This is a genomic window from Streptomyces sp. NPDC048612, assembly GCF_043199295.1.
Classification (GTDB): Bacteria; Actinomycetota; Actinomycetes; order Streptomycetales; family Streptomycetaceae; genus Streptomyces.
Genome location: NZ_JBICVV010000017.1, coordinates 54,874 through 110,842 on the forward strand (window position 1 = coordinate 54,874; position 55,969 = coordinate 110,842).

At 73.1% G+C, this 55,969-nt stretch carries 47 protein-coding genes and 3 tRNA genes (1 of these 50 cut by a window edge); 22 read left to right on the forward strand and 28 right to left on the reverse strand.

Going from position 1 to position 55,969, the window contains the following annotated elements; translation table 11 throughout:
* The first annotated feature begins 205 nt into the window (after positions 1-205).
* The 4 genes from ACGFN2_RS24115 (at position 206) to ACGFN2_RS24130 (ending at position 4,229) form a co-directional block, all read left to right on the forward strand.
* Complete coding sequence (locus ACGFN2_RS24115; protein ID WP_393363688.1) at positions 206-1,537, forward strand: DUF445 domain-containing protein; 1,332 nt, start codon at positions 206-208, stop codon at positions 1,535-1,537.
* Positions 1,538-1,603: 66 nt separating this feature from the next.
* On the forward strand, positions 1,604-2,389 hold the full coding sequence (locus ACGFN2_RS24120; protein ID WP_393363691.1) for a class E sortase: 786 nt from the start codon (positions 1,604-1,606) through the stop codon (positions 2,387-2,389).
* Positions 2,390-2,421: 32 nt separating this feature from the next.
* Entirely contained in the window at positions 2,422-2,655 is a 234-nt protein-coding gene (locus ACGFN2_RS24125) for a DUF3311 domain-containing protein (protein ID WP_362605107.1), read from the forward strand.
* The gene (locus ACGFN2_RS24130; RefSeq protein ID WP_362605109.1) at positions 2,652-4,229 is read left to right on the forward strand and encodes a sodium:solute symporter family protein; all 1,578 of its coding nucleotides are present in this window, start codon (positions 2,652-2,654) and stop codon (positions 4,227-4,229) included. Before ACGFN2_RS24125 ends, ACGFN2_RS24130 begins: the two co-directional genes overlap by 4 nt.
* Here ACGFN2_RS24130 and ACGFN2_RS24135 read toward each other — a convergent pair.
* The 3 genes from ACGFN2_RS24135 to ACGFN2_RS24145 all read right to left on the reverse strand — a co-directional run bounded on the left by ACGFN2_RS24135 (position 4,207) and on the right by ACGFN2_RS24145 (position 7,649).
* The gene (locus tag ACGFN2_RS24135) at positions 4,207-5,166 is read right to left on the reverse strand and encodes an SCO0930 family lipoprotein (RefSeq protein WP_393363695.1); all 960 of its coding nucleotides are present in this window, start codon (positions 5,164-5,166) and stop codon (positions 4,207-4,209) included. The genes ACGFN2_RS24130 and ACGFN2_RS24135 overlap by 23 nt on opposite strands.
* A 189-nt stretch (positions 5,167-5,355) precedes the next feature.
* Complete coding sequence (locus ACGFN2_RS24140) at positions 5,356-6,900, reverse strand: NADH-ubiquinone oxidoreductase-F iron-sulfur binding region domain-containing protein (protein ID WP_393363698.1); 1,545 nt, start codon at positions 6,898-6,900, stop codon at positions 5,356-5,358.
* Entirely contained in the window at positions 6,897-7,649 is a 753-nt protein-coding gene (locus tag ACGFN2_RS24145) for a hypothetical protein (RefSeq protein ID WP_362605114.1), read from the reverse strand. The genes ACGFN2_RS24140 and ACGFN2_RS24145 overlap by 4 nt, the downstream gene beginning before the upstream one ends.
* A gap of 578 nt (positions 7,650-8,227) precedes the next feature.
* Here ACGFN2_RS24145 and ACGFN2_RS24150 point away from each other — a divergent pair.
* Positions 8,228-9,028 (forward strand): CdaR family transcriptional regulator, encoded by an 801-nt coding sequence (locus ACGFN2_RS24150; protein WP_018091333.1) that lies wholly within the window; start codon positions 8,228-8,230, stop codon positions 9,026-9,028.
* Positions 9,029-9,260: 232 nt separating this feature from the next.
* On the opposite strand, the gene ACGFN2_RS24155 is transcribed toward ACGFN2_RS24150, so the two are convergent.
* The 3 genes from ACGFN2_RS24155 to ACGFN2_RS24165 all read right to left on the reverse strand — a co-directional run bounded on the left by ACGFN2_RS24155 (position 9,261) and on the right by ACGFN2_RS24165 (position 13,730).
* Entirely contained in the window at positions 9,261-10,733 is a 1,473-nt protein-coding gene (locus ACGFN2_RS24155) for a DUF1996 domain-containing protein (RefSeq protein ID WP_362605208.1), read from the reverse strand.
* 216 nt (positions 10,734-10,949) lie between these two features.
* Positions 10,950-11,597 (reverse strand): DUF4142 domain-containing protein, encoded by a 648-nt coding sequence (locus tag ACGFN2_RS24160; RefSeq protein WP_362605117.1) that lies wholly within the window; start codon positions 11,595-11,597, stop codon positions 10,950-10,952.
* Positions 11,598-11,831: 234 nt separating this feature from the next.
* Complete coding sequence (locus ACGFN2_RS24165) at positions 11,832-13,730, reverse strand: AMP-dependent synthetase/ligase (RefSeq protein WP_393363703.1); 1,899 nt, start codon at positions 13,728-13,730, stop codon at positions 11,832-11,834.
* Between the two features lie 165 nt (positions 13,731-13,895).
* Between ACGFN2_RS24165 and ACGFN2_RS24170 the strand changes: the two genes are divergently transcribed.
* The 3 genes from ACGFN2_RS24170 (at position 13,896) to ACGFN2_RS24180 (ending at position 16,375) form a co-directional block, all read left to right on the forward strand.
* Positions 13,896-14,201: a DUF6412 domain-containing protein gene (locus ACGFN2_RS24170; protein WP_393363706.1), complete on the forward strand. Its 306-nt coding sequence runs from the start codon at positions 13,896-13,898 to the stop codon at positions 14,199-14,201.
* A 93-nt stretch (positions 14,202-14,294) separates the two neighbouring features.
* Positions 14,295-15,380, forward strand: coding sequence for a YidC/Oxa1 family membrane protein insertase (locus ACGFN2_RS24175; protein ID WP_393363709.1), 1,086 nt, complete (start codon positions 14,295-14,297; stop codon positions 15,378-15,380).
* 137 nt (positions 15,381-15,517) lie between these two features.
* Positions 15,518-16,375: a fumarylacetoacetate hydrolase family protein gene (locus tag ACGFN2_RS24180; protein WP_362605124.1), complete on the forward strand. Its 858-nt coding sequence runs from the start codon at positions 15,518-15,520 to the stop codon at positions 16,373-16,375.
* A 103-nt stretch (positions 16,376-16,478) separates the two neighbouring features.
* On the opposite strand, the gene ACGFN2_RS24185 is transcribed toward ACGFN2_RS24180, so the two are convergent.
* Together ACGFN2_RS24185 and ACGFN2_RS24190 are read right to left on the reverse strand one after the other, a co-directional pair.
* On the reverse strand, positions 16,479-17,000 hold the full coding sequence (locus tag ACGFN2_RS24185) for a heme-degrading domain-containing protein (protein WP_393363713.1): 522 nt from the start codon (positions 16,998-17,000) through the stop codon (positions 16,479-16,481).
* Positions 16,997-18,127 carry a Gfo/Idh/MocA family oxidoreductase gene (locus ACGFN2_RS24190; RefSeq protein ID WP_393363716.1) on the reverse strand — a complete coding sequence of 377 codons (1,131 nt, stop codon included), beginning with the start codon at positions 18,125-18,127 and terminating at the stop codon, positions 16,997-16,999. Before ACGFN2_RS24190 ends, ACGFN2_RS24185 begins: the two co-directional genes overlap by 4 nt.
* A 56-nt stretch (positions 18,128-18,183) precedes the next feature.
* On the opposite strand from ACGFN2_RS24190, the gene ACGFN2_RS24195 reads away from it, so the two are divergent.
* From ACGFN2_RS24195 to ACGFN2_RS24215, 5 genes are all read left to right on the forward strand, one after another.
* On the forward strand, positions 18,184-19,464 hold the full coding sequence (locus tag ACGFN2_RS24195) for an ROK family protein (RefSeq protein ID WP_393363719.1): 1,281 nt from the start codon (positions 18,184-18,186) through the stop codon (positions 19,462-19,464).
* A 431-nt stretch (positions 19,465-19,895) separates the two neighbouring features.
* A complete protein-coding gene (locus ACGFN2_RS24200) occupies positions 19,896-20,675 on the forward strand; it encodes an HAD-IIA family hydrolase (RefSeq protein WP_362605130.1) in 780 nt (259 codons plus the stop codon).
* Between the two features lie 147 nt (positions 20,676-20,822).
* Entirely contained in the window at positions 20,823-21,371 is a 549-nt protein-coding gene (locus ACGFN2_RS24205; RefSeq protein ID WP_393363723.1) for a hypothetical protein, read from the forward strand.
* Positions 21,361-22,422: a sortase domain-bontaining protein gene (locus ACGFN2_RS24210; RefSeq protein WP_393363726.1), complete on the forward strand. Its 1,062-nt coding sequence runs from the start codon at positions 21,361-21,363 to the stop codon at positions 22,420-22,422. Before ACGFN2_RS24205 ends, ACGFN2_RS24210 begins: the two co-directional genes overlap by 11 nt.
* Positions 22,423-22,799: 377 nt before the next feature.
* Positions 22,800-23,876: a glycoside hydrolase family 6 protein gene (locus ACGFN2_RS24215; RefSeq protein WP_362605135.1), complete on the forward strand. Its 1,077-nt coding sequence runs from the start codon at positions 22,800-22,802 to the stop codon at positions 23,874-23,876.
* A gap of 166 nt (positions 23,877-24,042) precedes the next feature.
* Here the strand turns inward: ACGFN2_RS24215 and ACGFN2_RS24220 are convergent, their stop codons facing one another.
* The 3 genes from ACGFN2_RS24220 to ACGFN2_RS24230 all read right to left on the reverse strand — a co-directional run bounded on the left by ACGFN2_RS24220 (position 24,043) and on the right by ACGFN2_RS24230 (position 29,225).
* Positions 24,043-25,995 carry a kelch motif-containing protein gene (locus tag ACGFN2_RS24220; RefSeq protein ID WP_362605137.1) on the reverse strand — a complete coding sequence of 651 codons (1,953 nt, stop codon included), beginning with the start codon at positions 25,993-25,995 and terminating at the stop codon, positions 24,043-24,045.
* Positions 25,992-28,019 (reverse strand): glycosyltransferase family 2 protein, encoded by a 2,028-nt coding sequence (locus ACGFN2_RS24225; RefSeq protein WP_393363730.1) that lies wholly within the window; start codon positions 28,017-28,019, stop codon positions 25,992-25,994. The genes ACGFN2_RS24220 and ACGFN2_RS24225 overlap by 4 nt, the downstream gene beginning before the upstream one ends.
* A gap of 1,132 nt (positions 28,020-29,151) precedes the next feature.
* A tRNA-Lys gene (locus ACGFN2_RS24230) sits at positions 29,152-29,225 on the reverse strand.
* Positions 29,226-29,605: 380 nt separating this feature from the next.
* On the opposite strand from ACGFN2_RS24230, the gene ACGFN2_RS24235 reads away from it, so the two are divergent.
* Positions 29,606-30,025, forward strand: a complete 420-nt coding sequence (locus ACGFN2_RS24235) for an SsgA family sporulation/cell division regulator (RefSeq protein ID WP_362605141.1) — start codon at positions 29,606-29,608, stop codon at positions 30,023-30,025.
* Entirely contained in the window at positions 30,025-31,377 is a 1,353-nt protein-coding gene (locus ACGFN2_RS24240) for a hypothetical protein (protein WP_393363733.1), read from the forward strand. Before ACGFN2_RS24235 ends, ACGFN2_RS24240 begins: the two co-directional genes overlap by 1 nt.
* 140 nt (positions 31,378-31,517) lie before the next feature.
* Here the strand turns inward: ACGFN2_RS24240 and ACGFN2_RS24245 are convergent.
* From ACGFN2_RS24245 to ehuB, 6 genes are all read right to left on the reverse strand, one after another.
* A tRNA-Lys gene (locus ACGFN2_RS24245) sits at positions 31,518-31,591 on the reverse strand.
* 108 nt (positions 31,592-31,699) lie between these two features.
* Entirely contained in the window at positions 31,700-32,458 is a 759-nt protein-coding gene (locus ACGFN2_RS24250; RefSeq protein ID WP_362605144.1) for an IclR family transcriptional regulator C-terminal domain-containing protein, read from the reverse strand.
* A 355-nt stretch (positions 32,459-32,813) separates the two neighbouring features.
* A complete protein-coding gene (gene ehuA, locus ACGFN2_RS24255; RefSeq protein ID WP_393363736.1) occupies positions 32,814-33,665 on the reverse strand; it encodes an ectoine/hydroxyectoine ABC transporter ATP-binding protein EhuA in 852 nt (283 codons plus the stop codon).
* On the reverse strand, positions 33,655-34,272 hold the full coding sequence (ehuD, locus tag ACGFN2_RS24260; protein ID WP_362605214.1) for an ectoine/hydroxyectoine ABC transporter permease subunit EhuD: 618 nt from the start codon (positions 34,270-34,272) through the stop codon (positions 33,655-33,657). Before ehuD ends, ehuA begins: the two co-directional genes overlap by 11 nt.
* Positions 34,273-34,304: 32 nt before the next feature.
* The gene (ehuC, locus tag ACGFN2_RS24265; protein WP_362605146.1) at positions 34,305-35,036 is read right to left on the reverse strand and encodes an ectoine/hydroxyectoine ABC transporter permease subunit EhuC; all 732 of its coding nucleotides are present in this window, start codon (positions 35,034-35,036) and stop codon (positions 34,305-34,307) included.
* Entirely contained in the window at positions 35,033-35,944 is a 912-nt protein-coding gene (gene ehuB / locus ACGFN2_RS24270) for an ectoine/hydroxyectoine ABC transporter substrate-binding protein EhuB (protein WP_362605148.1), read from the reverse strand. Before ehuB ends, ehuC begins: the two co-directional genes overlap by 4 nt.
* Positions 35,945-36,080: 136 nt before the next feature.
* Here ehuB and ACGFN2_RS24275 point away from each other — a divergent pair, with 136 nt between their 5' ends.
* Positions 36,081-36,581, forward strand: coding sequence for a DUF3830 family protein (locus ACGFN2_RS24275; RefSeq protein ID WP_362605150.1), 501 nt, complete (start codon positions 36,081-36,083; stop codon positions 36,579-36,581).
* 139 nt (positions 36,582-36,720) lie between these two features.
* Here ACGFN2_RS24275 and ACGFN2_RS24280 read toward each other — a convergent pair whose 3' ends face one another.
* Both ACGFN2_RS24280 and ACGFN2_RS24285 read right to left on the reverse strand, forming a co-directional pair.
* Positions 36,721-38,169, reverse strand: a complete 1,449-nt coding sequence (locus tag ACGFN2_RS24280; RefSeq protein WP_393363741.1) for an amidase — start codon at positions 38,167-38,169, stop codon at positions 36,721-36,723.
* A gap of 84 nt (positions 38,170-38,253) precedes the next feature.
* Positions 38,254-39,219 (reverse strand): D-2-hydroxyacid dehydrogenase, encoded by a 966-nt coding sequence (locus ACGFN2_RS24285; protein WP_362605153.1) that lies wholly within the window; start codon positions 39,217-39,219, stop codon positions 38,254-38,256.
* 206 nt (positions 39,220-39,425) lie between these two features.
* On the opposite strand from ACGFN2_RS24285, the gene ACGFN2_RS24290 reads away from it, so the two are divergent.
* The 3 genes from ACGFN2_RS24290 (at position 39,426) to ACGFN2_RS24300 (ending at position 42,457) form a co-directional block, all read left to right on the forward strand.
* Entirely contained in the window at positions 39,426-40,337 is a 912-nt protein-coding gene (locus ACGFN2_RS24290; RefSeq protein WP_393363744.1) for a decarboxylase, read from the forward strand.
* A 144-nt stretch (positions 40,338-40,481) separates the two neighbouring features.
* Positions 40,482-41,207: a decarboxylase gene (locus ACGFN2_RS24295; protein ID WP_393363747.1), complete on the forward strand. Its 726-nt coding sequence runs from the start codon at positions 40,482-40,484 to the stop codon at positions 41,205-41,207.
* Between the two features lie 122 nt (positions 41,208-41,329).
* Positions 41,330-42,457 (forward strand): LLM class flavin-dependent oxidoreductase, encoded by a 1,128-nt coding sequence (locus ACGFN2_RS24300; RefSeq protein WP_362605159.1) that lies wholly within the window; start codon positions 41,330-41,332, stop codon positions 42,455-42,457.
* Positions 42,458-42,530: 73 nt separating this feature from the next.
* On the opposite strand, the gene ACGFN2_RS24305 is transcribed toward ACGFN2_RS24300, so the two are convergent.
* Positions 42,531-44,345, reverse strand: coding sequence for a putative bifunctional diguanylate cyclase/phosphodiesterase (locus ACGFN2_RS24305; protein WP_393363750.1), 1,815 nt, complete (start codon positions 44,343-44,345; stop codon positions 42,531-42,533).
* Between the two features lie 359 nt (positions 44,346-44,704).
* On the opposite strand from ACGFN2_RS24305, the gene ACGFN2_RS24310 reads away from it, so the two are divergent.
* Positions 44,705-45,946 (forward strand): M6 family metalloprotease domain-containing protein, encoded by a 1,242-nt coding sequence (locus tag ACGFN2_RS24310; protein ID WP_393363753.1) that lies wholly within the window; start codon positions 44,705-44,707, stop codon positions 45,944-45,946.
* A 78-nt stretch (positions 45,947-46,024) separates the two neighbouring features.
* On the opposite strand, the gene ACGFN2_RS24315 is transcribed toward ACGFN2_RS24310, so the two are convergent.
* From ACGFN2_RS24315 to ACGFN2_RS24340, 6 genes are all read right to left on the reverse strand, one after another.
* Positions 46,025-46,098 (reverse strand) — tRNA-Lys (locus ACGFN2_RS24315).
* Between the two features lie 56 nt (positions 46,099-46,154).
* Positions 46,155-46,787, reverse strand: a complete 633-nt coding sequence (locus tag ACGFN2_RS24320; RefSeq protein ID WP_393363756.1) for a bifunctional DNA primase/polymerase — start codon at positions 46,785-46,787, stop codon at positions 46,155-46,157.
* A gap of 189 nt (positions 46,788-46,976) precedes the next feature.
* On the reverse strand, positions 46,977-47,360 hold the full coding sequence (locus ACGFN2_RS24325; protein WP_362605167.1) for a hypothetical protein: 384 nt from the start codon (positions 47,358-47,360) through the stop codon (positions 46,977-46,979).
* A gap of 103 nt (positions 47,361-47,463) precedes the next feature.
* Positions 47,464-48,876, reverse strand: a complete 1,413-nt coding sequence (locus ACGFN2_RS24330) for an AAA domain-containing protein (RefSeq protein ID WP_393363760.1) — start codon at positions 48,874-48,876, stop codon at positions 47,464-47,466.
* A gap of 40 nt (positions 48,877-48,916) precedes the next feature.
* Positions 48,917-50,464: a hypothetical protein gene (locus ACGFN2_RS24335; protein WP_393363763.1), complete on the reverse strand. Its 1,548-nt coding sequence runs from the start codon at positions 50,462-50,464 to the stop codon at positions 48,917-48,919.
* On the reverse strand, positions 50,455-51,741 hold the full coding sequence (locus ACGFN2_RS24340; RefSeq protein ID WP_393363766.1) for a hypothetical protein: 1,287 nt from the start codon (positions 51,739-51,741) through the stop codon (positions 50,455-50,457). The genes ACGFN2_RS24335 and ACGFN2_RS24340 overlap by 10 nt, the downstream gene beginning before the upstream one ends.
* Before the next feature lie 241 nt (positions 51,742-51,982).
* Here ACGFN2_RS24340 and ACGFN2_RS24345 point away from each other — a divergent pair, with 241 nt between their 5' ends.
* Positions 51,983-52,576: a histidine phosphatase family protein gene (locus ACGFN2_RS24345; protein WP_362605173.1), complete on the forward strand. Its 594-nt coding sequence runs from the start codon at positions 51,983-51,985 to the stop codon at positions 52,574-52,576.
* A 61-nt stretch (positions 52,577-52,637) separates the two neighbouring features.
* On the opposite strand, the gene ACGFN2_RS24350 is transcribed toward ACGFN2_RS24345, so the two are convergent.
* Positions 52,638-54,071 (reverse strand): tetratricopeptide repeat protein, encoded by a 1,434-nt coding sequence (locus tag ACGFN2_RS24350; protein WP_393363770.1) that lies wholly within the window; start codon positions 54,069-54,071, stop codon positions 52,638-52,640.
* 245 nt (positions 54,072-54,316) lie between these two features.
* Here ACGFN2_RS24350 and ACGFN2_RS24355 point away from each other — a divergent pair, with 245 nt between their 5' ends.
* The gene (locus ACGFN2_RS24355; RefSeq protein WP_362605177.1) at positions 54,317-54,787 is read left to right on the forward strand and encodes a hypothetical protein; all 471 of its coding nucleotides are present in this window, start codon (positions 54,317-54,319) and stop codon (positions 54,785-54,787) included.
* An 87-nt stretch (positions 54,788-54,874) separates the two neighbouring features.
* On the opposite strand, the gene ACGFN2_RS24360 is transcribed toward ACGFN2_RS24355, so the two are convergent.
* Positions 54,875-55,969, reverse strand: partial view of an NAD(P)-binding domain-containing protein gene (locus tag ACGFN2_RS24360; protein ID WP_362605179.1) — the 3' portion only. 159 nt of this gene lie beyond the right edge of the window; 1,095 of the gene's 1,254 nt are visible here — the last part of the coding sequence; the start codon falls outside the window, past its right edge — the gene reads right to left on this strand; it ends in the stop codon at positions 54,875-54,877.

The window sequence follows — 55,969 nt, forward strand, 5'->3', positions numbered from 1 at the left end:
TGCGGTCCGATCGGTCCCCCATGATCCCACGGACCTCGGGTGCGCCGCCCGGCGCCCCGTTCGATGCCTCCTCGTCATGGACGCGGGGAACTCGTGGTTCGTTCCAGGAGTAGGTCACAGTGGGATGACGGCCGGAACGTGGCCGTCGTGCGGAGCACGAGAGGCCGTACGGACGGTGGGGGGCACGGTGGGAGCGGTGGAGCGGATGGAACGGACAGAAGCGGACACGGCGCCGAGGGCGGAGCGGGCGTCGGCGGCGGGTGCCGTGCCGGGCGGGTTCGCGCCCGGCGCCGCCGACGAGGAGCGCCGGCGCGCGGTGCGCCGGATGAAGGCGCTGGCGACCGGCCTGCTGCTGGCCGTCGCCGCGGTCTATGTGCTGGCGAAATGGGCCGGATCGGCCGGGGCGGGCGGCTGGACCGGGTTTGTCGCGGCGGCCGCGGAGGCCGGCATGGTCGGCGCGCTGGCCGACTGGTTCGCGGTCACCGCGCTGTTCAAGCGGCCGATGGGGCTGCCGATTCCGCACACCGCGATCATTCCCACCAAAAAGGACCAACTGGGCCGGAGCCTGGGGGACTTCGTCGGGGAGAACTTCCTCTCCGCCGACGTCGTCCGCCGCCGGCTGCGCTCCGTCGGCATCGGCCGGCGGCTCGGCGGCTGGCTCGCCGAACCGAAGAACGCCGACCGGGTCACCGACGAACTGTCCACCGCGCTGCGCGGAGCGCTGACCGTGCTGCGCGACTCCGATGTGCAGGCGGTGGTCGGTGAGGCGATCACCCGGCGGGCGGACGCCCAGGAGATCGCGCCCGGTGTCGGCACCCTGCTGGAGAAGATCGTCGCCGAGGGCGGCCACCGGCGGGCGGTGGACCTGCTCGTCTCCCGCGGCCACGACTGGCTGGTCGAGCACGGGGACTCCGTCATGGCGGCGGTCTCCGGCGGCGCCCCCGGCTGGACCCCGCGGTTCGTCGACCGCAAGGTGGGCGACCGGGTCTACAAGGAGCTGCTGCGCTTCGTCACCGAGATGCGGGACATGCCCGAGCACCCGGCGCGCGGGGCGATCGACCGTTTCCTCGGGGACTTCGCGGAGGATCTGCAGTCCGACCCGCAGACCCGCGCCAAGGTCGAGCGGCTGAAGTCCGAGGTGCTGGGGCGCGGCGAGGTGCAGGACCTGATCGCCTCGGCCTGGGGCTCGGTCCGCACGATGATCGTCGCCGCCGCCGAGGACGAGCGCAGCGAACTGCGGCTGCGGCTACGGGCGGCGCTGCTGTCCCTGGGCCGCCGGCTGGCCGGCGAGGAGCGGCTGCAGGACAAGGTGGACGGCTGGCTGGAGGGCGCCGCCGTCTATGTGGTGACGACCTATCAGGACGAGATCACCTCCCTGATCACCGACACCGTCGCCGGCTGGGACGCCGAGCACACCTCGAAGAAGATCGAGGCGCACATCGGCCGGGACCTCCAGTTCATCCGCATCAACGGCACCGTCGTCGGCGCCCTGGCCGGGCTGTGCATCTACGCCGTCTCGCACGCCTTCGGCGGCTGACCCCGCCCGCCGGCCGCTCCCCGCACGCCTCTGGTGACCTGTGCCCGCAGGGCTTACGGTGCCCGCGTGCGGGAGCGGATACCGGTGGTCGTGCAGGGGCGGCGAACCCGTCGCCCCGCTGCCGTGCGGGTGCTGTGGGCGGGCGCGGAGCTGGCGGTGACGCTCGGTGCCGTCCTGCTGCTGCTCGTCGTCCACCAGCTGTGGTGGACGAACCGTCAGGCGCAGTCCGCGGCGCGGGACCAGGTGGGCCGGCTGGAGCGGCAGTGGGACGCCCGTCCCGCGGCGCCCGGCCCGGACCCGGCGCCGCGGGACGGCCGTACGGGGGCGCGCGGCGCGGCGAGCGCGGCGCCGTCCGGGCCGTCCGCGCGCCGCGGCGGGAGCCGGGCACCGGAGCCCCCGCGGGACCGGGCGTACGCCGTCCTGCGCATCCCCCGGATCGGGCTCACCGCGCCCATCGCCCAGGGCGTCGGCAAGGCCGCGGTCCTCAACCGGGGTTACGTCGGCCACTATCCGCACAGCGCGCAGCCCGGCCGGGCCGGCAACGCCGCGCTGGCCGGGCACCGCAACACCCATGGCGAGCCGTTCCGCCGCCTCGACCGGCTGCGGCCGGGCGACACCGTCCTCGTCGACACCGCCGAGGCCCGCTACACCTACGCCGTGCGGCGCACCCTGCCGCGGACCACCCCCGGCGACGGCACGGTCCTCGCCGCCGTCCCGTACAGCAGCGTGCACCCCGCCTACCGCTTCACCGCGCCGGACTCCTATCTGACCCTGACGACCTGTACGCCGGAGTACACCTCCGCCTACCGGCTGGTGGTCTGGGCGGTGTTGCGGTCGACACAGTCCCGGTGAGCGGGGCCGGGCGTCCCCTAGGCTCTCGGCTCGTGCGAAACCAGACCTCCGGCGGCCGGCCCCCGGGTTCGAGAAAGCGTCCCGCGCTGCTGTGGCTGCTGCTGCCGTACGTGCTGTTCCTGGCGGTGCTGCCGCTGGTGAACCGGGTGACCCCGACCGTGCTCGGTCTGCCGTTCCTGTTCTTCTGGATGCTGCTGGCGACGCTGGCCACCCCGCTCGCGGTGTGGCTGGCCCGACGCGGTGACCGGGCGCGGGGGCGGATATGAACGCCGCGGTCTCCACCGCCGTCTTCGGCGGCTTCATGGTGCTCACCGTGGCCCTCGGCCTGCTCGCGGTGCGGGGGAAGGGCGCGGGCGGGGGACTTGCCGGGTGGTCGGTGGGGGGCCGGGGCCTGGGCACGGTCTTCATCTGGGTGCTGATGGCCGGTGAGAGCTACACGAGCTTCAGCTATCTCGGTGCGGCCGGCTGGGGCTACAACTCCGGTGCCCCGGTGCTCTATGTCCTGGCCTACATGTCCTGCGGCTACGCGCTGGGCTATGTCGTCGGGCCGATGCTGTGGGCGTACGCCCGCCGGCACGACCTGGTCGGGATCACCGACATGGTCGCGCACCGCTTCCGCGCGCCCTGGCTCGGCGCCGCCGTCGCGCTGCTTGCCACGGTCTGTCTGCTGCCGTACATCCAGCTGCAGATCACCGGCATGGGCGTGGTCGTCACCACCATCTCCTACGGCGCCATCAGCCTCGACTGGGCCTACTTCCTGGCCTTCGCGGTCACCACCGGCTTCGTGGTGGTCAGCGGGCTGCGCGGCAGCGCCTGGGTGTCGGTGCTCAAGGACGTCCTCGTCATCGGCACCCTCGGCTTCCTCGCGGTCTATGTGCCGCTGCACTATTTCGGCGGCTACGGGCCCTTCCTGGACCGGCTCGTCGCCGAGAAGCCGCAGTGGCTGACGTTCCCGGGGCACGCCTCGGGCGGGCTGGGCCAGGTGTGGTTCGTCACCACCACCCTCGTCAACTCCCTGACCGTGGTGATCTTCCCGACGACCGTGGCCGGCTATCTCGGTGCCCGCAACGCCGAGGCGCTGCGGCGTAACGCCCTCTACCTCCCGTTCTACAACGTGCTGTTGCTGGTGCCGGTGCTGCTGGGGATGGCGGCGCTGTTCGTGGTGCCCGGCCTGGCCGGCGCGGACTCCAACCTCGCGCTGTTCAAGATGGTGGTGGACTCCCTTCCGGCCTGGGCCGTGGGGGTGGTCGGGGTCGCCGCCGCCCTCTCCTCCATCGTGCCGATGGCCGTGTTCATGCTGGTCATCGGCACGATGTGGGGGAGGAGCGTGCTGGGCGCGATCCCCCGTCTCAACAGGGGGGCGGCCGGGGCGGCTTCCGGGGACGGCGGGGGAGGTACGGCGGGCGGACGGCAGAAGCTGTGGTCGCAGCTGGTCGTGGTGGTGGCCGGCGCGCTGGCGCTGCTGCTGACCTACACCGCCCCCGACACCCTCGTCCGGCTGTCCCTGATCTCGTACGAGGGCATGGCGCAGCTCGTGCCGATGCTGCTGCTGGGGCTGGTGTGGCGGCGGCTGACGCTGCACGCCGCGGTGAGCGGCCTGGTGGCGGGCTTCACGCTGGTCTGTGTCCTGGTGTTCGGGGGACACGACCCGGTCTGGGGGATGAACGCGGGGATCGTCGGGCTCGCCGTGAACGTGGTGGTGGCGCTCGCGGTCACCTGGCTGGGGCCGCGCGCCGCGGACGAGCGGCCGGACGCCGAGGTGCTGGCGCTGGACGACGAGTTCCCGCGCGACGGGGTGGCGTCGGGGGATGGCCCGCTCAGCCCTCCGGCGTCGTCGTGATCTTCTCGCCCTCCTTGGAGACCGCGAACCACAGGCCCATCTTGCCCTGGCCGTTGATGTCACCGGGCTGCTCGTCGCCGGTGAACCAGTAGACCGGCCAGCAGTCGACGGCCAGCTGACGGGTGCCGTCGGGGCGGGTGACGGTGGAGATGAGCTTGGGGGCGATGCCCTTGAGCTTGGAGCGGTCGGCGGGCTTGGCGGGCTTCCAGGTGTCCAGGCAGGCGTCGTTGCAGCCGAACTTCATCGGCCAGGCGCTGTCCTTGTTGAAGCGGTAGAGGGTGCGGCCCTTGCCGTCGACGAGGATGCCGCCGAGGTCGGGGTGGTTGAACACCGAGACGTCGCTGGGCTCCTGGGCGCCGGCCTTCTTGCCGTCGGGGGCCAGCGCGTTCCAGGTGCCGCCGACGCCCTGGCCCTTGGTGTCACCGGCCTTGGTGTCCTTGATGTAGCGGTAGGCGGGCCAGCCGGCGATGGTGAGCTGCTTGACGCCGTCGGCGCGGGTGACCGAGCCCAGCTTGCTCTTGTCGATGCCGGCCGGGGCGGTGGCGCCGTCGGCGGGCACCGGCGGCCAGGTGGTGGCGCAGGACCCGTTGCAGTTGGACTTGGCGGGGTCGGGGGTGTCCTTGTCGAACCGGTAGAGGGTCATGCCCTTGGAGTCGGCGACGACGGTGCCGAGCTTGGCGTCCTGGTGCAGGGCCAGCTTCCCGGCGCCGGGCGCCTTGGGGGCCTTGCCGGCGGCGGCGTCCGTGCCGCCCGCCTGGCCGCCGCCGGAGCCCCCGGAGGAGCCGTAGCCGTAGTCGCTGGTGCCCTGGCCGGCGGGCTGGACGTTGTCGGTGGTGGTGGTGCCGGCGCTCTGGTTGCCGCTGCTGCCGCAGCCGGTGGTCAGGGCCAGGGTGGCGACCGCGGCGGCCGCGAACGCCGCACGACGTCGATTGCTCATGATGTCTCCTCTGCCGATGGGTGGTTCCGTCTTGCTGAGGTGGTGACCGAGTTGCTCGTCCGGCCACCCGTCCCGATCCCGTCCGGGCGCCGGCGGGGTGCCGTCGCCCGGGGAATACGCGCTCCGGGGTGCCGGGCGTTCAACGGCACCGAAGAATTTTCTCCGGGCGCAAAAGCCCTGCGGGAAACGTCAGTTGCCGCCCTGGACCCGCAGCGCCAGCGCGGGACAGCGGCGCACCGCGAGCTGTCCGCGGCGCCGCATCCGGGCCGGCAGCGGCATGTTGGCGGACTGCGGGTAGCCGTCCGCGCCGAGCTTCACGATGCCGGGGACGACGTCGGCGCACAGCCCGTGGCCGCGGCACAGCGTCCAGTCCACCAGCAGCCGTTCCTGCGGCGGCGCGGACACCCGCGTCGGGGTGGGGGCGGGGGCGGTGACCGCCAGCGGCGGGTTCCCGGTGACCGGCAGCGCACCGGTCACCGGGCGGCCGCACCCGAACCCCTGCGCGTGGCGCTCGAACTCCTCGGGGAAGGACCTGAGGGCCGAGGCGACGAAGCGTGAGGTGCCGTCCGGGTGGCTGCACGCGCCGCGCTTCTCCACGGCCCGCATACGGGCCTGTACGGCCTCCAGGGCGCTCTCCCCGCCGCCCCGTACGGCGCGGTCGAGCTGGTCGGCGAGCGCGGGCAGGCCGAGCACACAGGGGCCGCACTGGCCGGCCGACTCGGCGGCCATCCACTGGGCGACGCGCACCGTCTCGCCCGCCGGACAGGTGTCGTACGGGATCGGCAGCACCGCCCCGGCGCCGAGCACCGCGTTGTACTCGGCCAGCGACTCCTTCGACAGGTTCGCGGTCAGCGCGTCGGCCGGGGAGATGAAGGTGCCGTGGTAGCCGCCGATCAGCACGCCCTGCCCCTGGTCCATGCCGCACAGCGCCAGGACCCGGGCGAGCGAGACGCCGTAGGGGACCTCCACGACCCGGTTGCCGGCGACCGTCAGCAGCAGGGTGCCGGGCTCGGTGGGCAGGCCCGCGGTGCGGTAGCCGAGCGCGCCGAGGCGGGCGGCCACGGCGAGCTGGGCGTAGGTCTCGGTGTTCGACAGCAGGGTCGGCACCCCGTTCAGACCCCGCTCGCTGGAGCGGATCTTGCGGCCCGAGGGCAGCCCGGCGCCGCCGCTCAGCCCGTTCGTCATGGCGGAGCCCTCGCCGGTGACGAACCGTTCGGTGAGCAGGGTGACCCGTAAAGCCGACCGGACCGGGCCGCGTTCGTCGATGGCGCGCTGCACGGAGCTCAGCACGTCGGTGCGGGTCACGCCGAGGGCGACCTCCTGTGCGCCGAGCGCGTCGGCGGCCAGCAGTGCGCCGTCGATCACCAGGTGCGGGGCGTGCAGCAGCATCGCGGTGTCCTTGAGGCAGCTGGGTTCGCCCTCGCTGCCGTTGACGACCACCGCGCCCTTGCCGTCCGCCCGCTTCATCCCGTCGATGACGGCGGTCAGTTTGCGGGCGAACGGGAAGCCGGCCCCGCCCCGGCCGCGCAGATCGATGTCCTCGGCCAGCGCCACCAGCTCCTGGGAGGTGAGCTGGGGGAGGCTGCCGTGCCGGGACAGATGGGCCACCCGGTCCATGCGGGGCATCTCGTCGAGGCCGGCCAGCAGCCGCGGCGGCCCGAAGGACGCCAGCGTCGGGACGGGCTCCGCCTCGGCGAGCGCCGGCAGCAGTTGGGTGGGGGCGGGGGCGGTCATGGGAGTTCTCCTGTGTTCCTGCGGGCGTCGCGCAGCCGCAGGCCGAGTCGTACGGCCACCCCGATGAGGCAGATGGCATATCCGGCGATGGCCCAGCCGGCCGCCGCACGGCCGGACCTGAGGCCGTGCACCAGGGCGAGTCCCCAGGCGAGGTAGGCGCACATGTGCAGCGCGCGCCACCAGCGGGCACCGGTCAGGCCGGTGAACGCGGCGCGTACCGCGCCGGTCACCGCGACGGCGATGAACGTGTAGGCGGCCAGGGTGCCGAGGCCGATGAGCACCGGCCGGGCGCCGTCGGTGAACGGCACGGTGGCGGCCATGGTGTCGGTGTGACCCTCGGCGATCTTCACCCAGATGTGCAGGCCGAGGAAGCCGAGCCCGGCGACCGCGGTGCCGCGGTGCACGGCCTGGGCGAGCAGCCGGTGGCCGGAGTGCAGCACCATCCGGTCGGTGGCGGCCAGGCCCCACAGCACGGTGACCGACAGCGAGACCAGTGCGAGGACTCCGGCGCCGAAGTCCAGGAAGCGCATGAGGGTGTCCGCCGCGCCGGAGTGCAGCGTGACGGCGATGAAGAGCAGCAGCGCGGCCGGAAGCGCCGGACGGAGTACGGCAGTTCCGGCGAAGCCGCCGCCGGGGGCCCGCCGGTCCGGCGGGCCGGGTTCGTTCGGAGGGCGCCGGGGGCGGGGTACGGAGGGCGAAGGCCGGGCACGGTGTGAGGCGCGGCGGCTCTGCAGACGCGGTGCGGACATCGGACCTCCCGGTGTCGGGGCACGAGTGCGGGATGCGAATTTCTATGAAATCTCCCGGGGGTGGTATTTGCCCGGGGCTTTTGTTCGGGTGACCCCCGGTAACACTGAACATTCTGTAACCGGGCGGATACGCAGGGCCGTAATCCGGATGTGCAAAAGCATCTCCGAACGTGTTCAGGCTTTCGTAAGGTTTATCGCGCTGTGACAAATTCCTGCACTGGCATCGCGGTCGCGCGGGGGGACTCCGGATGATGCCGACTCAGGCGCACGGGGGGGCGCCAATCCCCTGTACCAACCGCATCCCCGCCAGGATCGAGGTAGCGATGTGTGATCTCCTGAACCGCATCTGGTCGCGTCCCCGCGGCGAGTGGAACCGGGTAGTCAGAAATGAACTCCCGGATCTCGCCGAGAAGTTGGTCGCGGAGTTGCAACGCGGATTTCCCGCATTGTCCGCACTTCTCGGGGATACTCCCGTAGAAGACGCACATTGGGCGCTTGAACAGGCCTTGCTGACAGTTCTGGGGTACCAAAAAGAGTCGGAAAGTAAACCTCCGGCCCGCCCCTCGGTTGTCACACCTATGCCGGTGGCCCGGGCCCGCCAGGACCTGTTCGACGTGCTCGCCGGCCAACGAGAGGTACCCGAGGAGGGGTTGCACGAGCTGGCCCGTGCCGCGGGCTGGCCGGTGCCCGACACCCTCCAGGCCGTCGTTCTCGCCACCCCCGCCGAGGCGCCCCAACTCGCCGCGGCACTGGGGCATGCCCTCATCGGCAACGTCGAGGGCTACACCTGTCTGTTCGTCCCCGACCCGGCGACCCAGACCCGGGCCCGCCTGGAGGCGGCGCTCAAGGGCCGCCCGGCGGCGGTCGGGCACGTGGTCCCGGCCACCGACACCGCGTCCTCGCTGCGGTGGGCCCGGTACCTGCTCACGCTGGCCCCGAGCCGGGTCGGCCCGGAGTCGCGGCCGGCGTTCGTCGACGACCACCTCTCGGCGCTGCTGCTGCTCCAGGACGAGTCGCTGGCCGACGCCCTGACGTCCCGCTGGCTCGGCCCGCTGGAGGAGCTGACGCCCCGGCAGAGCGAACGGCTCGAAGTCACGCTGCTGGCGTGGCTGGAGGGCGGCGGCGCCCCCGAGGCGGCCAAGCTGCTGCATGTGCACCCCCAGACGGTCCGGTACCGCCTGCGGCAGATCGAGAAGCTCTTCGGACCGGTGCTGCGCGACCCGCGGACCCGCTTCGAGCTGGAGATGGCGCTGCGCAGCCGGCGTCTGATGGCCCATGTCCGCAGCTACCGCGCCCGCGCCGGCCGCCGCGCCCGCGCCGTCGCGTCCTCCATACGCCCGCTCGGCATGGCCCGCGAGGCCCGCGTCAACGGTCTTTGAAGTACCGACGGATGAACCACCGCGCCCCTTGAGCTGACAGCCGGCCGGTCCGACGGCGTACCGCCGGCACCCCCTCAGCACCACGGCGCAGAACAGTGGCCCCGCCCCGGGAATCCGGGTCGGGGCCACTGCGTTGTCCGGTCCAGGGGGGCCCACAGGCCCCTTAGGGGATGTCCCCCCAAGGGGCCCGGAGACCGTGGCCCTCAGGGCCGCCGGCCCGTCGGCCGGCCCGTCAGGAGCATTCCTGGCCGTTGTTGATGCAGTCGACGGCCTTGCTCATCAGGTTGTCCGGCATCACGTTGATGAAGTCACCGTGGTCGGTCACCGGTTTGTGCAGCTGTTCGGGGAAGCTGTCCACCGCGAAGCTGTTGCCCTGCGGGACGTCGTAGGTGATCCGCTGGACGAGCTGCGGGACCGCCTCGAAGCCCTGCGGGCAGTTGCCGTTCTGGTCGGAGAAGGCCATGTGGTCGCGGTGGTTGCCGCTGTCGATGTCCCGGCCGTTCCAGCAGTTCTGGAAGGCGAAGGTGCGCACGACCTGCGAGCCCTGCGGGCACAGCGGGTACTTGTCCTTCAGCTGCCGGTCCTCGAATCCGGTGCAGCTCCAGGAGGCGTTGGCGTTCTTGGTGCCGTTGGTGAACGCCTTGGCGTCACCGGTGATGACCTTCAGGAAGCGCGGCATCGCCCGGACCTCGCCGGACTGGCTGCCCCGGAAGGTCAGGGTGACCGTCGCCGGGGTCAGCGTGGTGCCGACGTTGGCGTCCTGTGCGGCGCCCGGCTTCTGCTCGGCGTTGCCGTCCAGCTTGCGCAGCACCGGCCAGTAGTGGGTGGACTGGTCGCCGTTGTCGCAGGTGGTGTCGGAGGCGGCGAGCTTGTTGTCGTCCGCGAAGGCGTCGGTGGCCTTGTTGCCGACGTAGTCGTGGGTGTGGTGGGCGCCGTTGCTGACGCCCGGGGTCACGATGACGTTGTCGGAGTTGAAGTGGCCGTCCTCATTGCGGCCGCACTCGGTGGTGAAGGTGCCGGTGGAGGCGTTGCCCCCCTCGGGGGCGGCGAACGGCGGGGCGTCCGCGTTCGGCTGGACGTTGTTGATGTCGACGAAGTCGTCGGGGGACGGGCCGCCGGCCTGGCCCTGCTGCTGCCCGCCGTTCTGGTCCTGGCCGCCCTGCACCTGACCGGGGTCCTGACCCTGCACCTGACCGGGGTCCTGGCTCTGCTGGCCGTCCTGGCCCTGGGTCTGGTTCTGGCCGTACCAGCCGTCCTGCACGGACTTGGTGGAGTCGCCGCCGCCGGTGCCCGCGCCCTCGTTGACCGGCTTCATGGTGCAGCCGCTCATCTTGAGCAGGTAGCCGGGCCGTTCGGCGTCCTTGGAGATCGCGGTGACCATCATCCTGATGGTCTTCTGCCGCTTCGTCTTCAGCCCGTTGAGGACGGTGTCGCCGCTGCTGGTCTTGCCGGTCATCATCGAGTGGTAGGCGTCGTGCACCTGCTTGTCGAGCGCCGACAGCCCCTTGGAGACCGGGAGCTTGGCGCTGCGCGGCACCTGGCGCAGCCGTTCGCCCACATCGGGGCACGAGAGCGTGAAGGCGCTCGCGGTGTGCTGGGAATGGCCGGCCGACGCGTCCGGGGTGTTGTTGCCGGCCAGCGCCGTGGTGGCGTAGGCGGCGAGGCCGCCGCCGCCGAGCAGCAGGGCGGTGGCGCCGATCAGCATTCTGTTCGTCAAACGCGAGCGTTTATGGGCCTGTTGCCGTTGCCTCATGAGATCACTTCGCTTCGTCCGATGTGAGGGGTGTCGGTTGGGTGCGGGTGTCGTTTCTTCCGGGTCGCGGGGGTGGGGGGCGGGGTGCGTCCCCCGCCGTGGGCGGGGGCGTCCGCCGCCGTCCGGGCCGGCGACCGCGCCGCCGTGGCATACCAGGGGCTCCGTCGCCTAGCTGGTGTGCAGGGTGTCGAAGTCGACGCCACCGGTCTTCTCCAGCACGGTGATGTGGTCCAGGACGATGGTGTTGGCGCGGTTCGCCAGGGCGCGCACCATCGAGTTCTTGGTCTGGTCGCGGACCATGGCCACCAGGCCGAAGACCTTGCCGTGCGCCCGGCGCAGCAGCTCCGCGAAGGTCCTGGTGTATTCGTCACCCTGCGCGGCGTTCATCTGCGCCAGCCAGCCCTGCTGGTCGGCGTTGGGCTGGTTGGACAGGGTGACGCCCAGCGCCCGTGCGGTCTCGATCACCCGCCGGTCCAGCTCGGTGTGCCCGGCGACGAGGTGCTCACCGGCGGTACGGACCGCCGCGGTCTGCCCGCGCTCCTGTGCCTGGCGGCCCGCGGGCAGTTCCCACAGGCCGGCCAGTCTGACCTTGCGGACGAAGTCCCGGTCCATGGCGGTCAGCGGACCGTAGCGGGTGTTGACCGTGCCGCCGCCGTCGTCGTCGTACGTGACGGTGTTGGTCGCCGCCGACGCGGTCTCACCGAAGAGCTGGACGGGCAGCAGCAACGCCGCGAGTGTGGCCACGAGCGCGGCTACCACCAGTCCGGTGGCGATGGTCCGCCCTGATGTTGCGGAATTGCTGAGGATGGACCGCACACGGCCTCCCGGATCGTCCGTACTGGAATGCCACCGGACGTTAAGTGCCGTGACCCTCCCGCGGTCGTGGGTCCTCACCCCTGGACAAATAACGGCCGGGCCCGCCGCGGCACTGCTACGGTGCCGCGGGCGGGCCCGGCCGGATGCGGGTGACGTGCGCCGGCTTCCGTATGCCCGGCCGGGCCCGTCCACAGGCGGCTGCCATGTGCCCTCAGGGGCGCGCGTCTGCGCCGCTCAGCGCGCGTACAGGCTCTCCGCCGCCCATCTGCGCCGCTCCTGGCGGCCTTCGGGGTCCTCGCGCTGTCCCTGGGCGTACAGCGCGTCGATCTCGTCCGCGTGGCGCCGGACGATCGCCGCCCGCCGCAGCTTCAGCGACGGCGTCACCAGCCCGGCCTCCTGACTGAACTCCTCGGGCAGCACCCGGAACGCGCGGATCGACTCGGCCCGGGACACCGAGGCGTTCGCCCGGGCCACCGCCCGCCGCACCTCCGCGTGCAGCTGCTCCTCCGGCGTGGGCGCGCCGCTGTCCCTGCCGGGCTCCTCGCGCAGCTTGTGCCAGTGGTCGAGGGCCTCCGGGTCCAGCGTGATCAGCGCGGTCACATACGGCCGGTTGTCGCCGACCACCACGCACTGGGAGATCAGCGGATGGGCGCACAGCCGCTGCTCCAGCCCCTGCGGGGCCACGCTCTTGCCGTTGCTGGTGATGATGATGTCCTTCTTGCGGCCGGTGATGACGAGATAGCCGTCCTCGTCCAGGTGCCCCAGGTCGCCGGTGGCCAGCCAGCCGTCGTACAGCCCGCTGCCCGGGGTCTCGTCCTCGTCGAGGTAGCCGGCGAACACCACCGCGCCCCGCACCCACACCTCGCCGTCCAGCGCCAGGTGCACCGCGCTGCCCGGCAGCGGCAGCCCCACCGTCCCGAACCGCACCCGGCCGGGCGGCTGTACGGTGATCGCGCCGCTGGTCTCCGTCAGGCCGTAGCCGTCGTAGACGGTGATCCCGACGCCGGCGAAGAGCAGCCCCAGCTCGCGGAAGAGCGGCGAGCCGCCGGACACCGCGGTCCGCACCCGGCCGCCCAGCAGCTCCCGGATGCGGGAGTACACCAGCCGGTCGTAGAGCGCGTGCCGGGCCCGCAGGAAGGGGTCGGGGCCGCGCCCGGTGCCCTGCGCCTCCGCCGCGAGGGCCTCCGCGTAGCGCACCGCCACCGTCATCGCCGCGTCGAACGTCCGCCGCCGGCCCGCCTGTTCCGCGGCCTGCCGGGCGCGGGCGCAGATCTTCTCGAAGACGTACGGCACCGCGAACAGGAACGTCGGGCGGAACGAGGCCAGCGCGGGCAGCAGTTCGTCGGAGGTCACATCGGGCTGGTGGGCGAGCTTCACCCCGCCGCGCAGACACGCCACCTGCACCATCAGCCCGTAGACGTGCGCGAACGGCAGGAAGGCCAGCAGCGAAGGGAGTTCGCCGGGCGCGGCCAGCAGCCCGCCCCAGCCCGCGTAGAGGGTGTCGCAGCCCGCGGCGAGGTTGGCGTGGGTGATCACGCAGCCGCGCGGGCTCCCGGTGGTCCCCGACGTGTACACGATCGCCGCGACGTCGTCGGGGCCGACCGCGTGCCGCAGCCGGTGCACATCGGCCTCGGTGAGCCGGGTGCCCTCCTCCGCCAGCCGCTGGACGCAGTCCAGGTCCAGCTGCCACAGCCGCCGCAGCGCGGCCCGTTCGTCGCAGGCCTCGGCCACGGTCATGGCCTGCGCCTCGTTCTCCACGACGATCGCGGTGACCTTCGCCCCGGCGAGGATGCAGCGCAGCTGCTCGGCCGAGGCGGTCGGATACACCGGGACGAGTTCCCCGCCGATCGCCCACAGCGCATAACTGAACACGGTCCACTCGTAGCGCGTACGGGACATCAGCGCGACGCGTGTGCCGGGCCGTATCCCGTCCGCCAGCAGCCCCCTGGCCAGGGCCATGACCTCGTCACGGAATTGCGCCGCCGACACCTCCTGCCAGCCGTCGGGTGTGTGGTCGTCGCGGCGTGCGAGCTGAGCGAAATCCGGCTGGTGGGCGGCGGTGTCGAAGACGGAATCGGCAAGGCCGCCGCTCCGCAGTGGGGCCGCCAGGGCCGGGACGCTGATGTCGCGCACAGCACCTCCTAGGTGTTCCCCCTTGATTTCCCCCTGCTCCCCGCCGCCCCCGACGGCAGAGAGGGCGCAAGCTACCGGCCGGTCTCCCGGCTGCCCAGAGATGTGGCTACTCTTGAGCGGAAGACGACAAGTCTTGACGACCGGACAACCTGAGGAGGGCGCTGGATGTACCGCATCGCCGATGCCCTGCGCCTGTACACCTCGGCCCTCCTGTTCCTCCTGGCCGGCTTCCTGCTCACGCAGACCGGTCTCACCACGGCCCTGACCGCCGCCGCGACCACCACCGCGCTGCTGCTCCTGTGCCGCGCCTTCCTGATCGCGGCCTGCGCCCGGCCCGTGCCACCGGGCCGTATCCGTACGGCGATCCGCGACCGCGAGCGGCGCACGGCCTTCCTGCCGCAACGCGATCCCGACGCGGCCGGCCGGCCGCGTCCCCGGGCACCGGGCCGTTCCCTCCCGACGGCCGCGTAGGCGCACCGGTCCCCGTACCGCTCTTCCGCGTCCGCGCGGCTCGTCACGCCGAATCCACATCCCGGCACGACGAGACCCGTGGAGGGCTCAGCCATGTCCTTGTTCGGCTTCCTCGGCGACGCGCTGGCGCACGGCGCCCAGGCGATCGCCCCGCTCTTCGGCTCCGCGGCCATGGCCGCCGCCGTCGTCCTGTTCACCCTGGGGGTCCGCGCCGCGCTGCACCCCCTCGCCCGCGCCGCGGCCCGCGGCGAGAAGGCCCGTACGGCGCTCGCCCCGCAGCTGGCGGAACTCCAGCGCAAGCACAAGGGCAACCCCGAGCGGCTGCAGAAGGCCACCGCCGCCCTGTACGCCGAGACCGGCTCCTCGCCGCTCGGCGGCTGTCTGCCGACGCTGCTCCAGCTGCCCGTCTTCTTCGTGATGTACCACTTGTTCTCCACCGGGAGCGGCGACCTCCTGGACCACACCCTGCTGGGCGCGCCGCTCGGCGGGCACTGGACCGGGGCGCTCGCCGACGGTGGTGTGCTCGGGCCGCAGGGGCTGGTCTACCTCGGGCTGTTCGCGCTGGTCGCGGCGGTCGCGACCTGGAACTACCGCCGGGCCCGCGCCACGATGGCCAAGGCCCCGCAGCCGGTCGCGGGCAACGCCGCACTGCCCGGGATGGCCTCGATGGCCAAGGTGATGCCGCTGCTGTCCTTCGGCACGCTGATCACGGTCGCGGTGGTGCCGCTGGCCGCCGGGCTCTACATGGTCACGACGACGGCCTGGACGGCCTGCGAGCGGGCGCTGCTGCACCGGGACCGCGGACAGGGCGCGCCGGAGCCGGCGGCCGCGGGCGGCACGGCGAAGGGGGCGAAGGGGAAGTCCGCTTCGGGCGCGGGGAAGCCGGCGGCGGGCAAGGCTGCTTCGGGTGCGGGGAAGCCCGCCGCCGCGGGGAAGCCGGCTGCGGGTGACGGGAAGCCGGGTGCGGGGAAGCCGTCGCCGGCCCAGGCCCCGGCCCCGTCGGCGGAGGCCGTCGCGGCCGACGGGGAGCCGGGCGAGGGCGTCCCGCCGCAGCGCCCGGCACAGCAGCGGGCGGACCGGCGCGCGCCGAAGAGCCGCGCGGCCCGTCAGCGGGCGGCCCGCGCGCGGGCCAACTCGCGGGCCAGGGCCGGGGAGCAGAGCGCCACTACCCCGCAGTAAGGGTCCAGTCCGTGAACGGGGTCTTGCGGACCCGACCCCGTTCTTGGACGATCAGCCAAATCGCTCGATGGCCGTCCCCCATCGGCCGGCCCGGAAGATCCCTTCCGGGCCGACCTTCGACCACGGGAGTTGAACCGATGAAGCTGCTGCGAGTCGGACCGGTGGGGGCCGAACGCCCGGCGCTGCTCGACGGGGCCGGGGCACTGCGGGACCTGTCGGCCCTGGTGCCGGACATCGACGGCGCGCTCCTCGCCGACGAGGGAAAGCTGACCGAGATCCGCACCGCCGCCGCCTCCGGCGCGCTGCCGCGGCTCGACGCGGCCGGGCTGCGCACCGGCCCGCCGCTCGCCCGGATCGGCAAGATCGTGTGTATCGGGCTGAACTACCACGACCACGCCCGGGAGACGGGGGCCACGCCTCCCGAGGAGCCGATCCTCTTCCTGAAGGCCCCGGACACCGTCGTCGGCCCCGACGACACCGTGCTGGTCCCGCGCGGCAGCGTGAAGACCGACTGGGAGGTGGAGCTGGCCGTCGTCATCGGCCGCACCGCCCGCTACCTGGAGACCGACGCCCAGGCGAGGGCCGCGGTGGCCGGCTACACCGTGGCGCACGACGTCTCGGAGCGCGCGTTCCAGATCGAACGCGGCGGCCAGTGGGACAAGGGCAAGAACTGCGAGACGTTCAACCCCCTGGGCCCCTGGCTGGTGACCGCCGACGAGGTGCCCGACCCGCAGAACCTCGGCCTCCGGCTCCGGGTCAACGGCGACCTGAAGCAGAACGGCACCACCGCCGACCAGATCTTCCCGGTGGCCGAAGTGGTCCGCTACGTCAGCCGGTTCATGACCCTCCACCCGGGCGACGTCCTCAACACCGGCACCCCGGCCGGCGTCGCCATGGGCCACCCAGACCCCAAGCCGTACCTGCGGGCCGGCGACGTGGTGGAGCTGGAAATCGACGGCCTGGGCCGCCAGCGACAGGAGCTCCGGGCCGCCTGAGGGGCGGGAGCCCTCCGGGGCCGGCGGGTGGACTCAAGCACGGTCCCGCAACGCGACTGTGCTCCGCCGGCCCTCTGCCCCCCGGCTGTCCCCCTCTTCCACGTCAGCCCGCAGCCAGATACCGCTCCAGGCCCTCCACCACCAGCGCGTGGTCGTCGGCCTGGGGGAGGCCCGAGACCGCGACCACGCCGATGACGCCCGTGCCGCGCAGCCGGAGCGGGAAGGCGCCGCCGTGTGCCGCGTACCGGTCCGCGTCCAGTCGTGAACTCTCCTCGAAGGTGCGGCCCTTGGCGCGGAATCTGGCGCCGACCAGGTACGAGGACTCGGCGTAGCGTTCGACGACGGCGGATTTGCGGGCGATCCAGGCGTCGTTGTCGGCGGAGGTGCCGGGGAGCGCGCAGTGGAACAGCTGCTGGGCGCCGCGCCGGATGCCGATGGTCACCGCGGCGCCGCGCTCCCGCGCCAGCTCCACCAGCAGCGAGCCCAGGCGCCAGGCGTCCTCGTTGCCGAAGCTGTCGAGGACCAGCCGCTCTTCCTGGGCGGCCAGTTCGCGGAGCCCGTCGTCCGCCGGGCGCGGAGCGGCCGGGCCCGTGCCGGTGCCGTGGTCCGGACCGGCCGGGCTCATGTCCGGGCCTCGATGCGGACCGTGCGGCCTTCGGCGGCGGAGAGCCTTGCGGCCTCCAGGACCCGCAGGGCGGCGGCGGCCTCGGTGGCGGTGACCGGGGGGCGGCCGCCCTCGTGGAGGGCGCGGGCGATCGCGGCGTAGTAGGCGGGGTAGTCGCCCGGCAGGGTCGGTACGGGCTCGCCGCCGCCGGTCTGCGGGGACGAGCCGGCGCCGAGCCGGCCGTGGCGCGACTCCGGTTCCACGCCCCACGCGACGCCCTCGGTGCCGGGCCGCAGGCCCTCGCGCAGTGCGGCCTCCTGTGGGTCCAGGCCGTGCTTCACATAGCCCGCCTTGCTGCCCAGCACCCGGAAGCGCGGGCCCAGCATGGCGGTGGTGGCGCTCACCCACAGGTGGGAGCGGACGCCGCCGGCGTGGGTGAGGGCGAGGAAGGTGTCGTCGTCGGCCTCCGCGCCCGGACGCCGGATGTCGGACTCGGCGTACACCGAGACGACCGGCCCGAACAGGGTCAGCGCCTGGTCGACGAGGTGGCTGCCGAGGTCGTAGAGCAGGCCGCCGATCTCCTCCGGGTCGCCGGACTCGCGCCAGCCGCCCTTGGGCTGCGGCCGCCAGCGCTCGAAGCGGGACTCGAAGCGCTGGACGTCGCCGAGCGCGCCCTCCTCGACGAGGGCGCGGACGGTGCGGAAGTCGTTGTCCCAGCGGCGGTTCTGGAAGACGGAGAGCAGCAGGCCGCGGTCGTCGGCGAGTGCGGCGAGCTTCTCGGCCTCGGCGGCGGTCGCGGCCAGCGGCTTGTCGACGACCACCGGCAGCCCGGCCTCCAACGCGGCGGTGGCGAGCGGCACATGGGTCTTGTTGGGCGAGGCCAGCACGATCAGGTCGAGGTCGGCGGCGTGGTCCAGCAGGGCCTGGGGGGTGTCGACCGTACGGACCCGGGGGTGCTCGGCGCGGGCCTGCGCCTGCCGCTCCGGATCGGAGGTCGAGACGAGGTCGAGCCGCAGCCCTTCGGTGGCCGCGATCAGGGGGGCGTGGAAGACCGAACCGGCCAGGCCGTAGCCGATGAGGCCGACACGGAGCGGGCGGTGCGGGGCGGGGGTGCCGGGGGAGTCGCTCATCTCGATCGTCTCGCTCATGGATGCCACTTAAGCAACGCTGTTGCCAAAGTGCAAGCGATGCGGACAATGGGTGGGTGAGCGGCAACAGCGAGGGCGAGGACATTCCCCGGGAGCGAGGACGGGGACGGGGGCGGGGACGGGGAGCCGGAGGGCCGGGCGCGGCCGGTGCGTCGGGCGGCGTCGGGGGGACGGACGTTCCCGCGACGCCGGGGGCCGCCGCCGGTGGGCCGGACCCCGCCGGGAACCAGGGCGCCGCCGGGCCCGCCGGCGTCAACCTCCCCGCGCTGCGCGGGCACAATGCCGCGCTGGTGCTCGGGCTGCTCCGGGCCGCCGGCGAGGAGGGGGTCAGCCGACTGGAGCTCGCGGCCCGGACCGGGCTGACACCGCAGGCCGTCAGCAAGATCACCGCCCGGCTGCGGGCCGAGGGCCTGGCTGCCGAGGCGGGCCGCCGCGCCTCCACGGGCGGCAAGCCCGCCACCGTGCTGCGGCTGGTCCCCGGCGCCCGGCACGCCGTAGGGCTGCACCTGGACCGCGATGAACTCATCGCCGTACTCGCCGATCTCACCGGCGCCCCGGTCGCCGTGCGCCGTGCCCCGCTCGCCTTCGAGGCGGGCGCCGGGCCGGTGCTCGACACGGCGGTCCGGGAGGTCGCCGCGCTGCGTGCGGAGGCCGGCGGGCCGCCGGTGCTGGGCGCCGGGGTCGCCTGCCCGGGGCCGCTGGACCACACCACCGGCGTCCTGCACCGGGTCACCGGCGCGCCGCACTGGGACGGCTTCCCGCTGCGGGACGCGCTCGCCGCGCGCCTCGGCCTGCCCGCCGTCCTCGACAAGGACACCAACGCGGCCGCGCTGGGCCTGGCCCGGGGGATGCCGTCCGGCGCCGGCTCGTTCGGGTATCTGCATCTGGGCACCGGCCTGGGCGCCGGGCTCGTCCTGGGCGGCGGCCTCTACCGGGGACCGCGTACCGGCGCCGGTGAGTTCGGGCACCAGACCGTGCAGTGGGACGGGCCGCGGTGCGGCTGCGGACGGCGCGGCTGCATCGAGGCGCTGTGCCTGGCGGCGGTGGCCCGCGGCGATCTGCCGGGCGCGGCCGAGGTGTTGGGGACGGGCGCCGCCAACCTCGTGGAGCTGCTGGACATCGACCGGGTGCTGCTCGGCGGGCGCACCGTACTGGAGAACCCCGACGGGTTCCGGGCCGGTGTCGCCGCGGTCCTCGACGCCCAGGCCGGTGCCCGCGGCCGGACCGCCGTCCCGGTGGCGCTCGCCCGGGGCGGCGCGCGGGCGGTCGCGGACGGCGCGGCGGAACTGGTGCTCGCGCCGCTGTTCGGGGCGCGGGGGGCCGCTTCGGCGAGTTGAGGGAGCGCCGGGCGGCCGCCGTCCGGACCCGCCGCGGACGGCGCGGAGCCCGGCACCTGAGCCGTCGAGGAGGCAGGCGTCCGTCAACTCGCAGGGCCGCCAGTCGAGATGCATGACGCGCCGCCGCACGAAGACGAGACCGCCCGGCTCCGCCCCAGCAGCTCAGCGATATCGCCGGGCGCGGCCGCCTCTCCCGCCCGGACGATGCGCTGACCGTCCCGGCGGCCGCCGGCCGCGGTCCCGGTGCTCCAGGCGCCGGCGCTGTCCGGCCGGTGGAAGGCCGGAACGACGGCCCGGGTCAGGGTTCCGGTGGCTGACTTAGGGTGGGGGCGTCGGCCGTGTGAACGGCGCGCGGGACGCTTCGCGGGGTCCGTGGCGTGCGCGGGAGGCGGCCGGCGCCCCTGGTCCTCACGTACGGCAGGAGTCCGGCAGTGGCAGAGCGCAAGCCGATCGAGTCATGGCTCACCGACATGGACGGCGTCCTGATGCACGAGGGCGTTCCGGTGCCCGGGGCGGACGCCTTCATCAAGCGGCTGCGTGAATCGGGCAAGCCCTTTCTCGTGCTGACCAACAACTCCATCTACACCCCGCGCGACCTGCACGCCCGGCTGAGCCGCATCGGCCTGGACGTGCCGTGGGAGTCGATCTGGACGTCCGCGCTGGCCACTGCCCAGTTCCTGGACGACCAGCGGCCGCACGGCACCGCCTACTGCATCGGCGAGGCGGGCCTGACCACCGCCCTGCACGACATCGGCTACGTCCTGACCGACCATTCGCCGGACTACGTGGTCCTCGGCGAGACCCGCACCTACAGCTTCGAGGCCCTGACGAAGGCGATCCGGCTGATCAACGACGGGGCGCGGTTCATCGCGACCAACCCCGACGAGACCGGCCCCTCCCCGCAGGGCGCGCTGCCCGCCACCGGGTCGGTGGCCGCGCTGATCACCAAGGCGACGGGCGTCGAACCGTACTTCGTCGGCAAGCCCAACCCGCTGATGATGCGGCACGGCCTCAATGTCATCGGCGCCCACTCCGAGACCTCCGCGATGATCGGCGACCGGATGGACACCGATGTGCTGGCCGGTCTGGAGGCGGGCATGGAGACCTTCCTCGTCCTGACCGGCCTCACCCGCCCCGAGGAGATCGACCGGCATCCGTTCCGGCCGTCCCGTGTGGTGGACTCGATCGCTGACCTCATCGACCTGGTGTGACCGGGGCGGGCTCCGGGGCGGGCGGCGGCCCATCCCGGCTGCGGCCCGCCACCGGCCAGGAGCCCCACCCGAACGGCGCAGCCTCGGACCGCACCGGATGCGGCCGGGCTCGCGTGGGCGGACCTTCGGAGTTATCGGAGGTTCACCATGCGCTCACGGCAACTTGCTCTCTGTGCCGCGGTCGCGGCCTGCGCAGTGACCACGGCGCCCGCGTACGGCGCGGACGCCCGCGGCACCGGAACCACAACGGGCCTGGTCAGGGCAATGGTCCAGGCCGACGGGGCGGGTCCGGCCGGCCCCGCTCCGGGCGCCGCCCGCCGCGCGGGCGCCCTGCGGAGCACCGGGGGCACCGCCGGGTGGGCCGCCGCGTGGGCCGCCGCCCCCTTCCGTTCCGGCTCGGCGGCCGTCCAGGCCGCCCGGTCGGCCCGCCTCGAACCGGCCGCCATGACCGCCCCGGCCGGACCACGGGCCGCCGCCGACGCCACCCGCGCCTCCCGCGGGCGCCCAGCGGCCCCGGCGAACCGGGCCGCCAAGGGAACCGCGGACACCCATGCCGCTCCGAGCGGCGAGCTGAGCAGTACGTCGGCCGTGGGCCTGGTGCTGGCCGGCGGCGTGGTCCTGGTCATCGCGGGACAGCTGCTCCGGCTCCGGCTGAGACTGCGCCGCGAGCGACGGGGCGAGGCCGATGAGCGCTGACGAAGACGGGCGGACGGGCGCGGTCGGGGTGACGGCCAGGCCTGACGACGCCGGGCCGGGTGGCGGTGTACGGGGCATGAAGGCTGCTGACCTACAGGCCATGAACGCCGGTGGCGTACCGGGCACGAAGGCCGGTGTCCAGGGCACTCACGTCACCCGCGGACTCGGTGGCGTCCGCACCGCCCCCAAGGCGTTCGACCTCCTCGTCCTGCCCGGCAGCGGCCTCGGTGGCCCTCTCCTCCCCGGCACCGATACGGGAACCTGCCCCGGCCCTGACAGGGACACTGGCCGCGCCCCCGCTTCCGCTCACGCCGCCGTCCCCGACCCCACCCGCGAGAACGCCCCCACCCGCCGCCCCGCCCAGCTGCTCGCCGGTGTGGCCTGGGCGGTGTTGCTGCTGGGGCTGTGGATGTGGGGCCATGATCTGGCGGACGGGGTGGCCGCGCAGTTCGCCACGACCGGTGATGTGGCCGCAGCCGGGCGCCCGTTGGGCCGGCAGGCGCCTCCGCATGCGCACGCCCCGGTACCCGCCGCCCCGGCCACCCGGCCTGTGGGGATCAGCGTCGACGCCCTCGGCGTACGGGGGGCCGGCATCACCGGACAGGACCTCGACGAGGACGGCGTCCTCGCCCCGCCCCCGTACACCTCCCCGGCGCCCGTCGGCTGGTACGCCGCGGGGCCGCAACCCGGCGAGGCGGGTGCGGCGCTGCTCGTGGCCGGGCCCGGCGCCGACCGCGGTGCCGACGCCCGGCGGACCGCCTTCCACCGGCTGACCCGTCTCAAGCCGGGCGCGCGGCTGGACATCCGGCGCGCCGACGGCAGCACCGCACGCTTCACCGTCGAGGACGTCCAGCTCTACGACCGCCACCGCTTCGATCCCCGCAAGGCCTACGCCGCCCACGACCGGGGCCGTTCCGAACTCCGCCTGATCACCGAGGACCGCAGCAGCGCCCCTGCCTCCGCACGGCATGGCGGCGACCCGGGCAACGTGATCGTCGTTTCGGCCTACCTGACGGACTACCAGGAGCCGCCACACACCGGGAACGGCTGACGGGAGCGGCCAACCGGCGGCCTGACGGGACCACCTGACGGAACCCGCCGCCAACGCCTGACGGGACCCGCCAGCCGGCCTCCCGACAGAGCCCGTTGAGCCGCCCGCCCACACCCCGGCAGCCACGCCGCCCCGTACGAGGCGGCGAACCGCCGCACACGCCCGGCCCAGCCGACGGAAGCCAAGAAGCCGCCGCGAACGGTCGCCGCGAACGGCCGACCGAGGACGTCCCGGCGCCTAACCGCGGTTCCCGCACCGCGCATTGTGTGCACGCTGTCCACAGGCCGGACCGGTCACTTGAGGCATGTGCCACGATGGGTGCGGCCGGTGGTCCCCCGCCGACCGTGTTCCGTGTTCGTGCTCCGAGGGGGGAGTGGATGTACGGCAATCTGCGACGGATGGCCGGGGCCGGTACGCCGGGCGGGTCCCGCGACGGCCGGCGGCGCTCCGCGCGTGCCGGTGCGGTGCCGGCGAGGGCGGCCGTGGGGGCGCTGGCTCTGCTACTGCTCGCCGGCTGCTCCGACGGCGACAGCGAGGGCGGCGTGCCGGACAGACCCGGCCAACGCCCCAAGTCCCTCGCGCCGTTCTGGGTCAACCCCGACAGCAAGGCGGCCCGTCAGGTGGCCGCGTACGGCAAGGACGGCAAGTCCGGTGACGCCCGCCTGGTCAACAAGATCGCGGCGCAGCCGGTCGCCGAGTGGATAGGCATCGACGACCCGCAGGGGGAGGCCCGCGGCTTCACTGAGGCGGCTGCCAAGGCCGACCGTGAGGCGCTGCTGGTGCTCTACAACATCCCGCACCGCGACTGCGGCAGTTACTCCAAGGGCGGCGCCGCCGACGGCAACGCGTACCGCGCCTGGCTGGACGGGGTGCTCAAGGGCATCGGCGACCGCGCCACCACCGTGATCCTGGAGCCCGACGCCCTGCCGCACATCGAGGACAAGTGCACCCCGCAGCAGTTCCACGAGGAGCGCTACGCCCTGCTGACGGAGGCGGTCGGCAAACTCAAGGCACTGCCGCACACCAAGGTCTATCTGGACGCCGGCAACCCCCACTGGATCAAGGACCCGGGCCGGATGGTCGAGCCGCTCAAGCGGGCCGGTATCGACCGCGCCGACGGCTTCGCGCTGAACATCTCCAACTACCAGACCACCGCGGAGAACACGAAGTACGGCAAGAAGCTGTCCGCCATGGTCGACGGCAAGCCCTTCGTGATCGACACCAGCCGCAACGGCAACGGCCCGGCCCCCGGAGGCGACGACCCGGAGAACTGGTGCAACCCACCCGGCCGCGCCCTGGGCACGCCGCCCACGACCAAGACCGGCGACCCGCAGATAGCCGCCTACCTGTGGATCAAGCGCCCCGGCGAGTCGGACGGCAGCTGCAAGGGCGGCCCCAAGGCCGGCACCTGGTGGCCCAAGTACGCCCTGGGCCTGGCCCACAGCGCGAAATGACCACCGCGCCCGGCCGGCGACGGCGACCGCACCTCGCCGGTGACGGCCGACCGCGCCCGGCCGGTGCAGGCGACGTGCCCCGCCGGTGACGGCGACCACGCCCCGCCCGTGACGCCGTGGGGCCGGCGGTGGACGACACCGCCGGCCCCACACAAACCCACCGCCCCTACTGCCGTTCGGGCGCGACCTTCACCCACACCGCCTTCGACGGCGTGCCCTTCGCGTCGACCGCGTGGAGCATGTACCACCCGGGCGGCACCAGCGAGGGGTCCTTGGGCAGGGTGACCGTCACCCCCTTCCCGTCCTTCGCCACCGTGAAGTCCAGCGCGATGGAGCGCTGTTCGATGTTGGTGACATGGGTGAACGAGCCGGGACGCATCAGCCGCATCTTCTTGATGGCGGAGGCGTGCGGAGCGCCGTAGGTCGCACGGTCGCCGAGCGAGAGCGTCCGCGACTGCCCGCCCGTCAGCTCCGGGCGGGACTTCCGGTAGAGGTACGGCGGGGTGTAGAGGTCGATCTCCTGCTGGAAGACGCCCGGCTTGGTGTTGTCCTTGTCGCCGAAGAGGGAGTCGGAGCCGAAGGTCATCACCCGGCCGTCGGGCAGCAGCAGCGCCCCCGAGTGGTAGTTGCGGCCGACCAGCGGATCGGCCACCTGCCGGGCGGTGTTGGCCGCCGGGTCGTACAGCTCCGCCTTGAGCACGTTGGAGGCGCTGCGCCCGCGGTAGTCACCGGAACCGTTGGTGGTCAGCACGGTGTCGTCCGGCATGATCACGCTGCTGGGGTAGCGGGCCTTCGCATACAGCGGCGGACCGTCCTTGAAGCGCGGCGACGGGGCGTGCAGATCCACGATCCGGGTCTTGTCCGTGGACTTCGGGTCCTCGCCGACGCCGCCCCCGCCCAGCACCATGTACCGCTGCTCCTGGGCCGGCGGCAGCAGCACCGACATCGACGTCTCCAGGATGTTCGGGTCGCTCATCCCGGGCACGTACTGGAACCTGTTGGACTTCAGATCCCAGATGCCGGGCTTGCGGCCGATGTTGTCGGGGCCGTAGCCGGCGTTGGAGCCGGTGTAGAAGATCCGGCCCTGGTCGGTGAGGAAGAGCGCCGGGTAGGTCGGGAAGAAGCGCCGCTTGGGCAGATAGCGCCACTTCTTCGTCTTCGGGTCGTAGATCTCCTGCTTGCCGGGGACCACCTGCCCGATCTCGTCCAGCCCGGAGACGGAGAGGACCTTGCCGTCCTGGAGCGTGGTGAGCGTCGGGTACCAGCGGGCCTCGTTCATCGGGTCCACGGGCAGATAGCGCTCGGCCACCGGGTCGAACTCGAAGCTGTCCTTGATCCCCTGGAAGTCCTTCTTGTCGAAGGACAGCTTCTGCGCGATGCCGTAGAAGTTCCGGGCGTCCGCGCCGGTCAGACCGTGGATGCGGTAGTTGTCCTGGGCACCCGTGGAGTGCGACGGGCCGTCCTTGAGGGCCTCGACATAGACCCGGGCCTCGCTGTGCACGACGGTGACCTTGCCGGTCACCGGGTCGGCCTTCTTCTTCGCCCGGGGGACCACGACCGGGTCCTTGGAGGCGAAGGTCTTGCCGTTCTTCTTGCCGGTGAAGAGGGTGCCGGCCGGGAACGTCTTAGGGCCGTCCGGGTCCTCGTTGTAGAGGATCATGAGGCCGCCGGCCTTCTTCACATCGCCGTTCAGCTTCTCGTAGCGCTGGGTGCCGCCGGCCACCAGGAGCTTGCCGTCCGGGAGCTGGGTGTGCCCGGAGCAGAAGAGGTCCTTGGGGGTGGGGATGTTCTTGAAGGTGTTCTTCTCCGGGTCCCACAGGACCGTGCGGAACGATTTCGCCCTGAAGTTCGCCGCGTTGTTGCCGGAGCCCGCGACCAGCAGCACCTTCCCGGTGTGCAGCAGGGCCGCGTGGATGGTGTTGATCCGGAACTTCTGCGGGACGTCGACGACGTCCCAGTGGCCGTTGGACGCCTTGTACTCGGGCCGGTTGATCTTGTACTGGTGGTACTGCTCCGAGGCGAAGCCGTAGAGAGCCGGCCCGTTCATCCCGGCCAGCGCGAGCACCACCGCCGTCGCTATCGCCACTCTGCGGGTGCGACGGCTCGGACGGTACTTCATGTGTGACGTCCCCCAAGGGCGATCTGCATGGTCTGTTCGGTGGTGGCGGCCGGACCGGTGGCCCGGTCACCGGCCGGAGCGGCCGTCTCGCCGGCGTCCGCAGTGGCCGTCTCCCCGGCGTCCGCCGTGGCGGCCTCGCCGGCGTCCGGAGCGGGCGGCCCCGCGCCCTCGGCCGCTTCCGGCGGACTCCCGCCGTCGGCCCCGGCCCCGGTCCCGGAGGCGGCCGCACTCCGCTTCCGCTTCTCGTCGCGGACGGTCATCCGCCAGGCGACGATCGGCGCGGCGGTGATCAGCATCGCGAGCATCGCCCAGATGACCATCGCCGGATGGCTGTGCCCCAGGACGAACGAGGCGATCAGTGAGCCGCCGAAGACGACCAGGAAGAACAGATGCACCCGGAAGGTCCCGAAGAGCGTGTCGGGGCTGGACGAATCGCCCTTCGGCGTGACCACGAACTTGCTCTTGCGGCGCAGCGCCGCGTCGAACAGCGACCGGGCGTAGATCGGCGCGGACAGCGCGGACATCACCATGCCGGCGACACCGCCGGAGCCCTCCGGCTCGTGCGGCGAGACATTGTGCCGCCGGTTCCAGACGTACAGGCCGATCTGCAGCGCCGAGGCGTTGCCGTACAGCATCATCCACACCGCCGGGTCGATCTCCACGCCCGAGGCGCCCAGACCCAGGAACAGCGCACAACTCAGCGCCGCCAGAATCCAGTTCAGCGCCGACATCGGGTAGAAGATCACCATCATGCTGTAGTTGACCAGCCGGCCGAACGGCAGGGTGAACGGCGCCTTCCAGAACTGCTTGAGGATCGTCTCGTACGTCCCGCGCGACCAGCGCAGCTGCTGGGTGAAGAAGTCCGTCCAGGCCGTGGGCCCCTCACCGACCGCCAGCACGTCCGGGGTGTAGACCGAGCGCCACTTCTTCCCGGTCTGCGGGTTGCGGTGCCGGTGGATCTCGAACCCGGTCGCCATGTCCTCGGTGATCGAGTCGTACAGCCCGCCGATCTGCTTGAGCGCGCTGATGCGTACGGCGTTGGAGGTGCCGACGAACATCGGCGCGCCGTAGCGGTTGCCGGCCCGCTGGATCAGCGCGTGGAAGAGGAACTGCTGGGACTCGGCGGCCTTGGTGACGAAGGTGTCGTAATTGCCGTACACCTGGGGGCCGATGACGAAGCCCACGTCCGGGTCGCGGAAGAAGCCGAGCATCCGCTCCAGGTAGTTGGGCAGCGGGACGTGGTCGGTGTCGACGGAGGCGAAGTAGTCGTAGTCGTCGCCGTGGGCCGCCAGCCAGGCGTTGTAGTTGCCGTGCTTGGTCTTGGCGCGGTGCGGCCCCTTGGGCTGGTTCCACTCCGGGATGCCCTTACGGGAGAAGTGGTGCACGCCCAGCCGCCGGCAGACCTCCTTGACCTCGGGGTCGTCGCCCTCGTCCAGCAGCCAGATGTGCAGCAGCCCGCGGTGACGTATCTTCACCGCCGCCTCCAGGGTCTTCGTGACCATGGCGAGGGGCTCCTTGCCCGGCACGAAGGAGGTGAGGAAGGCGACCCGGGTCCCGCTCTCGGGGATGACCGGGACGGGGTCGCGGGCGACGAGGGTGGCGTGCGCGTTGGACAGCACGTTCATGCACCGGAAGAGCTCGATCAGCCCGATCGAGACCAGCATGACGGTGTCCAGCACCGGCAGGAAGTCGTAGGCGGGGTAGTCGCGTTCGGTCCAGTTGCCCGGCTGCATCAGCCAGACCAGCAGCCCGAACGAGAGCAGCGGCGCGGCACCGAGCATCAGGGCGGCCCGGATACGGTGCGGCTCGTCGGCGAGCAGCGAGCGGTAGCGGACCCGGTACGGCGTGTCCGGGTCCGGCTGGGTGAGCGGCCCGGCCAGTCGGCTGTAGTGCTCGTAGTCGTAACGCGGCAGCGGCTTGCGCTGGGTGCACCGCTGCCGCTGCTGACGTGGCACACGCAGGCGCGCGGTGGCGGACGAATCGTACGAGTGCTGCGGCCGGGCACCGTCAGGTGGCGACGTCATGGGTCCATCCCCCCGCACGCGACTGAGCGCGTGCCGTGTGCTGATAGCCCGATTTCTCGGTCCCCTCGACCGACTCGGGCTCACTGGTCTCGGCCGTCCGCACCGTCAGAACGGTGACGGCCATGTTCCGGTGTATGAGGAACGCCCCGTAATCCTGCCAAGCAGCGGGGTCCCCGCGTTCACATCACGCCACCGGGCGTATGCCTTTCTTCCCACTCCTGCGAACCCCGCCGCATTTCGACCGAGTTCCCTGGTCAGAGTGCCGAACGCCCTTGCCGATTGCAAGATGCAACGCAAGGTATGAGTACCGGAAGTGGCAATATCCGGACGCCCGATGGCGCTGTGCGCAGGGCTTTGACCTGGAACGGCAGCTGTTTTCCGGCTTGTTGACAGTGAGTGTCGGGATAACTGGAATGGCATGCTCCGTCAACGCAGAGTTACCTTTCCGGATAACGGGGAATGCCCCTCGCCCGCAAAGTCCGACGGCAACTGGCAAGGTAATAAGGAGAGTCGGCGGAATCGGACCCGCGGGGCGCCACGATTTGCGGTTCGCGGCGCATCGCCCGAACCCTCCGGCCGGAGCCTTTGTGGCCGTGCGTGCGATTTGGAACAGTATCTGAAGGAATTCACCCGCAAAACCTGGGATGGGCAGATCCGCGACGGATTCGCCGCGAACCGCCGAATCCCGGTAAGTGACCTGCGAGTACGGCGAATTGGCTGAAGGTCGGGCCCGGCGCCCTGGCGGTTCCGCGCCACGGTCCCGACGGGTGCGCTGCCCGCACGCGATGCCGCCGGCCCGGTTCCCGGCGTGCCTGCCGGTGGCATCACGCGACATCCCGCGAAGCCGCACGGAGTCGTGCCGCCATGGAGTCACGCGTCGCGCCGCCGTGAAGCCGTATGCCGTGCCGCCGTGGAGTCGCGCACCCGGCGCCCGTCATGAGGTCGCACGCCACTGCGCCACGACCTCGCACGCGCGTTCCCCGCGGCCGCCCGTCCGGCGCGAGGGGCTGCTCCTCCCGGGCGACCGCCACCCGCGTGCCCCGAGGGCCGCGGGCGGCCTGGCGCGCCCACCCCGTAAGGGTGCGGGCAGACGACTGAGGCCCCTCGCATGGCGAGGGGCCTCAGTGTGTCGTGCGCCGCCAGGGACTCGAACCCCGGACCCGCTGATTAAGAGTCAGCTGCTCTAACCAACTGAGCTAGCGGCGCGTGCTGACCTGGAAAACTCTACACGATCTCGGAGAGTGCTCCGTACCCGCGACCGCGCACCTCACGCATCCACCCCATGTGACCCTCGCCACTCGTGATCGGCGAGCGCGTGACCGAATCGTCACCTAAGTGCGCATTCGTCCATTCTCCCCTCATGGGTCACCAATTGACCCGTCAACATGCGATATCGGCAGTCGGTTGAGAGGCTGAGGCGAGCGCTGTGACGCAAGAACCGCACAGGGTCCAGGGGACGCCGGCCATGGCGTCCGTCACTCCTCCCGCCCCTGTTGCAACCCCACCCGCCACAGCTACGTCTGCCAGGACGCGCGCCCCGGACCGGGTCCCCGGGACTCGCCCCTCCGTCGGAAAGGTTGATCGTCGTGGTGTCGACAGCCAAGCGCACCCTTGAGATGCGGCTCCTCCTCGGGCCGGACGAAGCAGTTCCGGTGGCCGGCCGGTTCAGCTACCGCAGTGACCGCCCGTACGAGGTCGAGGTCGCCTTCATCAGCCGCGGCCAGACGGTCGCCACCTGGCTGTTCGCCCGCGAGCTGCTGCTGGCCGGGCTGCAGGACGAGGCGGGGGAGGGGGACGTACGGGTCTGGCCCTTCCGCCGGCCGGGGGAACCGCGCCGGGTCCACATCGAGCTGTCCACCGACGACAGCGTCTGCGAGCTCTCGGTGCGCGCGACGGAGCTGACCGCCTGGCTGGAGCAGACCGTGGCGATCGTGCCGCCCGGCCACGAGGGCGGCTACCTCGACATGGATGCCCACCTGGCCCGGCTGTTCGCAGGAAAGTGCTGATGGGGGACACGGCGATCATGAAGACGACGACGGCCGGGCCGGTCGGCACGGCCGGTCCGATGACGACGGCAGACCTGAGGGCGGCGCCCGGGACGATGGCACCCGCCGACCCGGGGGCGACCGCCGGTCCGGTCATGGCGCCCGGGTCCGGCATACCGCCCGCCGCCGCCCCGCTGCCGGCCGCCCGCCGCCCCATGGGCCCCTGGCGGGCCGAGGCGGGCGCCCAGGCGGCGGTCCGGGAGGGGGACGAGCCGCCGCCCGCCGGGCGTGCCGAGGGGGACGCGGACGGTGGCGCCGACCCCGCCGCGGTCGCCCCGCACGACCCCTGCGCCCACGGCTTCCTGCCCGAGCGGCCGCCCGTCCGCTCCCTGATCGGGACCTGGACCCGGCTGGACGCCATGGCCCGTGCGGCCGCGATCGCGCCCGACCGGGAAGCCGCCGTGGCGCTCGTCGAACGGGCCCGCCGCGCCGACGAGTTGGCCGCGCTGCGGCAGCGCGTCTCCCGGCTCTCGCTGCGCAACGCGGAAGCCGCCGCCATGCGGATCGCGGTCATCGCGGTGTCCTGCGGCTGGTGCGGCATCGACCCCCAGGCACCGGCCGCACGGCAGGTCGCCGACGAGGCGTTCCTCGACCTCTGGGCGGCGATCGCGCACCGTATCGGCCACGACCAGTTCGTCGCGTTGCCCACCCTCGCGCTCCACAACTGGGCCCCGGAACGCAAACCGCGCCGCCACATCCCCATCGACCAGCTGGCCCGCACCGAAACCCTGGTGCCGATCGTCCGCTGGGCCCCGGAGGGCCAACCGCTCAGTCGGCTGGACCGGTTGATGCTGGCCGCGACCCGCCTGGAGGCGCACGGGATCTGGCTCTTCCGGCTCGCCGAGACCCTGGCGGGCCGCGCGCCCGACGACTCCTCCACCCCGACGGCGCTGCGCCGGCTGGTCCGGGTCCAGCACGCGCTGCGCACCCAGCTCCAGGCCGAGGCGGCGGAGCTGTCGGCGGCGCCGGCCACCCCGCAGCAGCGCGCGGTGCTCGGCGCGCTCGCCGGGCAGGGCGCCCTGGAGCCGCCGGTGCTCCAGGCCGCCGACGCGGTCCTGGGTATCGGTGCCCGGCGGATGCGGGAGGGCCGGCGGCAGCTGCTGCGGCGCCACCTCCCGGCGCAGCACCGTGCCTGGCTCAGCGCGATGGACCGGCACTGCGCCCCCGTGCGGACCCTCGCCCACCGCGGCGGCCCCGACGCCGCCGTCTACCGCGAGGCCCAGGAGTCCCTGATCGCCCTCCGCCGCACCTACACGGCACTGGTGCAGGCCGCGGCCCGCCCCACGACGGCCCCGCTCACCAGGGCGGCCTGACCCGGCCACGCTCCGCCCGCCCGCGCCGCTCCGGCCGAACCGCTCCCGGGGCGGCGCGCGGCGGGGGCTGGCGACCGTCCGGACGTGCGGGCACAACGAAGTGGGCGTCCCCGGAGAACCGGAAACGCCCACTCGATACGTGCGCCGCCAGGGACTCGAACCCCGGACCCGCTGATTAAGAGTCAGCTGCTCTAACCAACTGAGCTAGCGGCGCGCGCTGACAAAAGAAATACTACCTGGTCGAGAGGGGTGCTCAGGACCACGGCGGGGAGAGTGGTGCGCCTGGGCGCCGCCGGACCGGCCGGCGCGGTGGCCCCCGGGATCAGATCGCCAGGGACAGCAGGACCGGAGCGGCCTGACGGTTGAGGGTGTCGGCGGCCTGCCGCAGCCGGTGGGCGTGCTCCAGCGGCATGGACAGGGCCAGACAGCCGACCGTCGCACCGGCGGTGATCGGCACGGCCGCGCAGACCGTGCCCACCGCGTACTCCTGGAGATCGAGCACCGGGACCGTGGGCGGCTGGCTGTCGAGCTTGTGGAACAGGACCTTCTCGTTGGTGATCGTCCGCGAGGTGAGCCGGGCGGTCTTGTGGCGGGAGAGGTGGTCCTTGCGGCCGTCGTGGTCGAGCTGCGCGAGCAGGCACTTGCCGACCGCGCTGGCGTGCGCCGTGCGGTGGAATTCGGCCCACTCGTTGACCTTGGGGGCCAGCGGTCCGTCGGCGTAGTGGAGGATCTTCACCTCGCCGTCGATGTACCGGCTGATGTAGACCGCCGCGCCGACCGAGTCACGCAGCTGGTCGAGGGTGAGCTGCAGCTTGTCGCGCAGCGCCTGGTCGCGGTCCCCGTCCGAGCCGAGGAGCAGGAGGGAGGCGCCGATGACGTACGCCCCGTCCGTGACCTGCTCGACATAGCCCTCGCGCCGCAGCATCGCGAGCATCTGGTCGAGCTGGCCCGGTGGCAGACCCGTCTCCCGGGCGATCTGCGCGTCGGTCACGCCCTCGGCGTGCCTGGAGACCGTTTCGAGTACGCGAAGGGCGTACTGCACCGAATGGAACGGCGCGGTCGGCTCGGGCTTCAGCGCCACGGTGTCCCCCTAGCAGGTTGTTACCGCTTGCGTCGTGACCGCCGTCGGTGGTCCCGGCCCGGGCTGGCGCGGCCGGTCCCGGACAACGGGGCTGCCCTCACGATAGCGGCCAACGGCCCTCAGGGGAGGGGGTCTTGACTGAAAAGAAGCGCGCCCCGGACAGCTGTACTGGGGGTGGGGACTTTGGCATATGCCAAAGTCACGGTTCCGGGGCACCGGCGGCTCGGTGCCGTACGGGCCCCGGCGTCCTGGTGCCCGTGCCGGGCGGTGATCCGGGACGGCGCGGAACCGGCCAAGGGTGGTGAGCCCCCAGCCAGGGGCTCACCACCCGAACTCGCGCTGTGACGCGTGTGGTTCAGAGCACGGCGCTCAGGAACTCCCGGGTCCGCTCGTGCTCCGGCTCCGTGAAGATCTTCTCCGGGGAACCGGACTCGATGACCCGGCCGGCGTCGAACATCAGCACGTCGTCGGAGATGTCCCGGGCGAAGTTCATCTCGTGGGTGACACAGAGCATCGTGATGTCCGTGGTGTGCGCGATGTCCCGCAGGACGTCGAGCACACCGGCCACCAGCTCCGGGTCCAGCGCCGAGGTCACCTCGTCCAGCAGCAGCACCTGCGGGCGCATCGCCAGTGCCCGGGCGATGGCGACCCGCTGCTGCTGGCCGCCGGAGAGCTGGGTCGGGTACTTGTCGAGGTGCGCGGTCAGGCCCACCAGTTCGAGAAGCTCACGGGCCCGCTCCTCGGCGGCGTCCTTCTCCATCCCCAGGACGTGCACCGGCGCCTCGGTGATGTTCCGCAGCACCTTCATGTTGGGGAAGAGGTTGAACTGCTGGAACACCATGCCGATGTTCTTGCGGACCTCGCGGATGTGCTTCTCGCCGGCCGGGACGAGCTTGCCGCCCTTCTCCTCGTGCGTCAGGTAGGTGCCGCCGACCTTGATGGTGCCCTCGTCGGGCTTCAGCAGCGTCATCAGCAGCCGCAGAATCGTGGTCTTGCCGGAGCCCGAGGGGCCGATGAGGGTGACGTGCTTGCCCGAGGAGACGGTGAAGTCCAGGGAATCCAGGACGGTGTTGGTCCCGAACCGCTTGGTGACGTGGTCGAAGCGGATCAGCTCGGCGCCTTCCCCGGACCCGGTCCGGGCGGGGCCCCCGTCCGTCGGGCCGGGCGTTTCCTTCGCGTCTTTCGAGGGGTTGCTGTCAGCGGACAAGACGACGCTCCAGGGCTCGCAGGAGGAGAGAAGTGGGGTAGGAGATGACCACGAAGAGGATGCCGACGACGGTGATCGGCTCCAGGTAGTCGAAGGTGGTGGCGCTGATGCTGTTCGCCTGGAAGAGCATGTCGGCGACGGTGATACCGGCCAGCAGCGGCGTGTCCTTGAACATCGCGATGACGTAGTTGCCGAGCGCGGGCACCACCCGGCGGAAGGCCTGCGGCAGGATCACCGCGGTCCAGGTGCGCCGCGGCGGCAGGCTCAGCGCCGTGGCGGCCTCCCACTGGCCTTCCGGCACCCCGTCGATGCCGGCGCGGTAGACCTCGGAGGTGTACGTCGAGTAGTGCAGGCCCAGGCCGATGACGCCCGTGGTCAGCGGCGCGAAGGTGAGCCCCCAGCCGGGCAGCACGAAGAACAGGAAGAACAGCTGCACCAACAGCGGGGTGTTGCGGACGAACTCGACGAAGACGCTGACCGGCCAGGTCACCCAGCGGCTGCGCGCCCGCAGGGCCAGCGCCCACACCAGCCCGAGCACGAAGGAGACCAGCGAGCCGTAGATCGTCGCCTGGACCGTGATCCACAGCCCTTCGAGGATCTGGGGCATGATCTCGCCGATGTAGCTCCAGGACCAGTTGTTCACGGCTTTCCTCCGGTGGCCAGTGCCTCGGGGCCCTGCTTCTCGACGGGCAGTTTGCGGGAGAACCAGCCCTCGCCCTTGGGCACCGACCGGCCGACCGACGCCTTGGCGCGGCGCTCCAGCACCCGCATGATCCGGGTCAGCACGAACGCGACCGCGAAGTACAGGACGAGGATGATTCCGTAGATCTCGGCGCTCTGGCCCGTCGACAGCCGGGCGAGCTTGGCCTGGAAGGTGAGCTCACCGATGGACAGCAGGGACGCCAGCGCGGTGCCCTTGAGCAGCTCGATCAGCAGGTTGTTGAACGGCGGCATCATCTCGGGGACGGCCTGCGGCAGGATCACCTTCCGCAGCCGCTGCCAGGGCGTGAAGCTCAGCGCGATGGCCGCCTCCTGCTGGGCGGGGGCCACCGCCTGCACCGCGCCGCGGACGACCTCGGAGCCGTACGCGCCGTACGACAGACCCAGCGCCAGGGTGCCCGCCCAGATGCCGACGAGCTGCCAGCCCAGCAGCGGCAGCGCGAAGAACAGCCAGAACATCAGCACCAGTGCCGAGGTGCCGCGGAAGAACTCCACATAGATGCCGGACAGAATGCGGACGGTCCGGAACCGCGAGGTGCGTGCCAGACCGATACCGAAGGCGACGGCGGCGGCCAGCGCGGCGCTGTAGACCATCAGCTGGACCGTGATCCACAGCCCTTCGAAGAAAAGCTCCCACAGTGCGCCGGTCACTTCTTACAGAGCTCCTTCGCCGTGAGGTCGGTCATGAACTCCTCGGTGAAGCCGTACGGCTTGGCGATACGCAGGAGTTCGCCGCTCTTCTTCATCTTCTGCAGCTCGTTGTTGAAGGCGTCGCGGAGCTTGGTCTCACCGAGCCGGAAGCCGTAGCCGCCGCCGTCCCGCTGGGGTTTCCCGTCGACCTCCGGCGTGAACGGCGGGGTCATCTCCACCTTGGGGTGCCCGCCGGTCTTCAGCGCCTCGATCATGGTCAGCGCGGTGCCGGCGAAGACGTCGATACGGCCCGCTTCCAGGGCCTCCATTCCGGCGATCTGGTCACCGTAGGTCTGGATCTCGTCCTTCTTGACACCGTTGCCGACCGCGTAGTCGATCTCCGCATAGCCGATACCCGAACCCATCCGGTATTTCCCCTTGGCGATGTCCGCGTAGGAATGGATGTTGTCCGGGTTCCCCTTGCGTACGAGGAAGGCGTCCTTGCTCTCGTAGTCCGGGTCGGAGAAGAGCACTGCGGCACACCGGGCCTTGTTGATGAACATGCCCGCGACGATCACGTCGTACTGGAAGGAATGGAGGCCGGGTACCAGTGCGCCGAATTCCACCGGTACCGGTTCGAAGTTCTTGACCCCCAGCCGCCGGAAGATGGTCTTGGCGACGGCCGGGGCCTCGCCGGTCAGTTCGCCCTTGCTGTTGATCGAGGCATAAGGCGGTTCGCTGGCGATTCCCATGCGGACGGTGCCCTTTTTCCGCAGGTCCTCCAGGAGGTGTCCGCCGCCGGTCGCGCCCGAGACGTCGACCCGTGAGCAGCCCGTGGCCGCTCCCATCGCACCCGTCGCACCGAGCGCCGCTACCCCCGCGAGCAGCGAGCGGCGGCGGATGCCGCTTGCCAGTCTTCTCTTGATCATTTTGTGTTCTCCTGTGGTGGAGCCATGGGCGCGCGGCTACCCGAACGCCTCACACATATGCCGATCGTTTCCAGCCCTTGACAGAAGCGCCGCGGACTTGTTCCGTACGCCGGTATTGCCCACCTACGATCGGGGCATGACCGATCGCTTCATCGAAGTCTCCCTGGACAAGCGCGGCGTGAGCTGCACGGCCAAGTTGCTCGACGACCGCGCGCCGATCACCTGCAATGCCGTGTGGGACGCCCTCCCGCTCGGCGGCGACGTCTACCACGCCAAATACGCGCGCAATGAGATCTACGCCCTGCTGGCGCCCTTCGCTCCCGAGGAGCCGCCGCTGGAGAACCCGACGATCACCCCGATCCCCGGCGATCTGTGCTACTTCACCTTCACCGACACCCAACTGGGCACCAAGTCCTACGGTTACGAGAGCCAGGCGGCCCACCAGGGCCGCACCACCGTCGTCGATCTCGCGCTGTTCTACGAGCGCAACAATCTACTGATCAACGGCGATGCGGGCTGGGTGCCGGGCATCGTGTGGGGAAGTGTCGTCGACGGGCTGGACCGGATGGCCGACGCCTGCCAGGACCTGTGGCGGGCCGGCGCCCTGGGGGAGACCCTCAGCTTCCGGCGGGCCTAGGGCGTGTCCGCAAAGTCCCGTCTGGCTCGCGGCGCCTGGCACGCACGCTCGCTGCGTTGTCGGGATCGTCCACGTAGACCCACTACGAGGACGACCCTCCGCCTTGCGAGCGCACGCACCAGACGCCGCGAGCCCCGCCCTACGGGCGAACGACGGGACTTTGCGGACACCCCCTAGCGGCGGGCGGTGCGGGGATCGCCGCGGTCCCCGCCTCGTAGAGGGCGTGTGCGGCGCGCAGCACCAGTGCGTCCGCGTGCCGCGCGCCGACCAGCTGGACGCCGATCGGCATCCCGTCCGCGTCCACCCCGCAGGGCAGCGACGCGGCCGGCTGCTGGGTGAGGTTGAAGGGGTAGGTGAACGGCGTCCAGCCCGTCCAGCGGGTGTGGGCGGAGCCGGGCGGGACCTCGGTGCCCGCCGCGAAGGCGGTGAGCGGCAGGGTCGGCGTCACCAGCAGGTCGTAGGCGCTGTGGAAGCGGCCCATGGCCTGACCGAGCGCCATCCGGGTGTCGACCGCGGCGAGATAGTCCAGCGCGCTGTAGCGGGCGCCCTGCTCGCAGACCTCCCGCAGCCCCGGGTCGAGCAGTGCCCGCTCTTCGTCGTCCAGATGCTGCACCACCCGGGCCGCGCCGCTGAACCACAGCGTGTGGAAGGCCGCCACCGGGTCGGTGATGCCGGGGTCGATCTCCTCGACGACCGCCCCGAGCCCGGCGAGCGTGCCGACGGCCGACCGGACCGCCGCGGCGATCTCCGGCGCCACCGGCACGTCCCAGCCGAGCGACGGGCTGAAGGCCACCCGCAGCCCGGAGACCGGACCGGCCAGCGCCTCCCGGAACGAACCGGCGGCCGGACCGAGCTGGGACCAGTCCCGCCAGTCCGGCCCGCAGATCACCTCCATCATCAGGGCCGCGTCCGCCGCGTCCCGGGTCATCGGCCCGACGTGCGCCAGCGTCCCGAAGGGGCTCGCCGGGTAGAGGGGCACCCGCCCGTATGTCGCCTTGAGCGCGAAGATCCCGCAGAACGACGCGGGGATGCGTACCGAGCCGCCGCCGTCCGTGCCCAGGCTCAGCGGACCCGCGCCGAGCGCCACCGCCGCCGCGCTGCCGCCGCTGGAGCCGCCCGCGGTGCGCGCCGGGTCGTACGGATTGCCCGTCACCCCGTGCCGCGGACTGTCGGTGACGCCCTTCCAGCCGAACTCCGGGGTGGTGGTCTTGCCGACGAACACCGCACCGGACTCCCGCAGCCGGGCGACCGACGGGGCGTCCTCCTCCCACGGGCCCTCGGCCCGCACCGTGCGCGAACCGCGCAGCGTCGGGGTGCCCCGGGTGAGGATCAGGTCCTTGACGGTCACCGGCACCCCGTCCACCGGCCCGGCCGGCTCCTTGGCCCGCCAGCGCGCCGCCGACTCCGCGGCGCCGGAGAGCGCCGCGTCCGCGTCGATCCGGGTGAAGCAGTTCGTCGCGGCCTGCGCGGACTCGGCGCGTTCCAGCACCGCCCGGACCGCCTCGACGGGGGAGAACTCGCCGGTCGCGTACCCGGCCGTGAGACGGGTGGCGGTGAGGTCGGCGAGGTGGGTCGGTTCGGTGGTCATGCGTCCTCCGAGCGTCGGCCGCCCCCGGCGGGACGGCGGTGGGGGGAGCACGGCTGCCGCGCCGGGGCCCGGCAGCCGGCCCCGTCACTGCACCGGCACGTACCCGAGCCGTTTGTCGACGAGGTTGTCCAGCGGCTCGCCCGCCGACCACCGCTCGAAGTTGTCCTGGAACTGCTCGGCGAGGGCGTCCCGCCAGCCCAGGGTGTCGCCGCTCATGTGGGGCGAGACGATCAGGTGCGGGACGTCCCACAGCGGGCTGTCCGCGGACAGCGGCTCCTCCTCGAAGACGTCCAGCGCCGCCGCCGCGATCCGCCACTCGCGCAGCGCCGCGATCAGCGCGTCCTCGACCACCATCGGCCCGCGCCCGACGTTGATGAACCGGGCCCGCGGTGACATCAGGGCGAACGCCGCCTCGCCGAACAGGCCCCGGGTGGCCTCGGTCAGCGGCGCCGCGCAGATCACCCAATCCGCCTGGGGCAGCAGGCCGTTCAGCGCGTCACTCGCGTGCACCAGGCCGAACCGCGGATCGTCCGGGCGCTCCCGGCGGCCGACCAGATCGACCTTGACACCCAGTGCCAGGAGGGTGGTGCCGATGGCCCGGCCGATCGGCCCGGAGCCGACCACGACGGCCCGGCTGCCGGCCAGCCGCAGCGTCTCCCGGTGCCGCCACCGCCGCTGCCGCTGGAGCTCCCAACTTCCGTAGAAGTCCTTGGCCATGGCGATCACGAGGCCGGCCACGTACTCTGCGATCGGCTGCTCGAAGACGCCCCGGGCATTGGTCACCAGGGTGTCGTCGGCCACCAGCGCCGGGCACAGGAGCTGATCCACACCGGCGCTCGCGGTGTGCACCCAGCCCGGCCTGGGGCCCTTCTCCGGCCAGGCTCTGCGGATCGCGTCCGAGGTGAAGTCCCAGGCCAACAGCACGTCGGCGGTGGGCAGTCGGTCGGCGAGCGAGTCCTCATCGGTGAAGATCACCCGAGCCCGGCCGGCGAGCCGGTCCAGCTTCGGCGGCGGGTCGGAACCGAGGACGAGGACGGTGCTTTCGGTCATAGCCAGAAACCGTTCTGAAACGTCAGCCCCTTTCACTGGAAAGGGGCGCCGGCAGATGCCTGAGATGCGAGGATTGACCACGCTAGGAAGTCGTATCTACCGTGTCAACAACGGCTCTGTACCGACGTCCCGGCTTGCTCCGGTTGCACCTCATCCCCGGCCACTGGCCTGGCCATTCCAGCCCTTCGTTTCTTCTAGGGGCCTTCATGGACGTCTCTTTTCTGGGTGGCCCACAGCCGCAGCTCGGCGTGGGCGTCGTCGCTCCCTTCGACTTCGCGCTCGACCGAGAGCTCTGGCGCTGGGTGCCCGACGACGTGTCCCTCCACCTCACCCGCACCCCTTTTGTACCCGTCGAGGTCAGTCTCGATCTGGCCCGGCTGGTCAGTGAGCACGAAACGCTGGACGCCGCCGTCCAGGCGCTGTGTGCGGTATCACCGCAGGTCATCTCCTATGCCTGCACCTCCGGCAGCTTCGTCGGAGGGGTCGCGGGCGAGCGGGCCATGTGCGCGGCCATGGTCCAGGCGGGGGAGGTTCCCGCCCTCACGACCTCGGGCGCACTGATCGAAGCACTGCGCGAGATCGGCGCCCGGCGCATCGCCGTGGTCACGCCCTACACGAAATCGGTCACCGACTCCCTGGAGGACTATCTCGGCGAGGCCGGCATCACGGTCACCGGCCGCGCCTATCTCGGGCTGACCCGGCACATCTGGAAAGTGCCGTACCGCGATGTCGTCGACATGGCCCGCGCGGCCGTCGTCGGCGGCGCCGACGCCCTCTTCATCAGCTGTACGAACCTGCCGACGTACGACGTCATCCCGCAGCTGGAGGCCGAGCTGCGGATGCCGGTGCTGTCGGCCAACCAGGTCACGATGTGGGCGGCGCTGCGCGCCATCGGCGTCCAGGCGGTGGGCCCGTACCAGGCTCTGCTCGATCCGGTGGCCCGGCGCGGCCCGGCCGCGATGACCGGAACGACGGGCGGTCCCGGGGAGGGAGTGCCGGGGGCCACCCCGGAGGCGGCCTTCGCCGGACCCCCCGCCCCGCCGGAGGGCGAGCCGCTCGACGGACTTGATCCGCCGCCGTATCCGCCCGATGACACGGGAGGTCTGCCCCCGGTCTGAGGCCGGTCCGAACGGCCCCCGGATGCTGCCGGCGTCGTCCGCTTCGCCGGCAGCACTCCTGCCCCGCGTCACCGCACCACCCGTGAGCGCACCCGCACCCACGAACCCCCTGCACCCGCAGCCGTACACGCAAGGGAGATCTGCATGGCATCGGTCGGCTTCCTCTACCCCGGTCACTCGGCCGAGGACGACTACCCCCGGCTCGAAGAGCTTCTGGGCGGCGGGGTCAGCCTGCCGCTCGTCCACACCGACATCGGGGAGGACGCCCATCGCGTCGACGCGCTGCTGGAGATGGGCTCCGCCGGGCGGCTGGCCGCGGGGGTCGACGAGCTCAAGGAGCGCGGCGCCGAGGCGGTGGTCTGGGCCTGTACGAGCGCCAGCTTCGTCTTCGGCTGGGAGGGCGCCCATGAACAGGTCAGGGAGCTGTCCGCCACCGCGGGCCTGCCCGCCTCCAGCACGTCCTTCGCCTTCGCCCACGCCGTCCAGGCGCTCGGCGCCCGGCGGGTCGCGATCGCCGCGACCTACCCCGACGACGTGGCCGAGCGCTTCCACGGCTTCCTGAAGTCCGCCGGTGCGGAGGTCGTCTCGACCCGCGGCAGCGGCATCATCACCGCCGCCGAGGTCGGCACCTGGGGGGCCGAGGAGGTGCTGGCGCTGGCCCGTGCCGGTGACCATCCGGACGCCGAGGTGGTGCTGCTGCCCGACACCGCGCTGCACACCGCCGCCCACCTCCCGGCGCTCGAAGCCGAGCTGCGCAAGCCGGTACTCACCGCCAATCAGGTGACGGCCTGGGAGGGGCTCCGGCTGCTCGACCGGACGATCAGCTGTCCGGCGCTCGGCACCCTCTTCTCGCGGAGCGCGTACGCCTAGGCACCCCGTACGGGAGGGGCCCGCCGACCGCGGTGCCGTGCCGGGCTCCTGACCCGGGAATAAGTGGAGATGCTCTCCGGTTGTCCTCCTCGCAGACCACCGACGCGAGGAGGACCCGCACCGTGAGCGGCGCAGACGAGGAGACCCGGAGCAGCGGCGAGCCGGCCGGGGACGACGGGATACGGGGCACCGCCCGGGGCACCGCACCCGTCCCGCTGTCGGTGCTCGACCTGGTGACGGTCGGCGCCGGCAGCACCGCCGCCGCCGCGGTGCGCACGGCCGTCGACATCGCCCGTACGGCCGAGCGCCGCGGCTTCCACCGCTACTGGGTCGCCGAGCACCACTCCATGCCCGGCGTCGCCTCGTCCTCGCCGGCGGTGCTGCTCGCCCACCTCGCCGCGCACACCACCCGCATCCGCCTCGGCTCCGGCGGTGTGATGCTGCCCAACCACGCCCCGCTCGTCATCGCCGAGCAGTTCGGCACGCTGGAGGCGATGGCTCCCCGCCGGATCGACCTCGGCCTCGGCCGCGCGCCGGGCACCGACGGAGCCACCGCCGCCGCGCTGCGCAGGACCGAGCGGCTGCACGAAGGGGCGGACGACTTTCCGCAGCAGCTGGCCGAGTTGACCCGCTTCCTGGACGACTCCTTCCCCGACGGCCACCCGTACGCCAAGATCCACGCCGTCCCCGGCCCGGTCCAGGCCACCTCACCGGGCGGCGTCCAGGACACCCACCGCCCGCCCCTCTGGCTGCTCGGCTCCTCCGGCTTCAGCGCCCGGCTGGCCGGCTCCCTCGGTCTGCCGTTCGCCTTCGCGCACCACTTCTCCGCGGCCAACACCCTCCCCGCGCTGGACCTCTACCGCTCCTCCTTCCGCCCCTCCGCGGTGCTGGCCGAGCCGTACGCCCTGATCGGGGCCGCGGCGCTGGCCGCCGAGTCGGAGGAGGAGGCCCGCCGCCAGGTCCTGACCGGCGCGCTGTCCATGGTCCGGCTGCGGACCGGACGCCCCGGCCTGGTGCCCGCACCGGAGGAGGCCGCGGCCCACCCCTTCAGTGAGGTGGAGCGGAACTTCGTCGACAGCTGGCTCGGCAATGTCGTCCACGGCACCCCGGACGCCGTCCGCCAGGGCCTGGACGACCTCGCCAAGCGCACCGGCGCCGACGAGCTGATGATCACCGCCAACGCCCACGGCGGCGCGGCCCGGCTCCGCTCGTACGAGCTGATCGCGGACGCGTACGGCCTGCCGGCGTAGGGCGTTCGTCCGTGAGGGGTGCGGCCGGAACGTTGTTCCGCCCGCACCGTGACTCCGCTGTCGCCCCGGGCCCTCAGGCGCCCGTGTGCCGGCCCGCGTCGAGGAGGGCCTCGACGCGGTCGGGGGCGACGGGGCGGGAGTAGAGCCAGCCCTGGCCGGTGTCGCAGCCGATCCGGCGCAGCCGCTCGGCCTGCTCGGCGCTCTCCACGCACTCGGCGGTGACCGTGAGGCCCAGCCGGTGCGCCAGCGCCACCAGCGCCTCCACGATCATCTCGTCCGCCGGGTTGGGGTGCTCCTGCGAGCGGAAGCCGCGGACGAAGGACCCGTCGAGCTTCAGCACGGAGACCGGGAGGCGGCTGAGGTAGGCGAGGTTGGAGTAGCCGGTGCCGAAATCGTCGATGGCGATCCGCACGCCCATGTCGCTGAGGGCCTGCAGGGCCTGGAGCGGCCGGCCGGCCGAGCCCATCACCGCGGACTCGGTCAGCTCCAGCTGCAACAGCTCCGGCGGCAGCCCGGTCTCGGCGAGGATGCCAGCGACGTCCGCGACCAGGTCGGAGTCCCACACCTGACGTACGGCCACATTGACGCTGACGAACAGCGGCTCGCCGGGGTGCGCCAGCTGCCAGGCGCGCGCCTGGTGGCAGGCCCGCTCCAGCACCCAGCGGCCCAGCTCGACGATCGCGCCGTTCTCCTCCGCCAGGGCGATGAACCGATTCGGCGAGAGCGTCCCGAACTGCGGGTGCCGCCAGCGCACCAGCGCCTCCACGCCCTGCGCGCGGCCGTCGCCCAGCCCGACCAGCGGCTGGTACTCCAGGGTGAACTCGCCACGGTCGACGGCCGGGCGCAGCGTGCTGGAGAGCGCCTGGCGGGTCATCCGGTGGGCGTTGCGCTCCGGGTCGAAGAGCGTCCAGCGGGCCTTGCCGTCCTCCTTGGCCCAGTACAGCGTGGTGTCCGCGGCCTGCATCAGGCCCGTCGCGGTGGTGCCGGTGGCGGTCCGCTCCACGACGCCGATGCTCGCCGACACCGACAGCCGCTGCCCGGCCAGGTCGAACGGGCGCTGCAGGGTGTCCAGCACGCACTGGGCCAGCTCGGCGAGCTGGTCGGTGCCGGTGGAGTCCTCCACCAGAAGGGCGAACTCGTCCCCGCCGAGCCGGGCGACCAGGTGCTCGCCACGGCCCGGCCCGCGGTCCGCGGCGCTCTCCGCGCAGCGCGTCAGCCGCTGGGCCACCGCGCTCAGCAGCCGGTCGCCGACGCGGTGCCCGAGGGTGTCGTTGACGGCCTTGAAGCCGTCCAGGTCGAGGTAGCACAGCCCGATCCGGCCGGTGCCGGACGGTTCGATGGAGGCGGCCTCCAGGGCGGCGGAGAGCCGCTCGAAGAACAGCGCCCGGTTGGGCAGCCGGGTCACCGGGTCGTGCATCTGGAGGTGCCGCAGCCGGGCCAGCAGGTCGTGCCGGTCGCTGATGTCCGCCACCGACAGCAGCATCCGCTCCTCGCCGCTGAGCGGCTCCGGGGTGAGCGGCTCGACGGTCACCTCCACCCAGACGGAGTGCCCTTCGGGGTGTTTGAGGCGGCGGGTGCAGCGCATCCGGTCGCTGCGGCCGCACAGCACCTCGCGGTAGGCGGTCCACACCCGCGGGTCGGCGCCGAGGTCGGTGAGGTCCGCCGCGGTGGCCGCGACCAGCTCGGCCGGGTCGGTGCCGACCAGCTCGCCGAAGGCCGGGTTGGCGGCGAGGACCAGGCCGTCGCGGTTGAGGACCGCCATCGCCACCCGCGCCGCGTAGAAGGTGGCGCGGTAGTCGCCGAGGGAGGCGGCGCCGTCGTCGGCGGTGCCGGCGGGGGCGGGCCGGGTCTCGGTGGATTCTTTGGTCGTATCCTCACGCTCCGTCACTGAGGGGAGCGTCGCTCCGGGCGTGCGGCCCGGGCTGTCGGGGTGTCCGCTCACTGCTCGCTCCCGCGTGGCGCTGTCTCGTGATGGAGGGGGGTCTCGCGCTGGAAAGTGTGGCGATCATAGAGGCTGGCACGACGGCCGATCCAGCGACGCTGCCGTGATCGCCCGCCCGCGTGACGGAACTTCAGCCATTTCTGCTCGGCTCTGTTCGTACGGATTGCCCCGATGGTCGTTTGTGACTTTCCGTTAGGGGACGGCCAAGACGCGCCGCTCACTCGTCCGGACCTTCAAAACGGGACGAATAGCATTAAATCGCCACAGGGTAGATGAGGTCTCCGAATCCGTCCCTGGAGGTATGTGTGCCGCGCGCCCAGACACCCGACGGGGTGGAACGCCGCAGCCTGCGGCGGGTCGCGGCCGTTTTCACCTCGCTGAGCGCGCTGATCGCGACCTCCATCGTGGCCGGGCCCGCCACCGCCTCCGAAGCCGCGCTCCCGTGCGCCCTGGGACGCACCGACGCGCACCACTCCGAGGGCGTCGACAGCTGGAACGGGTCCTATCCGCGCCCGGACCGTCCGCTCAACGCCGTCATGATCTATCTGTCCTTCCCGGACTCCCGGCCCCTCTCGGCGCCCCAGGAGCTGTCCCGCGACTACTTCCCCGCCACCTCCGGCTTCTTCGAGCGCGCCTCGTACGGGAAGTTCCGGCTGCGCCCGCACGTCCACCGCCGCTGGGTGCGGATGCCGCGCCCGTCCTCCGCCTACGGGATACAGCGCGACTGGGACGCCGCCCGGCGCTCGTCCTACCTGCACGACGCGGTCGCCGCCGCCGACCCGTCCATCGACTTCAGCCGCTACGACGTGGTCTATTTCGTCGCCGACCCGGACGCCCCCGGCGTCGACTCGGACGCCACCAAGGTCGTCAACCTCGACCGGCCGATGCACGCCGACGACCACGACCTGCGCCGGTTCGTCACGGTCTTCGAGCAGAGCCCCCCGGACCGCAACGTCCTCGCCCACGAGACCGGGCACGTCTTCGACCTGCCGGACCTCTACCACCGGCCGGAGGACGGCAAGGGCGACTGGGACACCCACGTCGGGGACTGGGACCTCATGGGAAGCCAGTTCGGACTGGCGCCCGACCCGTTCGCCTGGCACAAGTGGAAGCTGGGGTGGATCGCCGACAGTCAGGTGGACTGCGTCGATCTGACCGGGCCCGCCATGCACTCGCTGCGGCCGCTGGCCGCCCCCAGGGAGTCCCGCGCCCAGCGCCGGCCGCGGCTCCTGGTGGTCCGTACGGGGCCCGACAGCGCACTCGCCATCGAGGCACGCGGTGCCATGGGCAACGATCGCTCGCTGTGCACCGAGGGCGTCCTGGTCTACCGGGTGCACAGCCGGACGGCCTCCGGGTCGGGCCCCGTGCAGGTGCTCGACGGGCACCCGGCCACCTCGGCCTGCTGGGGCACCTCCGTCTACCCGCCGCTCGCGGACGCGCCGCTGGGCGTCGGCGAGAGCATGGACGACACCGAGGACGGCGTCCGTATCCAGGTCGAGGGCCGGACGGCCGACGGCGACTGGGCGGTGAAGGTGAACCGCCGCTGACCGCGCCGCCCCCCGATGCGCCGCCGAGAAAGCACAACGAAGAAGGCCCCCACCGGAGTGGAGGCCTTCGACCGTCTGTGCGCCGCCAGGGACTCGAACCCCGGACCCGCTGATTAAGAGTCAGCTGCTCTAACCAACTGAGCTAGCGGCGCCTGCTGACGGGGAAAACATTAGCATCCTGGCCGGGGAGGACAAAAATCGGTTTCGCTCAGCCCGCGGTCAGCAGCGAAACCGGGTGCTGAGCTGCGGCTTCCGGCACCGGTCCGGCCATCGAGCGGGCCGCGCGGACACAGGCCCAGAGCAGGACGTCGGGGCCGGGCAGCCAGGGGTGGCGGACATCCGGCGCCACCAGCCAGCGGGAGACGGACGGGGCGGCCGGGTCCTCGTCGGCCGGGGCGCCGGCTCCCGGCATCCGGTCTGCCGCGGGGCGGCGGGGGTGCAGCGGCGGGACGGTCACCGCGTCGCCGCTGCCGTGGCACAGCAGCGGCGGGACGGCGGTGGCCCACTCCTCCCACGCGAGCAGCGCCGGCAGCCGCTGGGCCGTGCCCGGGGCGGTGAACAGCAGGATGCGGCCGCGGTGTGCCGCCACCGGTCCCGAGCCGGGCCCGGTGGACCATAAGCGGTCCACCATGCGCCGCCCGAAGAGCGCCGGGGCGTTGATCACGTCGAAGGCGGTACCGCAGGGCAGCACGCTGGGCGCGGACGGCCGGGTGGCCCACAGGGTGTGCATCTCGTCCGGGTGGGGGCTGGCGGAGGCGAGCCAGTCGGCGCCCGCGAGGGTGACGTACGCCGCGGTGGGGAAGGCCAGGGTGCGGGGGGTCTCAGGCAGCCAGTCGCTCATGGGGACAGGTCTACCCAGCCGGCACACCGGGACTTGCCTGATTGGCGGAAAACGGGACGGGGCGGTGGGGGAGCCGGTATCTTTCCCCCCTTGCATATGCCAGCGGCTCATGATCATGGACCATGAGCCGTCGTGGGGCGCGTCGGGCGGGCGGGTTCGTCGGGGGCCGGCGGGCGGGGCCGGGGGCGGTCAGTCCATGTCGCCCGGGAGGGTGCCGCCGCTCCGCATCAGGCTGCGGCCGAACTCGATCATCTTCTGCGCGTAGTCCTCGGTCCACTCCGCCTGCTCGGCGAGCGCGGCCAGCGGCAGCCGGTCGAAGCGGCTGGGGTCGGACAGCTGGGCCGCGGCCAGCGCCTGGAACTCCGTGGCCCGGTCGGCCGCGGCGCGGAAGGCGAGGGTGAGTTCCGTGGCGCGGCCCAGCAGCTCGCGCGGGTCCTCCATCGACTCCAGGCCGAAGAAGTGCTCGGGGTCGGTGACGGCCTCGGGCGGCTCGAAGAGCAGCTGCGCGGGCTTCAGTCGCCGTGGTCCGGGCGCCGTACCACGCGGGTCGGGAGCCGGTCGCGGCTCGGACATGTACCTACCTCCAGATCGTGTGCCGCATTCCATTGTCCCGCCGTGCGCAAGTGGGCCCGGGGGAGTGGCCGTACGGCCCGCGGGCCCCACGGCGCGCGACGTCCTAAGGACGCCAGGTCACCCGGTGTTCCGCGAGATGGGCGAGGACGGCGTGGTTGGCCTCCCAGCCGTCCGGGAACTTGACCGTGACGCCCAGGCTGACCGGCTCCGTCGAGGGGTGTTCGTCGAGCAGGCCGGCGACGCCCGCGCGGCAGACCACGATGCAGGCGTGCCGGTGGCGGGAGGCGAGCACGCACAGCCGGCCGGTCTCCAGATGGAAGTCGGTGGCGTCGGGCCGGCCGGACAGCGGATGCAGGACGACCGTGACGTCGAACTCGCGGCCCTGGAGGCGGTTGGCGGTGTCCACCGCGACACCCGTCACCCCCAGGTCGGCGAGGGCGGCGCGGACCGCCGCCGCCTGGTCCCGGTGGGCGGTGCCGACCGCGATCCGGGCGGCCGTCAGCGGCGCCGGGGCGGGCGCGGCCGGAGCCCCGTGGGCCTCGGCGGTCGTGACGCCGCCGCGGTCGAGGAGGCGGCGCACCACCTGGGCCACCGCACGGACCGCCTCCGGGTCCGTACGCGGCGTATGGCGGGCGGGCAGCTCCAGCAGGCCCCAGCCGGACTCGGCGGCCTCGTCCAGCACGCGGTCCACCCCCGAGCCGTCGCCCGCCACCCCGAACGCCAGCCGCCGGTCGCCGGGGCCGGTGCCGCTGCGGAAGGGGGTGTACGGATAGAACGCGGCGGAGACCAGCGGCGCCGCCGAGGCGGGCAGCCGCCAGGACACCGGCAGCCGGTGCTGCGGCAGATCGGGGTTGTGCGCCAGGAGGGTGGACACCGCGCTCGACGACGGGTCGTAGGCCAGCCCCGCCCACTGCTCGGCGCCGACCACGCTGAAGGGGTCCAGCTGGCCCGGGTCGCCGACGAACAGCGCCCGTTCGAAGAGTCCGGCGACGCTCAGCAGCGCATCGGAGCGCATCTGGTAGGCCTCGTCCACGATGGCGTGCCCCCAGGGCTCGTCGACCTTGGTGTACGCCCACTTCGCGGCCGTCGCGACCACGATGTCCATCCCGGCCAGATCGGCGATCTTCGCGGAGGTACGGACCGCGGGCAGCTCGGCCAGCGCCGGGTCGAACGCGCCGGGCTCGCTGCTGTGGAGCCGGCCGACCGGCAGCTCCGGTTCCTTCTCGGCGAGCCGCAGCACCAGGTCGTCGACCTGGGCGTTGGTCTGCGCGACCACCATCAACGGGCGTCCGGCGGCGGCCAGTTCGCGGGCCGCCCGCACCACGAGGGTGGACTTGCCGGCGCCGGGCGGGGAGTCCACGACCACGCCGCGCCGGGTGCCGTGGAGGGTGTCCCGGAGGATCTTGTCGGTCGCGGCGGTGGCCGCGGCGGCGGGGTCGAAGGGGCCGGCCGGGGTGGTTCCCCCATTGCCGGAAGGGCGGGGGAGGTCTCCCCGTGGGTCCTGAGTGGCCGTCATACGGGAGCGTTCTCCAGAGCGGTCGCGGGACGGGTACGGGTCACAGGAAGTCCTCCGCGGTCACCGGGTCGGGGGCGGGGTGCGGCAGGTCCGCGGCGCCGGGCGGCGGACCGCCATGGGTCCACGGGGTGTCCTCGGGGTCGGGCAGCCCCGGGCCGCCGCGCGGGGCGTGCTCGAACAGCGTCCAGCACACCGTGTCGTCCGGCTCCGGCACCGAACCGGGCTCCGGGGTCTTCCCGCGCCCCATCCCGCCGGTCAGCCGCACCACCAGCACCCCCGGCTCCCCGTCCGCCGCCACGCACTCGGCGGTCTGGGTCTTCCCGTCCGGCAGCGCGCGGTACAGCCTGCCGCCCTCGGACAGCTGCGGCCGGTCCTGCGTCCGCAGCGTCACCAGCGGGCGCGGCATCGGGCGCCGGCCCTCGGAGAAGGCCATCTCGACGGCGGTGACCGTGCCCTGGAACGCCTCCCCGGCCAGCCGGCGGCCCGCCATCACCAACGGGTCGTCCAGCGCCTCCTGGGCGTCCAGCTGGGCCTGCGCGGTCTCCCGCGTCGCCAGCTTCTGCGCGGCGGTGACCGCGTCGTCCTGCCGGGGCTGCGGGGGCTCCCCGGCGCCGACCCGGTCCCGGTGCGCGGTGTACGACCAGCGGTCGCGCTTCCAGCGGTCGGGGACCCGGCCGCCCTCCGGGAGCGTGCGCAGCAGGTCGAGGCCCTGCCAGACCGCGTCCCAGGCCGGCCGCAACTGCCCCTCGACGAGGGTCCGCAGCGCCTCCTCGGCACCCGGCAGCCCGGCGTCGTAGCGGGCCATCGCGGGGGCCAGCAGCCGGTTGTCGAACGCCGGGTCGGTGGCCGGGCCGGCCGGCGGGCACCGCAACTGGCCGTCCGCGTCCCGCGCCGACTCCGCGTACTCGGCCGCCTCCCGGCCCGACCTCCCCGGCGGCGGGTCGATCCAGGCGAGCAGCGCGCCCAGGTGCTGGTCCTCCAGCACGCTCTGGCCGGTCGCCCAATGCCGGGTCAGCAGGCCCGTCATGGACAGCAGCAGGCTCGCGCCCGGGACCCGCGCCCGCTCGCCGAAGTGGGTCAGCCAGCGGCCCAGGAGCGGGACGTGCGGCGGCGCGGGATACGGGGCCTCCGGCTCCTGCTCGGCCGTCCGCCGGAACCGCATCGAGCGGCCCAGCAGCCGGACGAACTCGATACCGGCCGCGCTCGGCACGATCAACTGCGGGGCGTCCGCGCACAGTTCGACCTGCACCGGGACCTTCTTGCCGGTCTCCGGGTCGGTCTCCTTGCGCTCCTCCCACTCGACGGTGTCCGCGAAGCCTTCCACATAGGGCAGCACCGTCTCCGCCAGCTCGGCGAGGAACGCGAACCGCAGATCACGGTCGCGCGGCTGCGGCACGGCCAGCAGCACCGGCTTCTCGCGGTCCGTGCCGACCAGCGCCCCCAGCGGGGCGCCGGTCTCGCCCGCGGTCGTCAACGGGACGAACACCAGGGGCCGGTCCGCCAGATGGCGGTGCCGGACCGTGCAGCGCGGCTGGGCACGGCCCGCCGTGGCGGCCTCCATCCGGGCCAGCGTCTCGATCAGTGACATTCCGGCTCCTCAGCTCGCGGTCCCGGCACGGTGAAGCGGCCCAGCGCCTCGGCGCGCAGCGCGGCGGCCCGCCGCAGCGCCACGACGGCCGGGTCGTCGGGACCGTCGGCCGCCGCGGGGGACCCGGGACCGCCGGCGCGGGCCGCCGCCAGCACCTCCTCGATGGTGTGCAGCCCGCCCAACTCGCCCCGGACACCGCGCCCCAGGGCCTCCACCGCACCGTCCTCCCGGGACCGCTTACGGCAGTGGAAGGCCAGTTCGCAGGCGGCCAGGCACTCGGGGGCGTAGGCCGCTTCGACCAGCTCCACGGCTTCGGCCAGCTCCTCCGGGCGGCGGGTCGCGGTCCTCCCGTCGTCCGCGAGCCGGAGGTCGAAGGTGGTGTCCGGGGGGAGCGCGGCGGCGATCTCCTCGACCCGGGTGAGCCGGGACAGCTGCCGCCGGGTCGTGGCCAGCTGCTTGCGGACGTCGACGACGGCGGCGGCCGGGAGGTTGGCGAAGTCCTTCGGGCACACCAGCAGCACCCGGTCGCGGACGTGTGCCTCGCGGCCGGTGTGCGCGCCGACGTGACTGGCCACCGGCTCCAGGGCGAGTACGTACACCGCGGCCTGCCGCGCGGCGGCGCCCACCTTGGCGGCGTCCGCCGAACCGTCGATCATCGGGAAGGACTTGATCTCGACGACCGTCCAGCTGCCGTCCGGATGCACCACCACCGCGTCCGGCTCCACATAGGCCGGCGCCCCGGCCACCTCGACGACCAGCATCGGATGGTCGAGCAGCGCCCAGCCGCCGGCCGCGGTCGCCTCGCGCAGCGCCAGCGCCGTCCGCGCCGCCCGGCCCTGGGGCCCGGCCGCGGACAGATCGGGGGTGGCGACCTCCTCCGGCGCGGGCGGCGGGGTGCCGGGCGCCAGCCGCTCGTGCAGCAGCCGCAGCAGCTCCGTGCCGCCGTCGGCCTTCACCCGGGCCTCGAAGGCGTTGCCCCGCACCAGCGCGAACTGGGACTGGCCGTAGGCCGCCGGTGAGCCCAGCGCCTGGGCCAGCGCGAGCTTGTCGATCCCCGCGCCGTCCAGCAGCGCGCGGCGGCGGCAGCCCGGGTTGGCGGCCAGCGCGGCGAGCGCGCGGGCGTCGAGGGAGCGGGCGCTGACACCGGGGCCGCGCAGCTCGGTGAGTCTGCGCCGGTGGACGGCGGACTCCTCTCCCGGCCGCGGGCCCGGCGTCGCCGTCGGCTGCGCCGCCGGAGGGGCGGCCGACGCGGGTCGACTCTCGCGCGAAACGTTCACCCGCGAAAGTCTCGCATCCGGCACCGACATCCGGGGCGACCGCCCGCCGGCCGGCCGCCGCCGGACGCCGCGCCCGGTGCCCGTACCCCGCGTGCGGCAGCACCCCGCGCGCCGGGCCCCGGGGGCGGGGCGGCCTCCCCGGCCGGGGACAAAACGACCCGGTGCGCGATGATGGAAGGCCCGCGGCCGACGCCGCCCGCACCGAGCACGAGCAGCCGAGCGATCGGCGAGAGGTACGACCATGGCAGCGCGCATCTTCCTGGCCAGGCACGGACAGACCGAGTGGTCCCTGTCCGGCCGGCACACCGGCCGTACGGACGTCCCGCTCCTGGACGAGGGCCGGCGCGGCGCCGAGCTGCTGGGCGAGCGGCTGCACCGCGCCCCCTGGGACGGACTGCCGGACGTCGAGGTCCGCACCAGCCCCCTGGTGCGCGCCCGGGAGACCTGCGAGCTGGCCGGTTTCGGCGACCGGGCGCAGCCGTGGGACGCGCTGATGGAGATCGACTACGGCGCGTACGAGGGCCTGACCCCGGCCGAGATCAAGTCCGGCCGGCCGGACTGGCTCATCTGGCGCGACGGGGTGCCCGAGGGCGAGACGCTCGCCGAGGTCACCGCGCGGGCGGACGAGGTCATCGGCTGGGCGCGGTCCGCCGACCGCGATGTGCTGGTCTTCGCGCACGGCCACATCCTGCGCGCCCTCGGCGCCCGCTGGCTGGGCCTGGACATCTCCTTCGGCGCCCGCATCCGGCTGGAGCCGACCTCCCTGTCGGTGCTCGGCTGGGCCTACGGGGAACCGGCGATCGAGCGCTGGAACGACACCGGGCACCTCGGCTGAACGACGGCCGGCGGCCGCGGCGCGCGCGTTCCGGCCGACGGGGCGCCGGGCCGGCGCCCCGTCAGCCCGCGGCCGTCGTCCCGCGGGCGGCCGCCGCCGAGGCCGCGTGCCGCTCCAGGAAGCCGGCCACCGCGTCCCCGTGGTACGCCCGCAGCCTCCGGGCCGTGTCGTCGAGCATCGTCCGGATACGGGCCGAACGGACCTGCTCCAGCAGCGTCAGCACCCGGTCCCCGGCCGCGGCGGCCTCCTCGGCCTCCCCGCCGGCCGCCAGGTCACCGGCCAGCTCCGCGGTGAACAGGGCGATGTTGCGGGTGAAGTGGGCATCCTGCAGCGCCACCGCCCGGCGCGCGTGCTCCGCGGCGCGCCCCGCCTCACCCAGGGCCGACCAGCACTGCGCCTCCAGGCCCGCGAGTTCGGCCTCGCCGTAGAACGTCATCCACTCCGGGTCGCCGTCCCGCGGCCCGCCCGCGAACAGCCGCCCGGCCCGCGCCAGCGCCTCCTCGCAGCCGGTGCGGTCGGCCAGCCCCGCCCAGCCGCCCGCCTCCCGCAGCGCCAGCAGCGACAGCAGCCGCGGCGAGGCCAGATGCTTGGCGGCCTGCTGCGCGGCCTGCGCGGCCCGCACCGCCTCGCGCGGCCGGCCGGCGTCGCGGGCCAGGAAGGCGGTGTTGCAGAAGGCGTGCGCCTCCAGGGCGGCGTCACCGCAGACCCGGGCGGTGGCCAGCGCCTCGGCGTAGTGCGAGCGGGCGTCGTCGAAGCGGCCCGAGTCGTGGGCCAGCCAGCCCACGGTGATGGCGAGTTCCCCCGCCCCGGCGTGCAGCCGGTCGGACACCGATCTGCGCTGCACGCCCGCGTCCAGCAACTCGTAGGCGGCGCGCAGCGGCTGGGTGGCGCGGCGGTAGATGCCCTCCGCGCCGTGCCGGTCGTCCAGCAGCCGGATGTGGCGGACGGCCTCCTCGACGGCGGCGGCCTCGGCGGCCCCGGGCCGGCCGGTGGCGGGGACGCGCGGGCCCGGCACATGGGCGGCCGCCGCGGCGGCCGCCTCGATGGGATGCAGCGCGGCGAAGCCCAGGGCTGCTGCCGGGCCGCCGGTGATGAACGCGCGACGCAGCACGTCGCTCTCCTCGCAGATCTGGATACGGGTATCGCGGTGGTCGGGTTCGGTTGCCAGGGGCGCGGCGCCGACCGCCGCCGTACGCGCCCCCCGTCCGCGCACCGCCTCGCGCGGCGCGAAGCCCATGTCGGGCAGCGTCAGCCCGGGGAACATGTGCCGGAACACCCGCTCGTAGGCGTAGTTCGGGCACCGGATCTCCCCGGACTCGACGCGGCCCACATAGCGGGCGTCGCACGAGACCTGTTCGCCGATCTCACGGGCGGACCGTCGGACCGCCGCCGCGAACTCGCCCGGTGACAGCCGGCCGCGCAGCTGTCGGAAAGCGAGGTTCGGGCGGGCGGGTACGGTGCGGGACGACGCGGAACTGGCTGCTGGCGACGTCATGGCGGACCCTCTCCGTGCCCTTTCCGTGCCATCAGGTGGCGTTGCCGCCTCCTGGCGGTGCGGCGGGTTGACCGTACCGGCTGTGATGGCTCCGATACGGAGAGTTTGGCCACAAATCGGATATCTCGCGCGCGATCTGCCATGAACTGCCATCCTTTGCAGCGTTACGCCGCCGTAGCTGTTGACACGTCTGGCCGTTGAAGTCGGTGTAAAGGGTCGGGCAGGTACAGGAGGAGGGGTTCTCCGTGTGGGAGACCGGCGTGAGCAGGGGCGGCAACGGGTCCGCGGGCCAGGCCGGCGGCCGTCGGCAGGCCGTCGCGGCCGGGGCGCCGGCGGTACCGGCCCAGGCGTGTGACCTCGTCACGGTGCCGGCCCGGCAGGGGCTGGAGGCGGTGGACATCCTCCGGCTGCGGGACGGTGTCGGCCCGGTGCTGCACGACGGCGCCTGCGACACCCTCGGTTTCCTGGTGCCGGCCGGCACGGCGGACGGCTGGGACGTGCCGGGCAGCGCCTGTACCCAGACCTCCGGGCGGGGGATCGCGCTGGGCGCGCTGTGCGAGGAGCACGAAGGCGCCCCGGCCCAGCCGCCGGTGACCGGCACCGGCTGGCTGGTGCCCCCGGAGGGTGCGGGCGCCGTCGCCACCGATCCGGCCGTCCTGCGCGCGGCGCTCGGCGAGGCGGCCCGCACGATCGAGGCCGTCGACCGCTGCCAGTGACGGCGCCCGGTCCGCGGCCGCGGACGGAAGGGGCCGCCCGGCCGGCGCCGGACGGCCCCTTCGTACGGGCTGCCTTCTGAGGGTCCGTCAGTGCGCGGCCGGGGTGCTGTCGCGGGCCGGGCGGGGGATGGTGGTGGCGCGGCGGCGGTCGCCGAGCCGCCGCTGCACGCCGCGCAGCAGCCGCGCCGCGGTGAAGCCCGCACCGTGCACGAAGCGCATCGACGGGCCGAAGGACGGCGCGGTCAGCATCCCCGCGAAGAACAGTCCGGGCCAGGACGACTCGAAGCCGGCGCTCAGCTCGGGCGCCCGGCTGCCGCCCACCGTCCGCAGCGTGGTGCGCACCTGGGGGTGCAGCAGCCGCAGCCGCCCCAGGTCCGGGGTGAAGCCGGTGGCCGCCACCACGTGCTGGGCGTCCACGGTCTCGGAACCGCCGTCCGTATGGGTGAGATGGAGCCGCACCCCGCCCTCGTGGGGAGTCGCCGCCCGGACGCGGTGGCTCAGCAGGACCGGCACCGCCGGCTCGAAGCGCTCCCGCAGCCACCACGCGCCCGCCGGGGCCGGCGCGTTCTCCGCGAGCTGCACCCGGGTCCCCGGCGGCAGCCGGCGTACCGCCCCGGGCAGCTCCGACCACAGCCAGCTCGGCCAGCCGGTGCCGAGCCCGGAGTGCGGGTCGCGCAGCGCGCGCAGCCGGCCGCGCTCCAGCGGCGGCGGCGCGGTCCGCCAGCGCAGCCGGTCGGCGCGGGCCACGAGCCGGGGCCTGGCGCCCTGTTCGGCCAGCAGGGTCGCGGTCTCCAGCGCGGACTGCCCGGAGCCGATCACGGCCACGTCCTGGCCGTGGAAGCGGCGCAGATCGCGGTGGTCGCTGCTGTGCGAGGCCAGCTCCGGGGGCAGTTCGAGCAGCGGCCAGGGGCGATTGGCGAACGGCGGCATCCCGAGGGCGAGCACCACCGTCCGGGTGGCGATCTGCTCACCGTCGTCCGTCTCGACGTGGAAGCCGTCGCCGTCCGGGCGGACGGCGGTGACGGTGACCTCCTCGGTCCGCGGCACCGCCCGTTCGCCGAACCAGCTGCCGTACGCGGCGAAGGTGGCGGCCGGCAGCGGGACGCCGTGCTCGGCGGTCAGCTCGTGGGCGGCGCAGTACTCGGCCAGGGTGTGACCGCCGGCCGGGGCGGAGAGAGCGGT

Coding starts and splice junctions, on each gene's coding strand:
- ACGFN2_RS24335 (WP_393363763.1), bottom strand. CDS start 50,464: ATGTCACTGATCGAGACGCTGGCCCGGATGGAGGCCGCCACGGCGGGC.
- ACGFN2_RS24180 (WP_362605124.1), top strand. CDS start 15,518: ATGAAGCTGCTGCGAGTCGGACCGGTGGGGGCCGAACGCCCGGCGCTG.
- ACGFN2_RS24240 (WP_393363733.1), top strand. CDS start 30,025: ATGGGGGACACGGCGATCATGAAGACGACGACGGCCGGGCCGGTCGGC.
- ACGFN2_RS24320 (WP_393363756.1), bottom strand. CDS start 46,787: ATGAGCGACTGGCTGCCTGAGACCCCCCGCACCCTGGCCTTCCCCACC.
- ACGFN2_RS24185 (WP_393363713.1), bottom strand. CDS start 17,000: ATGAGCCCGGCCGGTCCGGACCACGGCACCGGCACGGGCCCGGCCGCT.
- ACGFN2_RS24150 (WP_018091333.1), top strand. CDS start 8,228: ATGCCGGTGGCCCGGGCCCGCCAGGACCTGTTCGACGTGCTCGCCGGC.
- ACGFN2_RS24345 (WP_362605173.1), top strand. CDS start 51,983: ATGGCAGCGCGCATCTTCCTGGCCAGGCACGGACAGACCGAGTGGTCC.
- ACGFN2_RS24210 (WP_393363726.1), top strand. CDS start 21,361: ATGAGCGCTGACGAAGACGGGCGGACGGGCGCGGTCGGGGTGACGGCC.
- ehuB (WP_362605148.1), bottom strand. CDS start 35,944: ATGATCAAGAGAAGACTGGCAAGCGGCATCCGCCGCCGCTCGCTGCTC.
- ACGFN2_RS24225 (WP_393363730.1), bottom strand. CDS start 28,019: ATGACGTCGCCACCTGACGGTGCCCGGCCGCAGCACTCGTACGATTCG.
- ACGFN2_RS24290 (WP_393363744.1), top strand. CDS start 39,426: ATGGACGTCTCTTTTCTGGGTGGCCCACAGCCGCAGCTCGGCGTGGGC.
- ACGFN2_RS24295 (WP_393363747.1), top strand. CDS start 40,482: ATGGCATCGGTCGGCTTCCTCTACCCCGGTCACTCGGCCGAGGACGAC.
- ACGFN2_RS24140 (WP_393363698.1), bottom strand. CDS start 6,900: ATGACCGCCCCCGCCCCCACCCAACTGCTGCCGGCGCTCGCCGAGGCG.
- ACGFN2_RS24115 (WP_393363688.1), top strand. CDS start 206: ATGGAACGGACAGAAGCGGACACGGCGCCGAGGGCGGAGCGGGCGTCG.
- ACGFN2_RS24215 (WP_362605135.1), top strand. CDS start 22,800: ATGTACGGCAATCTGCGACGGATGGCCGGGGCCGGTACGCCGGGCGGG.
- ACGFN2_RS24220 (WP_362605137.1), bottom strand. CDS start 25,995: ATGAAGTACCGTCCGAGCCGTCGCACCCGCAGAGTGGCGATAGCGACG.
- ACGFN2_RS24130 (WP_362605109.1), top strand. CDS start 2,652: ATGAACGCCGCGGTCTCCACCGCCGTCTTCGGCGGCTTCATGGTGCTC.
- ACGFN2_RS24155 (WP_362605208.1), bottom strand. CDS start 10,733: ATGCTGATCGGCGCCACCGCCCTGCTGCTCGGCGGCGGCGGCCTCGCC.
- ACGFN2_RS24205 (WP_393363723.1), top strand. CDS start 20,823: ATGCGCTCACGGCAACTTGCTCTCTGTGCCGCGGTCGCGGCCTGCGCA.
- ACGFN2_RS24285 (WP_362605153.1), bottom strand. CDS start 39,219: ATGACCGAAAGCACCGTCCTCGTCCTCGGTTCCGACCCGCCGCCGAAG.
- ACGFN2_RS24350 (WP_393363770.1), bottom strand. CDS start 54,071: ATGACGTCGCCAGCAGCCAGTTCCGCGTCGTCCCGCACCGTACCCGCC.
- ACGFN2_RS24190 (WP_393363716.1), bottom strand. CDS start 18,127: ATGAGCGAGACGATCGAGATGAGCGACTCCCCCGGCACCCCCGCCCCG.
- ACGFN2_RS24145 (WP_362605114.1), bottom strand. CDS start 7,649: ATGTCCGCACCGCGTCTGCAGAGCCGCCGCGCCTCACACCGTGCCCGG.
- ehuD (WP_362605214.1), bottom strand. CDS start 34,272: ATGCCCCAGATCCTCGAAGGGCTGTGGATCACGGTCCAGGCGACGATC.
- ACGFN2_RS24175 (WP_393363709.1), top strand. CDS start 14,295: ATGTCCTTGTTCGGCTTCCTCGGCGACGCGCTGGCGCACGGCGCCCAG.
- ACGFN2_RS24135 (WP_393363695.1), bottom strand. CDS start 5,166: ATGAGCAATCGACGTCGTGCGGCGTTCGCGGCCGCCGCGGTCGCCACC.
- ACGFN2_RS24330 (WP_393363760.1), bottom strand. CDS start 48,876: ATGACGGCCACTCAGGACCCACGGGGAGACCTCCCCCGCCCTTCCGGC.
- ACGFN2_RS24280 (WP_393363741.1), bottom strand. CDS start 38,169: ATGACCACCGAACCGACCCACCTCGCCGACCTCACCGCCACCCGTCTC.
- ACGFN2_RS24325 (WP_362605167.1), bottom strand. CDS start 47,360: ATGTCCGAGCCGCGACCGGCTCCCGACCCGCGTGGTACGGCGCCCGGA.
- ACGFN2_RS24170 (WP_393363706.1), top strand. CDS start 13,896: ATGTACCGCATCGCCGATGCCCTGCGCCTGTACACCTCGGCCCTCCTG.
- ACGFN2_RS24275 (WP_362605150.1), top strand. CDS start 36,081: ATGACCGATCGCTTCATCGAAGTCTCCCTGGACAAGCGCGGCGTGAGC.